General features: G+C 59.2%; 31 protein-coding genes and 2 pseudogenes (2 of these 33 cut by a window edge). 22 read left to right on the top strand and 11 right to left on the bottom strand.

Annotated features, from left to right (window positions below; genetic code table 11):
* The 4 genes in view from FS819_RS25510 to FS819_RS25525 are tightly spaced (at most 44 nt apart) and all read right to left on the bottom strand, a layout consistent with a single transcriptional unit that may run on beyond the window.
* On the bottom strand, positions 1-4816 hold the 5' portion of the coding sequence (locus FS819_RS25510) for a non-ribosomal peptide synthetase (RefSeq protein ID WP_234624928.1). It extends 1727 nt beyond the left edge of the window; only the first 4816 of its 6543 coding nucleotides appear in the window; its start codon is at positions 4814-4816; its stop codon lies beyond the left edge, outside the window.
* Positions 4817-4827: 11 nt separating this feature from the next.
* Positions 4828-5895: an LLM class flavin-dependent oxidoreductase gene (locus tag FS819_RS25515; protein WP_156551241.1), complete on the bottom strand. Its 1068-nt coding sequence runs from the start codon at positions 5893-5895 to the stop codon at positions 4828-4830.
* Positions 5896-5939: 44 nt separating this feature from the next.
* Positions 5940-10529, bottom strand: a complete 4590-nt coding sequence (locus FS819_RS25520; protein ID WP_156551242.1) for a type I polyketide synthase — start codon at positions 10527-10529, stop codon at positions 5940-5942.
* 34 nt (positions 10530-10563) lie between these two features.
* Entirely contained in the window at positions 10564-12717 is a 2154-nt protein-coding gene (locus FS819_RS25525) for an AMP-binding protein (RefSeq protein ID WP_237682023.1), read from the bottom strand.
* A gap of 439 nt (positions 12718-13156) precedes the next feature.
* Here FS819_RS25525 and FS819_RS25530 point away from each other — a divergent pair, with 439 nt between their 5' ends.
* The 20 genes and pseudogenes from FS819_RS25530 to FS819_RS25625 all read left to right on the top strand — a co-directional run bounded on the left by FS819_RS25530 (position 13157) and on the right by FS819_RS25625 (position 45355).
* Positions 13157-17677 carry a non-ribosomal peptide synthetase gene (locus FS819_RS25530; protein ID WP_156551244.1) on the top strand — a complete coding sequence of 1507 codons (4521 nt, stop codon included), beginning with the start codon at positions 13157-13159 and terminating at the stop codon, positions 17675-17677.
* Positions 17670-18548 (top strand): class I SAM-dependent DNA methyltransferase, encoded by an 879-nt coding sequence (locus FS819_RS25535; protein ID WP_234624930.1) that lies wholly within the window; start codon positions 17670-17672, stop codon positions 18546-18548. The genes FS819_RS25530 and FS819_RS25535 overlap by 8 nt, the downstream gene beginning before the upstream one ends.
* On the top strand, positions 18545-19945 hold the full coding sequence (locus FS819_RS25540; RefSeq protein ID WP_156551246.1) for an aspartate aminotransferase family protein: 1401 nt from the start codon (positions 18545-18547) through the stop codon (positions 19943-19945). The genes FS819_RS25535 and FS819_RS25540 overlap by 4 nt, the downstream gene beginning before the upstream one ends.
* Complete coding sequence (locus tag FS819_RS25545) at positions 19942-20169, top strand: MbtH family protein (protein WP_156551247.1); 228 nt, start codon at positions 19942-19944, stop codon at positions 20167-20169. The genes FS819_RS25540 and FS819_RS25545 overlap by 4 nt, the downstream gene beginning before the upstream one ends.
* A gap of 12 nt (positions 20170-20181) precedes the next feature.
* Positions 20182-20760 (top strand): hypothetical protein, encoded by a 579-nt coding sequence (locus FS819_RS25550; RefSeq protein WP_156551248.1) that lies wholly within the window; start codon positions 20182-20184, stop codon positions 20758-20760.
* A complete protein-coding gene (locus tag FS819_RS25555) occupies positions 20757-21317 on the top strand; it encodes a 3-methyl-L-tyrosine peroxygenase-related protein (RefSeq protein WP_156551249.1) in 561 nt (186 codons plus the stop codon). Before FS819_RS25550 ends, FS819_RS25555 begins: the two co-directional genes overlap by 4 nt.
* A gap of 67 nt (positions 21318-21384) precedes the next feature.
* Entirely contained in the window at positions 21385-25791 is a 4407-nt protein-coding gene (locus tag FS819_RS25560; RefSeq protein WP_156551250.1) for a type I polyketide synthase, read from the top strand.
* 167 nt (positions 25792-25958) lie between these two features.
* Positions 25959-27203, top strand: a pseudogene (locus FS819_RS25565) (condensation domain-containing protein); the annotation flags it as partial.
* 186 nt (positions 27204-27389) lie between these two features.
* Positions 27390-28688, top strand: a pseudogene (locus tag FS819_RS25570) (amino acid adenylation domain-containing protein); the annotation flags it as partial.
* Positions 28674-33521, top strand: coding sequence for an amino acid adenylation domain-containing protein (locus FS819_RS25575; protein WP_498724739.1), 4848 nt, complete (start codon positions 28674-28676; stop codon positions 33519-33521). The pseudogene FS819_RS25570 and the gene FS819_RS25575, both read left to right, overlap by 15 nt.
* A 7-nt stretch (positions 33522-33528) precedes the next feature.
* A complete protein-coding gene (locus tag FS819_RS25580; RefSeq protein ID WP_156551252.1) occupies positions 33529-35220 on the top strand; it encodes a condensation domain-containing protein in 1692 nt (563 codons plus the stop codon).
* Positions 35217-35969: a thioesterase II family protein gene (locus FS819_RS25585; RefSeq protein WP_156551253.1), complete on the top strand. Its 753-nt coding sequence runs from the start codon at positions 35217-35219 to the stop codon at positions 35967-35969. The genes FS819_RS25580 and FS819_RS25585 overlap by 4 nt, the downstream gene beginning before the upstream one ends.
* 52 nt (positions 35970-36021) lie before the next feature.
* The gene (locus FS819_RS25590) at positions 36022-36858 is read left to right on the top strand and encodes a (2Fe-2S)-binding protein (protein WP_234624931.1); all 837 of its coding nucleotides are present in this window, start codon (positions 36022-36024) and stop codon (positions 36856-36858) included.
* Positions 36859-37141: 283 nt separating this feature from the next.
* Positions 37142-39457 (top strand): TonB-dependent receptor, encoded by a 2316-nt coding sequence (locus FS819_RS25595; RefSeq protein WP_234624935.1) that lies wholly within the window; start codon positions 37142-37144, stop codon positions 39455-39457.
* Positions 39458-39513: 56 nt separating this feature from the next.
* Positions 39514-40449, top strand: a complete 936-nt coding sequence (locus FS819_RS25600; RefSeq protein WP_156551256.1) for an iron-siderophore ABC transporter substrate-binding protein — start codon at positions 39514-39516, stop codon at positions 40447-40449.
* Positions 40446-41474 (top strand): FecCD family ABC transporter permease, encoded by a 1029-nt coding sequence (locus FS819_RS25605; protein ID WP_156551257.1) that lies wholly within the window; start codon positions 40446-40448, stop codon positions 41472-41474. Before FS819_RS25600 ends, FS819_RS25605 begins: the two co-directional genes overlap by 4 nt.
* Positions 41471-42454, top strand: coding sequence for a FecCD family ABC transporter permease (locus FS819_RS25610; protein ID WP_156551258.1), 984 nt, complete (start codon positions 41471-41473; stop codon positions 42452-42454). The genes FS819_RS25605 and FS819_RS25610 overlap by 4 nt, the downstream gene beginning before the upstream one ends.
* The gene (locus FS819_RS25615) at positions 42444-43229 is read left to right on the top strand and encodes an ABC transporter ATP-binding protein (protein WP_156551259.1); all 786 of its coding nucleotides are present in this window, start codon (positions 42444-42446) and stop codon (positions 43227-43229) included. Before FS819_RS25610 ends, FS819_RS25615 begins: the two co-directional genes overlap by 11 nt.
* 294 nt (positions 43230-43523) lie before the next feature.
* Positions 43524-44066 (top strand): RNA polymerase sigma factor, encoded by a 543-nt coding sequence (locus tag FS819_RS25620; RefSeq protein WP_156551260.1) that lies wholly within the window; start codon positions 43524-43526, stop codon positions 44064-44066.
* Positions 44067-44395: 329 nt separating this feature from the next.
* Positions 44396-45355, top strand: coding sequence for a FecR family protein (locus FS819_RS25625; RefSeq protein ID WP_156551261.1), 960 nt, complete (start codon positions 44396-44398; stop codon positions 45353-45355).
* A 117-nt stretch (positions 45356-45472) separates the two neighbouring features.
* Here the strand turns inward: FS819_RS25625 and FS819_RS25630 are convergent, their stop codons facing one another.
* The 5 genes from FS819_RS25630 to FS819_RS25650 form a co-directional block, all read right to left on the bottom strand.
* Positions 45473-48529 (bottom strand): efflux RND transporter permease subunit, encoded by a 3057-nt coding sequence (locus tag FS819_RS25630; protein ID WP_234624932.1) that lies wholly within the window; start codon positions 48527-48529, stop codon positions 45473-45475.
* On the bottom strand, positions 48526-49656 hold the full coding sequence (locus FS819_RS25635; RefSeq protein WP_156551262.1) for an efflux RND transporter periplasmic adaptor subunit: 1131 nt from the start codon (positions 49654-49656) through the stop codon (positions 48526-48528). The genes FS819_RS25630 and FS819_RS25635 overlap by 4 nt, the downstream gene beginning before the upstream one ends.
* Entirely contained in the window at positions 49656-49997 is a 342-nt protein-coding gene (locus tag FS819_RS25640; RefSeq protein ID WP_234624933.1) for a hypothetical protein, read from the bottom strand. The genes FS819_RS25635 and FS819_RS25640 overlap by 1 nt, the downstream gene beginning before the upstream one ends.
* Before the next feature lie 292 nt (positions 49998-50289).
* Positions 50290-50985, bottom strand: a complete 696-nt coding sequence (gene scpB / locus FS819_RS25645) for an SMC-Scp complex subunit ScpB (protein ID WP_156551264.1) — start codon at positions 50983-50985, stop codon at positions 50290-50292.
* A gap of 2 nt (positions 50986-50987) precedes the next feature.
* Positions 50988-51941, bottom strand: coding sequence for a DUF1403 family protein (locus FS819_RS25650; protein WP_156551265.1), 954 nt, complete (start codon positions 51939-51941; stop codon positions 50988-50990).
* A gap of 197 nt (positions 51942-52138) precedes the next feature.
* On the opposite strand from FS819_RS25650, the gene FS819_RS25655 reads away from it, so the two are divergent.
* Positions 52139-52651, top strand: a complete 513-nt coding sequence (locus FS819_RS25655) for a hypothetical protein (protein WP_156551266.1) — start codon at positions 52139-52141, stop codon at positions 52649-52651.
* A gap of 111 nt (positions 52652-52762) precedes the next feature.
* On the opposite strand, the gene FS819_RS25660 is transcribed toward FS819_RS25655, so the two are convergent.
* Complete coding sequence (locus FS819_RS25660; protein ID WP_156551267.1) at positions 52763-55735, bottom strand: autotransporter outer membrane beta-barrel domain-containing protein; 2973 nt, start codon at positions 55733-55735, stop codon at positions 52763-52765.
* A 166-nt stretch (positions 55736-55901) separates the two neighbouring features.
* Positions 55902-56972 (bottom strand): DNA topoisomerase IB, encoded by a 1071-nt coding sequence (locus tag FS819_RS25665; RefSeq protein ID WP_156551268.1) that lies wholly within the window; start codon positions 56970-56972, stop codon positions 55902-55904.
* A gap of 328 nt (positions 56973-57300) precedes the next feature.
* On the opposite strand from FS819_RS25665, the gene FS819_RS25670 reads away from it, so the two are divergent.
* Positions 57301-57671: the beginning of an ABC transporter substrate-binding protein gene (locus FS819_RS25670; RefSeq protein WP_156551269.1), read on the top strand. 1216 nt of this gene lie beyond the right edge of the window; the window shows 371 of its 1587 coding nt (coding positions 1-371); it begins with the start codon at positions 57301-57303; the stop codon falls past the right edge of the window.

Genomic DNA, 57671 nt, shown 5'->3' on the forward strand with positions numbered 1-57671 from the left:
CAATGCCGTGCTGGTAAAGATGAAGGGCAAGAGCATCCGCGTGACTGACGAGATCGCCATAGGACATGGCGCTGTCGCGGCCCTCACCCACCTGAACGACGGCGGCTTTGCCCGGTTCTTCTTGCGCCCGCGCGATGATCTGGTCGTGGACCGCAGCACTTGGCTGCGTCTGCGAACCTCGGCCAGTCTGGAGCAGGATGTCACGCTCATCAGGATGAAGCATCTCGATTGTGCCAAGGCAAGCTTGCGAATCATCAACGATGGATGAGAGCAAAGTCTCGTAATGCCGCAGCAGACGATCAGCTCCGATGGATGATAGACGGGATGGGTCCGCGGCAAGCGCAATCTCAATCTCGGTCCCGGGAAAGACCCGGAGCGACAGCGGGTAATGCGTGCGCTCATAGCTGCCGGGATCGCTGAGGGTGAGCGTGTGCGTTCCTTCCGCAAAGGCCGCCTGCATCGAAAGTGGCAGGTTCTCGATGATAAGCAACGTGTCAAAAAGCGGTTGATCGGCGGTCTTGCCAGCCCAGCGCTGAATATCGGCAAGCGCTGCATGCCCGTGCTTCTCCCGCTGGCGATGCGCAGACTGGAGGCCTTGGAGCCATTCGGCCACCGTCTCATCCGGTCGTGTCTGGGCACGAAACGGCACCGTGTTCAGGAACAGGCCAATCATTCGGTCTGCATCTGGCAGGTCAGGCGGGCGGCCCGACAAAACCGTTCCGAAGATCACATCGTCCTCGGCCCCATAGCGTGATAGAAGCAGCGCCCAGGCCCCCTGTAACACTGTCGCCAGCGTCAGCCGCTCCCGCCGCGCCATGGCGGTAAGCCGCGTTGCGAGGCTGGCATCAAGGCTGCGCCGGATCTCGACAATGGCCTCCTGTGCCGCCTCGCCCGTTTTCGTCTCCCCGAACAGGCCGCCTTGCGGCAGATCGGCAAGAGCCTGCGACCAATAGGCCTGCGCAGAAGAGATATCCTGCCTGTCGCGCCACGCGACGTATTGGCGATAAGACGGGGGAGGCGCTGGCAGGCTTTCGCCTGCATAAGCCTTCAACATTTCACCGACAAGCAGCGAGCCGCACCAGCCGTCCATCAACAGGTGGTGGAAACTCCAGACGAAACGATGGCGGCCAGTTCCGAGCCGGATCAGCGCAAACCGCAAAAGGGGTGCGGCATCCAGTGTAAAGCCACGGCGGCGATCCGCCTCCAGCCATGCCGCAAAGGCTGTCTCCTGCCCTGCCGCGTCTTCGCCCGACCAATCCGCTTCGCGCCATTCGGGCACAACATCCTCGGCAATGACCATGACTGGCCGCTCGACATCCGTCCAGCGGCAGGCACCACGCAAAACCTCATGGCGGGCGATCACCCTCCCCCACGCCGATTTGAAGGCATCGGCATCCAGCGGGCCTTCCAGCACGCACCAGCATTGCTCTATATAGGTGCCTGAGGCTGGGGCCATCAGACTGTGGAACAGCATGCCCGCCTGCACGGGCGTCATCTCAAAGCTGGACCCGCTTTCGGCAACCTCGATTGCCTGAACCGCGTTTTCGGCAACGGCGGCGGTTGCCTGTTCTGCGATTGTCTGCAACTCGAAAATCTGGGTCGGTTCGAGCTTCAACCCCTTGGCTTGCGCCTTCGCGACGATCTGGACGCCGATAATGGAGTCACCGCCGAGATCGAAGAAATTATCCTCGATGCCAAAATCCTCTCGCCGCAGCACGGCCTTCCATATCTCCAGCAGCGTCGCCTCGATGGCATTGCGGGCTGGAATTGGCTCCGCGCGCATTGTGGAAAGCTGTGGGATCGGAAGCTGTTTGCGATCCACCTTACCGTTCGGGTTGAGAGGAAATTCATCCATCAGCACGAAGGCTGTCGGCACCATGTAGCGCGGCAATTGCGCAGACAGCGACTGGCGTAGCTTGCGCTCAATCTCACCATCGTTCGTCGTCGGCAAATCGCGAGCGAGCACATAGGCAATCAGCCGCTCGTTTTCTGCGTCGAGCGTGACGATGGCCTGCTCAACGACGCTTTCGCGCAGCAGCTTGTCTTCGATCTCACCGATCTCGATGCGGTAGCCGCGCAGCTTGACCTGAAAATCCGTGCGGCCGATAAATTCGATCTCACTATTTGCCAGACGAACAACCGCATCGCCGGTGCGATAGAGCCTAAGCGCAGGGCTGTTTTCATCATAGAACGGGTTCGGCACGAAGCGCGCGGCTGTGAGAGCCGGGCGGTTCCAGTAACCGGGGCTGAGGCACGGCCCGCCGATATAGAGTTCGCCGCCAATGCCGCGCGGTAAGGGCTGCATATAGGCGTCGAGAACGTGGAGGTGGGTATTGTCGAGAAGGCCACCAACCGGCACCTTGCCGCCTTCCGCGTGGGCGTGGGTGACCTTCAGCGCGCTTGCCCAGATTGTCGCCTCCGTTGGCCCATAAACGTTCCACAGCTCTTTCGTGCGGTCGATCAGCTTGCGGGCAAGCGGCGCATCCAGCGCCTCGCCGCCGCAAAGGGCGATGAGATGCGGCAATCCCTCCCAGCCGCTGTCGATCAACATGCGCCAATAGGCGGGCGTTGCCTGCAAATGCGAGATACGATCCGTCACAAGCACATCGGCAAGCCGCTGTGGCGCAAGCAGCAGGTCTTGGCCGTAGAGCACGGTGGTCGCGCCGACGCTGAGCGGCAGAAGCATTTCCAGAATGGAAATGTCGAAGGTGGGCGTGGTGATTGCCAAAAGCCGATCACCGGGCGCAAGCCCCGGCGAGACGGCCATGGAGCGCAGATGATTGAGCAGGCTTGCATGGCCAATCGGCACGCCGTTCGGTCGGCCCGTACTGCCGCTGGTGTAGAGAAGATAGGCGATGCGCGCAGGATCAGAGGGGGGCAGCGCGGCAGGGGTGTCGCTCATCGGCATTGGGCGCGTCGGATCAAGAGAGCGATGGGCCGGATAGAGATCTGCCCTGTCCGTCAATACGAGACTGACACCGGAATCCTCAAGCACATAGGCAACCCGATCCGCTGGATGATCGGGATCGAGCGGAACATAGACGGCACCTGCCTTCAGAATGGCGAGGAAGGCGATGACGGATTGCCCCCTGCCCGGCAGCGAAACGGCGACCCTATCGCCGGGGTGAACCGAAAGGCTGACAAGCGTTTCGGCAAGTGCGTCTACATCTGCCTGTAGTTCGCCATAAGTCCAACTGCGGCCCTGACTTTCAAGTGCAATCGCATCGGGTTGGTGCCGGGCGACGTGTGCGATTGCATCGTGCATGGTGATGTCAGGCACAGGCCGCGCGGTTGGCGTTCCAAGTGCAACCACGGCGGCATGCTCTTCCTTTGATAGATAGGCAAGCGTTGGCAGCAAAGCATTGGGAGCTTGCAGGATGGAGCCGAGCAAAACCTCGAAATGGGCTGCCATGCGCTCGATCCGCCATGAATCAAAGATCGCCACGCGATATTCGATGTTCAGCAGATAGCCGGATTCCCGCTCCATCACATACCAACTGAGATCGACCTTTGTTTCACTCAGCCGTGCTGGCTGTTGGCGAACCTTGAGACCGTCGATGCCGAAATCGATCTGCTCGGCATTCTGCGCGCGGTAGTCTTGCGACTGCAATTGGAACATAACCTGCGAGAGCGGGTTCTGCCGTTGGTCGCGGCTCATGCCAAGTGCCTCAGCAATCAGCGGAAAGGGAAATGCCTGATGGTCGAGCGCATCCGAGAAGCGCTCCTGCACCGCCCCGACCCACTGCGAAAACGTCATGCGCGGGTCAAGTTGCGCGCGCAGCACCAATGTGTTGGTAAACAGACCAATCAGCCCTGCGGCATCCGGATCGTCCCGCCCGGCGACGGGCACGCAAACCGACAGGTCCCGCTCGCCGCTGTAGCGATGAAGCAGCAGCGAGAAGGCCGCAGCCATCACCACAAAAGGCGTGGTTCCAAGCTGGCTGGCAAGCGAGGCGACCTGCGAGGACATCGAGACGGGAATAACCCGTGTCACGGTGGCTGCCGTCATCTCAACGCTGCTGCTGCGGGATCGGTCGCTTGGCAATTCCAGCGGCTTGAGATCGGCGAGGGTTTGCTTCCAGTAGTCGCGGGCGCGTTCGCAATCCGCGCGCTGAAGCCATGCGTGTTGATCAAGAACCAGATCACCAAAATCGCGGGTGATGGGCGAAAGCGCGGGCGCGGTACCCATACGATAGGCGCGGTAGCAGGCCGTCAGCTCGCGCATCAGCACACCGCGTGACCAGCCATCCGCAACGATGTGATGGAGGGTGATCGCCAGCAGATGGTCGCTCTCATTCTGCCGGAAGAGATGCGCCCGGATCAGCGGTGCCTTTGAGAGATCGAAAGGGTCAGTCGCAACAGCCAGCGCCAGCGCCTCGCCATCCTCGCCTGTCGCCTCCAGATCGGTAAAGCCCAGAGCAAAATCATGGTTCGGATCAACCTCCTGCCAAGGCTCACCTGCCTCCACGGGAAAGGCGGTTCTGAGCGGCGCATGCCGGGAGACAATTGTTGCAAGGCTGCGCTCAAGGGCTGCGCGATCAAGCGGCCCCTCAAACCGCCAGCGATAGGCAACGTGATAAGCAGAACTCTCGGGATAGAGGCTCTGCTGGAGCCAGAAATGCTTCTGGCCGGGTGTCAACGGCAGGCGCCCGGTGCGCGTTGACACCCTTGGCGTCTCTTTTGGCGTCTCTTCCGGGGCCACCCGTTCCCAGGCGATCCCACGGGCTTCGAGCTGGCGGCGGAAGGCCTCGCGTTCCGCAAGACTGAGCGCCGCAACACGGGCGCGCAGCGCCACAATAGGATCGACAGAGTTCACGGGCAGTCTCCCTATACGGCTTGCGCGATTGTCGGCTGCGGCGCATGCTGGCGCGCAAGTCGTGCCAGATGCGGCAGACCACCCATGACGAGATCGTAATCCTGCACGAAGTCGATCAGGCAGGCGATTTCATCGATCCCCGCCGCAGCCAGCGCCTCCACTGTCTCTGCGGTGCTTTCCGGCGTGCCGATGAGAGAGCGGCCCTTGATGAAGCCCTCAACTCCGAACTCGATCAGGCTGTCGAGATCGTCCCGGCTGAAATTCTCGAGCGCGATATCAAGACCCATGCTGCGGGCCAGCCCTTCGAGCAGATGATAATGGGTTCTGAGATAATCGCTGAAGGGGCCTTTGACATTGGCCTTCACGGTTTCGACATCCCCGCCGAGATAGGTGTGCACCATAATGCTCACGGTGCCCGCAGCCGGATCAAAACCGTTCTTTTCCAGCGACCGGCGGTAGGCGGCGATCTTGGGCGTCAGACTTTCCAATGTCTCACCAAGCAGCGCCGTCAGCACGTTGATGCCGCGACGGCCCGCTTCCACAAAGGTCTCCATGGACTGGCACGCCACCCAGAAAGGCACGCGCGGCTGCACCGGGCGCGGCAGTGTCTTTGCCTCGACGGCATTGCCTTCCGCATCTTCAAAGGTCAGCGTCTCGCCAGCAAGCAGCTTGGTGACCTGATCATAGCTCCGCCACATCAGGCTGCGGCGGCTGCCATGCGGCTCACGCGACAGCACAAATTCGTTGCGCGTCCAGCCCGACGCAATCGCCACACCCACACGGCCTTGCGAGAGATTGTCCACAACGGCAATTTCTTCCGCCACGCGCACGGGATGATGGAGCGGCAGAACAATGCTGCCGGAGCGCAATTGCACCCGCTTCGTCACCATGGCCAGTGCGGCATGGATCATCGACGGATTGGGATAGAGGCCGCCGAAAGCATGGAAATGGCGCTCTGGCACCCAGAGCGCGCTCAGGCCATTTTCATCGGCAAACTTTGCGCTGTCCATCAGCAGCCGATAGCTGTCACCGTTCGTAGCGGAGCCATCGCCATCGAAATAGAAGAGGCTGAATTTCATCGTCGTCGTTCCTTTACGTATTACTGATGGAAGGCAGGTGACAATCAGGCTTCCTTGCGGAGCGCCTCTGCCTCAATGTCGTCCAGGAGGGCGGCAAGCTCTGCCTGTTCTTTCCGTGCGGCCTCGAGGCGCTCACGGATAACGGCCGCGATGCCCCCTACGGTCGGCGCATCAAACAGCAGAGCGCGCATGGGCAGCTCGATTGAGAATTGCTTGCGCAACCGTGTCACGACCTGCACGGCAAGCAGGGAATGCCCACCAAGCTCGAAGAAATTGTCATCGATTCCGACACGCGAAATGCCTAGAAGTTCCCCGATAACAGCCGCCACATCGGTCTCAATGGGATCGCGCGGGGCGATGAACGCTGCCTGCACACGCTCGCGCCCGATGTTTTCCTTCTGATCCACGGCCACACCGGCCCTTGGTTCCTGCCGTGCTTCGGCCATGCGATGGCGCAGATCAACCGGTGTCACGGCGAGCCGGGAGACTTGGCGGTGGGCGAGAACCGCCCGCGTTGCCCGCCAAACCTCGTCGGCGTCAATCGCGTCGTTAAGAAAGCCTGTTGCCTCCTCTCGCGTGGTGCCGAAAGGAAGGCATGTATCCCAGGCGATTGCCTGCCAGACCGGACGCTGTGCGCCGCGCCGTGCATCAACGAAGCCATCAAGAAAGCTGTTGGCACCCGCATAGGCAGCAAGACCCGCGCCGCCGACCAGCGTTGAGAGGGAGGACTGAACGAGGACGAAATCGGGGGCGTGATCGGCAAGCACCGCTGACAGAGCGTTTAGACCATCAACCTTGGTTGCAAACAGTGCAGCATTGCGTTCTGCCGTGGCCTCCGTGAGCGGGCAGTGATAAACCTCGCCCATCGCTGCCGTCTGGAAAACCCCACGGATTGGGCCAAATGGCGCGCCAAGCGAATTGAGGCATGCAGCAAGCCAAGCGGGGTCAGCGAGATCACCGCTGAACAGCACGTAATCCTCGCCCGGCGTGCCAATGCCACGCAAAGCCCGGATCAACACGCTCATCGGATGCTTCGGCCCATGCGAGGCAAGCCAGTGTTCCCAATCCGCAGGATTCGGAAGCCCGGCGGGTCCGATGAGGACAACCTTCGCGCCCAATGTTTGAACGAGCGCCCGGGCATAGACGAGGGCGAGACCGTCGAGGAGATCGCCTGCGATGAGGTAAGTGGCCCCCGCCGTGAGAGCCGGAACATCGGCTGGCTCCGGCAGGCACGTCGGCACATGGCTCTCGACCCAGCAATAGCCATTGCGCAGCGCCATCACGGTCCTGTCGGCACGCCAAGGTCGTGATAGCGCCTCAGCGAGGCCGGGAACAATGGCACCTTCTGCCGATGGAAAATCGATGCTTCGGCAGAAAATGCCCGGAATTTCCTGCGGCAGGACGCGGAGCATGCCAAGCACCTTGGCCGCCTGCGCGTCAACAACCTCCGCGCCATTCACAACATGCAGGCCGCATGCCAGAACAGTCAGAAGCGGCGGGCGGCTCTCACTGGCGATCAGGGCTTTCGCAAGCGCAAATGTGCTGGTGAAAGCTGTGTCCGGGGCCGCATTGGCATCAAGGGAGAAGCCATTGACGATCTGGGTTGGTGTCGCACCGTTGGCGGCAAGATCGGCAAGAACTGCGCTGTAGTGCTGCGGGTCAGCGGGGTCGATGTGATACGTGCCCCCGGCATTCTCATAGGCTATGCCAGACCGTACCCGTGTGACCTTGATCTGCTCCGAAACCGGACCGATCGCGGCAACAGTCTCATCGCCACCAAGAATCAGCCAATGCTCGTGACCGCTCGTTGTAAGATGCTCAAAGGGCGCACGGTGCCAGACTGGCTGGTTAAACCAGTCCTCGATTGATGGTTGCCGGGCCGCTTCGTCGGGCATGGATTCGGTTGGTGCAATCCGCGCAATCGCGTAGGAATTGCGCTGGAAAGGGTAGGCTGGAAGTGGCACACGGTGGCGCGGGCCTGCATCTTTTTCGGCAACAAGTTCGACATCGATGCCAGCGATCCAAAGCTCCGCCAATGCCAGCAGCGCGTGGTCGCAGGCGTCCTGCGGTGCCTTCGCATCAGGCAGCGAGGTGGCAACGCGAAGCAGCGCTTTTCCTTGTTGGCGTGCAAGCCGGGTCAGTGTCGAACCGGGTCCAACTTCGAGAAGAAACGGGGCCGGCAATTCAAGCGCCCGCGCAAGGCAGGGGCCAAACAGAACGGTTTGGCGCAGATGGGCCACCCAATAGGCTGGGTCGGTCGCCTCCTGTGCCGTCAGCCAATTGCCTGTCAGGTTCGATACAATGTCAATCTGCGGCGGGTTGAGTGTCACCGTGGCGAGCACCTGCGCAAACGCTTCAAGCGCGGGCTCCATCATGAAGCTGTGAAAGGCGTGGGAGGTTTTAAGCTCATGCCTGCCGATACCGCTGCGATCAAACCGGGCCGCGAGTTCAGCAATCGCCTCTGCCGCGCCCGCCAGAACTGTGCTGCGCGGACCGTTGACGGCAGCAAGTTCCACGTCGGGAGACAGCGATGCGCGCGCCTCCTGTTCTGAGAGCATGACGGAGAGCATGGCACCGGGAGGGCAGGCCTGCATCAGCCGCCCGCGGGCAACAACCAGCTTCACCGCGTCTTGCAGCGAGAAGACCCCGGCAAGGCAGGCCGCAACATATTCCCCGAGACTGTGACCGACCATGGCCCGTGGCTTGATGCCCTTGGCAAGCCACATCTGCGCCAGCGCGTATTCGACTGCAAAAAGTGCTGGCTGCGTTATCTCTGTGCGAGAAAGTTGCCCCACGGTTGTGCCGTCGCTAAAGATTATGGCCGCAAGGTCAAGTTCCTGCGGCACGAAGCGCAGGCAGGCATCGAAGGCGGTGCGGAATGTTGCATCCGTCTCGTACAGCGCCCGCGCCATTCCCGGATATTGTGCACCCTGTCCGGGAAACAGCAGGATCAAACTTGCATCGCCAGCCAGCGGCTCACCCGCGACACAATCGGGGCCTTCACCGCTGCGGATGATATGCGCGGCGGCGTCTCGCTCCCTTGAGAGGGCGACAAAGCGATGCTCCATCGTTCGCCGGCCCTGCCGGAGGGTATAGGCAATATCGGCAAGCTGTGCGCCATCATCGGTGCCAAGATGATCGGCCAGTGCGTTTCGCATCGCCGCCAGCGCTTCCGGCGTCTTGGCCGAGAGTGGCAAAAGATAAGGCCCGGTGGTTTCCACTTCGCGGTCCCGAACCGGAGGCTCCTCAAGGATCACATGCGCATTCATCCCGCCCATGCCAAAGGCGCTTATGGCAGCGCGACGCTTGCGCAGCTCTGTCACTGGCCAGGGCCGCTGCTGCGCAACGATGTCGAAAGGGCTTGACGCCAGATCAAGGGCCGGGTTCGGGCTGGTAAAATTGATGCTGGCGGGCAGGATCTGGTGCTTCAACGCAAGAATGGTCTTGATCAGCCCTCCCATCCCGGCGGCCACATCCATATGTCCGAGATTGCCCTTCACAGAACCAAGACCGCAGCGGCGGCCCTGCTGTTTCAGCGCATCGCCATACACACTGGACAAAGCACGGATTTCGATGGGATCGCCGAGGGTCGTTGCGGTTCCATGCGCTTCGATATAGTCCACCTCAGAGGCTTCAAGGCGGGCGTCGGCAAGGGCTGCCTGAAGCACCGCCGTTTGCCCGGCAACGCTGGGTGCCGTCAGCCCGACCTTGGCGGAACCGTCGTTGCCGATGGCCGATCCGCTGAGAACAGCATGAATTGTATCGCCGTCAGCAATCGCGTCGCTCAACCGTTTGAGAACGAGGACGCCGACGCCATTGGTGAAGACGGTGCCCTTGGCATTGGCATCAAACGGACGGCATAGGCCATCCGGCGAAGCGATCCCTTCGCTCTTGTAGAGATAGCCTTCCGGGCGCGGCTGGCCGATGGCGACGGCACCCGCCAGCGCCATATCCGCCTCGCGTGCCAAAAGGCCGCGTGCCGCGAGATGAAGCGCCACGAGCGCCGTGGCACAGGTCGCCTGTACGCCAACCGTTGGCCCGGTGAGATCGAGGTGATAGGCGACACGCGAAGCAATCATGCCAAGCACATTGCCAAGACCCGCATGGATCGGGTCCGTTGCCTCTCTGAGCGCCGGATTGGCCTGTATCTGGCTGAAATGATAGTTCAGCGCGCCACCGGCATAGACGCCGATACGACCGGCATAGGTGGCGCTGTTATAGCCCGCATGGTCGAGAGCATTCGCTGCGCATTCGAGGAAGACACGATGTTGTGGATCGAGCAATTCCGCATCGCGCGGCGAATAGCCGAAGAATCCGGCATCGAAAGCCGTTGGATCATCGAAGCCACCCCAGACGCGGACATAATCCGGCCGGGCCGCCATCTTGGGATCGACGCCAGCCTCTTGCAGTTCGTGATCCGTGACAGAGCGAAGGCCACTTTGACCTTGCTTCAGAAGGCCCCAGAACGCGTCGAGGTCATCGGCACCCGGAAAGCGCCCGGCCATGCCGACGATTGCCACGCGCTCGTCCTTCTCCCTTTGCGCCGCCTCCAGACGCGCACGCGCATCCTTCAGAATCGAGAGGACCTCATTCTGGTCTATGCTGTCGGGGGTCGGGTTTTCAACGTCAGTCATAGGGTTTCTCTCGTTCAAATTGCGGATGCTGTGCTCAACGAAGCAATGCCTTCAGGGCAGCAAGTTCCGAGGTGATTGCAGAGCTGGCGACAGAGGCAGACCCAGATGCAAACGCGGGTGGGTTCTGAGCCACAGGCCCATCACTCTGGGGCTTTGCGTCCTGAAGAGGCGCTATCTCCGATTGATCGTCTTCGATGAGGCCGTAGAGATGGTCCGAAAGGGCCAAGATGGTGGGATGTTCGAAAATCAGTGTCGGGCGGACCGGCACGCCGAGTTCCCGCTCAACCGTCGCGCCGATATTGACGAGCGCCACAGAGTCGAGACCAAGATCGAAGAACCCAGCGGAATTTGCAGGCAAATCCCCTTCGCCCAGCCGGGCAAGCATAGCCACTTCCTGCCGCAGCAGATGCCGGAGCGCTTCCTTGCGAAGCGCTTTGGGCGATTGCTGAAGCTGGCCGCGCCAGCTTCGTTGCTCGACAATTGCCGGGGCGTTGAGCACGCTCTCCGGCTTTGCATCCCAGCGCGCGACGATGCGCAGATCACCCGTCACGATCCCCTGCCGGCAAGCGAAGCGGCGGACTTTTCCGCTCGGCGTGCGTGGCAGGCTGCTCGGCCGCAACAGCGCGATGACGGCCGCCCTGACATTGTGATTGCACGAGACGGCACCGCGCACGGCGCGGATCACGTCATCGCTATCAATATCGCGCAGGCCCTCGCGGGTCAGCTCACAGACCACGCCCAATTGCTCCTCGCCATCGACCTCGATTGCAAAGACCCCTGCCCTGCCTTGTGCGAGCGCCGGATGGCTGGAGAAAACGGATTGCTCAATATCTTCCGGGTGATGGTTCTGCCCACGGATGATCACCAGATCTTTCAGCCGACCGGTGATGTAGAGCTGCCCGTCGCGGCGAAAACCCAGATCGCCGGTACGACGCCAACCACGCGATCCATCCAGCACCTGATCAAAGGTCTCTGCGTTCAGCTTGGCTCGGCCCCAATAGCCGGGCGTCACGTTCGGACCCCGGATCCAGATCTCGCCGACCATGCCATCATCCACACGCAGGCCCGCCTCGGGATCGACAAGCGCAAGGTCAAGCCCCTCGGCAGGGCGGCCGCAGGCGGCAAGGGCGAGCTTATCATGCTCGTCGCCATCATCCGCTTCGACCGCAGCCCCGGTTTCGACAAGCGCCTTGCGGCTGACGGACAGGATCAGCGGTGGATCGTCGGGACTGTTGCCCGTCTGGAACAGCGTGGCTTCTGCCTGACCGTAGCAACAATAAAAGGCCTTGCCATGGAAACCGTGGGGCGCAAAGGCGGCTGTGAAGCGCTCTAGCGTTTTCGGGCGGATCGGCTCTGCGCCGTTATAGGCGATGCGGACGTTGGAAAGATCAAGTCCGGCGGCAGCCTCCGGCGCATATTTATCAACGCAGTGCTCGTAGGAAAAATTCGGACCGCCAATGACGGTGGCACGAACATGGCTTGCCAGCTCCAGAAAACGCAGAGGCCGACGCAGGAACGAGGCAGGCGCCATCAGCGCCACTGGAAAGCCGTTGAACACCGGCGACAGTATGCCGTCGATCAGCCCCATATCGTGATAGTGCGGCAGCCAGCAGGCGGATATGTCGGATGGGCCGTATTCGAAGGCAGTGCTGATCTGCCGCAGATTGGCCATGAGGTTGCCATGCGTGACCATGACCCCCTTCGGATCACTCGTCGAACCCGATGTATATTGCAAGAAAGCGACATGTTTTGCCTCCGGCGCATGGAATGGCCTGCCGTCATCTTCAAAGACGACCGAGGTTGCCGGATCGGCTGCTTCAGGGGCGAGCGCAAAGCCATGGCCGACCGCCTGTTGCAGGGGACGAAGGGCGTCCAGAAGTTCGCCAGCGCAGAGAATTCCGGAGATCCCGGCATCCCGCGCGATATGCAGCCAACGATTGATTCCGTCAGCACGCCGCGGGGCCGGAACGGGCACGGGAACAGTGCCTGCGTAGAGACATCCAAGGAAGGCGGCGATGAAGCTAAGGCCCGGCGGATAGACCACAAGAATACGTGCGCCGGGGATGACAAGCCCTGTCTGCGCAATCTCGCGACCGACAAGCCGCGCCCGATCGCGAAGCATACGCCAAGTCCAGGAATCCGGTTTTGCCTGCGCTGCAGCGACCGCATCATCATGAAAGAAGCGCATGGCCACATCACCAGCCATATCCCGAGAACGATTCTCAAGCATATGAATTATTGATGTAAATTCCGAAGAACCTTCCAAGGTTCGTTGCGTCCAGGACGTATCGTTCACTGCCATCCACCCCTTACTGAAGAGCGCTGCGGAAGATCCGCCCAACCCCGACTTATGCTCTTTTCGCTTTTACAAAAGGAAACTCAGCGCTTGAAATTTCGCTGATGGCAATCTGTGGCCGCCATCGAATTGGCACTTGCATATAATTCTTGAATATCTTAGTCAACAATATAAACAGCAGTTCAATACCTCTATAATCGATATTCACAATCCAATCTGAGGTTGTAATGATTTTCAAAATAGCCTCGGGCAAAGGCGTCACCAAGACGGCCGTTTCCACACATCAGCGGTGCGCGCAACAGGTGCGGTGCGCCCTGCCGGAGGCATGCCGATGACGGCTCCCGAAACGGTGGAAGCGCTGCTATCGCTGCTGTCGGAAAAAGGCATCCGCATCACATGCGTCGATGGGCGTCTGCGCCTTTCCGGCTCCGAGAGCGTGCTCACGCAGGATATCACCGACGCGATCCGCGCCCGCAAGGCGGAGATCATTGCGAGTCTTTCCCTGGACGCAGCGAGCCAAGACGCGACACATAACGAGACGATCCCGGCCCGTCATGCGGACGCACCGCCGCTTTCCTTTGCCCAGCAGCGCTTGTGGTTTGTGGAACAGATGATGCCGGATGCTGGCCTTCACCACATATCGCTGGCTGTTGAGGCGCTCGGCAGCATCGATGTTTCTGCATTGCAGGCTGCGCTTCAGGCCGTCGCAGAGCGCCATGCCATCCTGCGCACCCGTATTAATATGCGGGATGGCATGCCCTCTCAACACATCATCGCCGACAGCGATATTCCGCTGCAATTGATCGACCGACAGGACGATGTGCCGGATGAGGCGGAAATCGACCGGATACGGCAAGAGGAAGCACGACGGCCCTTCGATCTTGCCTGCGAGCCACCGCTCCGGCTCACGGCAATCCGCCTTGGCTCCGAGCGAACCCTTTTGCTGCTGACGCTGCACCACATTGCCGGGGACGGTTGGTCGATGGATGTGCTGCTTGGTGATCTCTCAGTGATCTATCAGGCCAAGGTGTCGGGCGTTGATCTTGATCTGCCAGCGCTTCCGATCCAGTACGGCGACTTCGCTGCATGGCAGCGCGACCATCTGGCAGGCCCGGCGCTTGATCGGTCTTTAGCGTTCTGGACCGATCATCTCGAAGCACCGCTTCCCGCCACGCAATTGCCGGGGGATTTCACCCGGCCACCTGTTCAGGCCAATGCCGGAGCCTTGCATTCCATCGCCTTCGATTCTGGCACCGCGGCCCGGTTGAAAGCGCTTGCGAAAGCAGAGGGTGCCACCCTGTTCGCCACCCTGTTTACGGCCTTCAACACGCTCGTCTATCGCTACACCGGGCAAAGGGATCTGGTGATTGGCACGCCCGTCGCCAACCGCCGTCACCGGGAAACGGAAGGGTTGATTGGCCTCTTCGTCAATCCGCTGCCGGTGCGCACAAGGCTTCATCCCGCAGCGAGCTTCCGCGAGACGTTGCGCCAAAGCCAAGCGACCCTCTGGTCGGTGCTTGACCATCAAGACCTGCCTTTTGAGCAATTGGTGGAAGCGCTGAAGCCAGAGCGCGATCCAAGCGTCCATCCACTTTTCCAGCTGAAATTTCAGCTCGATGCTCAGCCAACGCAGAGGGTCGGACTTTCGGGCCTCACGTTGACCCGCCTGCCACGGCGCGACGGTGTTGCGAAACTCGATCTCAGCCTCAACCTGATCGATGCCGGAAACACGATCCACGGCACTTTCGAATATGACACAGCGCTTTTCCGCCCTGAGACAATCGCGTCTCTTGCCGCCCATTTCGGTGTGCTGATAGAGGCGATTGCCATTGAGCCAGACACGGCACTCGCTGTTCTCCCCTTGCTGGAAGCCGAGGAGCGTCAGCGCCAGATCGTCGGCTGGAATGCAACGGCAACACCCTTTGATGAGAAGGCCTTCTTCCACGCGGTCTTCGAGGCTCATGCGGCCCGCACACCAGACGCGATTGCGCTTGTTCTTGTCATCGACGGCAAGCGACACACTCTGACCTATGACGACCTGAACCGACGAGCCAACCAGATCGCACACCACTTGCGTGAACTCGGTGCGGGTCCAGAAACCATTGTTGCCATCGCGCTTGAGCGCGGTTTCGATATGATTGCCGCTTGGCTCGGCGTGCTCAAGTCTGGTGCTGCCTATCTGCCGCTTGATCCGGCCTATCCGTCGGAACGCCTCGCCATGATGCTCTCAGATTCGCAAGCCCGTTTGGTTCTCACCGAGAGCCGCCGGACATTGCCGGAGACGGTGACCCGCATCGACCTCGACACCGATTGGCCACGGGATGCGGCGACGGGCAATCCTGATCTCGTCAACCGGCCCGATCACCTTGCCTATATCATCTACACCTCAGGATCGACCGGGCGGCCAAAAGGCGTGCTCGTCGAGCACAGAGGCCTTGTCAACCTGACGCAAGACAAGATCCGAGTCAGTGGGGTGAAGCCGGGCGATTGTGTGCTCCAATTTTTCTCCTTCTCGTTTGATGCCTCGATTCCAGAACTCGTCATGGCACTCGGCGCGGGCGCGTCGCTGCTGCTGCTGCCCGCCAGCGAGCTTCTGCCCGGACCAGCACTGGCCGAACACATGAAAACGCAAGCCGTGACGCATGTGACAATGACGCCCTCCGCGCTCATTGCGCTGCCAGTTGACGACTATCCAGCACTGCGCATGGTGCTGACCGGCGGCGAAGCGCCAACGCCCGAATTGATCGAACGTTGGGGAACGGGGCGGCTGTTCATCAACGCCTATGGCCCGACGGAAACCACGGTCAATGCAAGCATGGTGCCTTGCGGCAACGGTCATCCTAATGATGCGACCTTGCTGCCTGCTGCCAACAAGCAACTCTATGTGCTCGACGGCAATCTGGAGCCGGTTCCAGTCGGTCAACCGGGTGAGCTCCATATCGGCGGGCTTGGCATCGCCCGAGGCTATCACGGTCGCCCGGCCCTGACAGCCGAGCGCTTCGTACCCGATCCATTTTCGCCAACAGGCGGCGTGCTCTATCGAACAGGCGACCGTGCCTGCCAGCTGGCGGATGGCCGCATCCGGGTGCTTGGCCGCCTCGATGATCAGGTGAAGATCCGCGGCTATCGCATCGAGCCGGGTGAAATCGAAGCCATGGTGCTGGCGCATCCCGCCCTAGCGGCTGCGGCAGTGGCGATCCACGAGATTGATGGTGAAAAGCGCATCATTGCCTACGGCGTCGCCAAGGATGCAACCACCGTCACCGCGCTGGACATGAAGACATTCCTCGCCGCACATCTGCCCCGCTACCTTGTGCCGGATGCCTTCGTCTGGCTTGATCGCTTGCCACTCACCGTCAATGGAAAGATCGACACAAGAGCACTTCCGCTTCCGGATCTGGCGCAACAGGCTGGCCGTCCGCCGGAAGGAGAGACAGAAAAGGCAATTGCTGCGATTTTTGCGCAGATCCTCGGGTGCGCCCATGTCTCGGCCACCGATGATTTCTTCGCAATCGGCGGTCACTCGCTACTGGCCACGCGGCTATCGGCGCTTGCCAAATCGGCCTTCGGCCTCGACATCGCCATTATCGATCTCTTCGAGGCCCCGACGGTCGAAGCACTGGCGGCAAGAGTGAGCAACCGAAACAACAGCCTCATGACGGAAGAGGAGATGTGCCGGGCCGATACCGAGCTTGATGCGGCCATCCGCATTCCGGCGCGGATTGTGTCTACTCATCCTTTGAGCCATGTGTTTCTTACCGGAGCGACAGGCTTTCTGGGCGCTTACTTGCTCAGTGAACTGCTCAAGGACACGTCTCGCACGGTCTCCTGCCTCGTCCGGGGCATGTCCGGGGCGGATCGCCTGCGCCAATCGCTTCAATCCTACGGTCTGTGGCGGGATGACCTTGCCGAACGCATCAGACCGCTGCCGGGCGATCTCTCGCAACAGAGGTTCGGGCTTTCCGATGCAACATACACCGCACTTGTCGAAAGCGTAGACGCCATCATCCACAATGGCGCGGAGGTTCACCATCTGCATCCCTATGAACGGCTTCGTGCCGCCAATGTCGGCGGCACGGTCGAGGCGATCCGGCTGGCGGCGGCAGGCCGGGGACGGCCCCTGCATCTTATCTCCTCGCTCAGCGCTCTGACACGGCGCGGAGCCGGAGAGACCATTGCCGAAAGCGCTGCGATCCGGGACTTTCCCTTGCCTGTCGGCGGATATAATCAGACCAAATGGGTTGCGGAGCATCTTGTGGAGGCCGCCAAGCAGCGCGGTCTCCCAGTGACGATCTACCGCCCCGGCGCGATTTCCGGCGATAGCCGCACCGGCACCTTCAACAAAGCCGACATCCTCTGCCGGCTCATGCAGGGCTATCTGCGCTCAGGCCTTGCGCCGGAGGGTGACACCCCGCTTGAAATGCTGCCGGTGGACACCGTTGCGCACGCGATCATCGCCCTTGCGGACAGGCCGTCATCGCTCAGTCAGACCTTCCATCTGGTTCATTCCTCTCCGGTCTCGTCTGCGCTGCTGTTTGAGGCCGCTGCCGCCGAAGGGCTTCATCTGCAACGCATTCCCCGGCTGGAATGGCGTGCCGAGCTTGATCGTATTGCGCGGGAAGAGACCGATCATCCGCTTTACCCGCTGATGGGCCTTTTCGAACAACGACCTGCCAGTTCATCGCAGGGCGCAATCCGCACCGTTGAGCGCAGTGAAACGCATCGCGCGCTGGCGCTCGCATCGATTGTCGAGCCCGCGCTCGATCTTCGCCTTTTTCGCTCCTATCTGCGCGCTTTCATTGTCAATGGCGCGCTCAACCCTTCCAAAGAAAATGAGCAGAGATATGCTTGAACAAGCAAGCAAATACGATCACTGGGCGTGGCTCTATAACCGCACACTTGGCCCCCGCTACGGCGCCTACAAGATCGGCCCGATTGAGCGTGTGGTGCTGCCCCATGTGCCAGCTGGCGGTGCTATTCTGGATCTGTGCTGCGGCACCGGCCAGCTCGCGGCGGCTCTCGCTGAGCGCGGCTTTAACGTGACTGGCCTCGACGGCTCCGCCGACATGCTCCGCCATGCCCGCGAAAACGCCCCGTCGGTGGCCTTCACGGAGGGCGACGCCTGCAATTTCACCTTTGACACCCCCTTTGACGCCGTGCTCTGCACCAGCGCCTCGCTCAATCACATGCAAAGCGTCGATGATCTGGTCTTTGTGTTTTCGAGCGTCAACCGCGCATTGACGCCGGGCGGCATCTTCGTCTTCGACGTCAACCATCCGGCCCAGATGTCGCGCTACTGGCGCGGCCATCCAACGGAGGGCGAGATCAACACCGACTTCGCGTGGTTGATTACCCCGCAATATGACTCGGCAGCAAACCGGGGTGCCTTCACCGTGGAGATTTACCGCCGTCCCGATGCGCATCCCGTTTCCGTGCTGGATCGGCTGTTCGCCCGGCTGGCGCGGTTCCGGCGTATCCGCCTCGCACTCCTCTCCCATTTCCGCCGCTTGCGGCCACAGTGGGAGCATCATTCGGTCGTCAACCGAATCTGGGGTCACGATCTCGACGCCATGTCACGCGCGCTTCACGAGAGCGGCTTTTCCGTCGAACTGCGCAGCACCCAAGGCGGGCCGGTCGATGACAGCCATGCTGCCTATTTCTTCTGCCGGAAAGCGCCCTCTGCCGAAAAGCAGGCTGAGACTGCAAAGGAGACAGCCCTATGAATGCGTTGACGAGCCATCCGACGCCTGCCCAGGCGGCAGCCGCCATCATAGCCGCCTTCAACAGGAAAACGGAAAAGTCCAAGGCTTTGAGCGCGCAAAACCGGCGCGTGCTCTCTGATAAATCGGCAATCGGCGTCCCCTTCTCGCTGATGGCCAAAGAGGCGCTCTACCCGATTGTGGTAGACCGGGCGGAAGGTACGGCACTGCACGATATCGACGGCAATCGCTATGTCGATGTGCTGATGGGGATGGGCATCAACCTCTTTGGCCACAATCCGCCCTTCATCCGCAACGCGATTGAGGCACAGCTTGCCAAGGGCTTTGCGCTTGGGCCGCAATCTGATCTGGCAGGCGAGACCGCAGCGCTCTTTTGCACACTGACGGGCAAGGAAAGAGTAACCTTTACCAATACCGGGACCGAAGCCGTGATGACCGCGCTGCGGCTGGCGCGGGCGGCCACCGGGCGGCGCAAAATTGCGATGTTCATCGGCTCCTATCACGGCCATTCCGATCAGGTTCTCAACCGCATTGCCGCGCCCGATGATGAGCGCACAGTTCCCGCCTTTCCCGGCATTTCGCCCGCGACGGCCGAGGATGTCGTTTTGCTTCCCTATAACGATCCGCGCGCACTGGACATCTTGGAGCGGGATGGCGAAACCTTTGCCGCCGTGCTGGTTGAGCCGGTGCAAAGCCGCAATATCGACGTCCAGCCACGCGCCTTTTTGCACGCGCTGCGCGATGTGACGCAGCGGACGGGTGCTGTCCTCATCTTCGACGAGATGATCAGCGGCTTTCGCGTGGCACCCGGCGGTGCGCAGCAACATTTCGAGGTCGAGGCGGATCTGGCGACCTATGGCAAGATTGCTGGCGGTGGACTGCCGCTGGCGTTGATTGCGGGCAGCAACCGGTTGATGAACCATATCGACGGCGGCCCATGGTCTTTCGGGGATGAATCTGTTCCCCCAGCCCAACCGACCTTTTTTGCCGGAACCTATTGCCGTCATCCTCTGGCGCTTGCGGCAGCGCGGGCGGCGGCGACGTATATGGTCCAGCAGGGCCGGTCTTTGCAGGATGGTCTCAACGCACGCACGCACAGCCTTGTCGAGCGCCTCAATGCATCGCTTGCGGCAGCGCGGCTTCCCGTTGTCTTCACGCAATTTGGCTCCTTCTTCTCGATTGCAGTCAACCGCAGCCGCATTCCGCCGCTTGCACTGGGATTGCTGTCGCTCGAACTGCTCACCGCTGGCATTCACCTGCGCAGCGGCGACAAGGGTGGCTTCCTTTCCACCGCCCATTCGGATGGCGACATCACAGCCATCCACGATGCCTTCCTGAACGGCCTGCAATCGCTTGCAGGTTTCGGCCTCATCCCCCTATCCGACGGAACAACGCCATGAGCAGCCAGGACCAAACCATTGATTTTCCACACCGCGTCGTCATCAGCGACGAGGAGCGATACTCGATCTGGCCGACCTACAAGGCTATCCCCCTTGGCTGGCGCGATGGTGGCTTTGAGGGGGCAAAACAGGCCTGCCTCGACCATATCGCTGCGGTCTGGACAGACATGCGCCCGCTTTCGCTTCGTCGCCAGATGGACGGCGACATGTCCGTCAACCAATAAGGAGGTGCCGTCTTGAGCCAGTATCAACGCGCCCTCGACCCGGATGCCGCGCGCGAGGAGAGCCTTGCTGTCGAAAGTCCGGTTCGCGGCCAGATCACCCTGAAAGAGGTCAAGGCATCCGGCCCGATGGTGGCACCTGCCGATGATGGCTGGCTCGACCTGCCACTTCCTGACTGGCTGCCCGCTGAAACACCGCTCAACGAGATCGAGAAACGCCGCATGCATGGCGTGCTTTCCGGTCTGCTTGAGGCGATTAAGCTTGACCATCCGCAGATCACCGCACAGTTGGACACGCTGCTGACTGAGTTGGGCAAGGCGGCAGGCGAAAGGCCGGAAATCGAAACGGCGGGGCTGCCGCTCACGCCCTTTCAGGCAACGGACTATGATCGCTATTTCCGCGTCAACCGTCAGTCTGCGGAAGAACCCGCCGTCGCCATGGTGCGGAGCCTCATTCAGACGGTGCGCGCCGTCACGCAGCTCTTTGCCCGCAGCCCGGACCTTCCTGTCGTCCACGTCCGCCACCAGATGGAAGGATTTGAAAGCCACGCGCATCTGCTTGCCCGGACCTTCGGTCTGGAGCCGCTTCGATGATCGCCGTCAGCCCTCCCTCTCCCTATGCGATCTGGCGGGAGTTTCACTGGGCATTCTTTTTGAACGTTCAGGGGCTCATTGTTTCGCTGCGCAGGTTCCAGCTGCTGGTGGAGCGCGGTCAGCTCACGTCTGCCGAGCAGGAGCTTAATACCGCCTCGACACTGCTTGTTTCCTCGGCCGCGTCCATGGAACTCGCCGCGAGTTTTCCGAAAGACGTCTATGAGGCGACAGTGCGCGCCTCCATGACCCAGCCGCATGTGGAATCGGACGATTTCAGCGGCTTGATGTCGTGGGATCATGCCGTCCTGATCAGCATCTGGCGGGATCTGCGCCCGATTTTTGAAACGCTGCCGAATGAGCTCGTCAGCGCCCATTCCAAGTTTATTGCGGCCTATAAATATCTCGCTGAAAGCCATACGGGCGTCTGCTCACGCTTCGTGGATAGCGGAAGCCTGCGCTTCGAGGATCGCAATGCTGTCGATACGCTGCGCCGCTTTGAGCGCGGACGGCTTGGCCTGATCGATCCCAAGGGCAAAGGTTGCCCGTTTCATTCCTGAGCGCGCCGTCTTCACGAGCGCCACCAATTCTTGAGCACTCCAAGAGAACAGATCAAGGAACCTTGTTATGAATGACCTGTCCGCCGCCCCTCTTTCCGATGACAACAGGCATCAAATTGCCGTGATCGGCATGGCTGGCCGGTTTCCCGGAGCACCGGATGTTGAACGCTTCTGGCAAAACCTTGTCGATGGTGCGGAATCGATAGAGCGCCTCTCGCCGGAAGCGCTCAAGCAACGCGGCGTCTCTGCGGAAATGGCAGCGCTCGCGGATTTTGTCGCCGCCAGCACACCGCTTTTGGGTGCGGATCGCTTCGATGCGGGTTTTTTCGGCTACAGCCCTGCCGAGGCTGAAATTCTCGATCCGCAGCAGCGTATCTTCCTCGAATGCGCTTGGCAGGCGTTGGAAGCCGCCGGTTATGTGGGTGATCGATACCAAGGACCGATTGGCGTCTTCGCCGCAGCGGGCATCAATACCTATGTCTTCAACCTGCATGACAACAGCCGCATCCGCGAGACCGTCAGCCCCTATGAGCTGTTCGTCGGCAATGACAAGGACTTTCTGGCCACCCGTACAGCCTTCAAGCTGAACTTGCGAGGCCCGGCCATCACTGTGCAAACCGCCTGCTCCTCCTCGCTCGTTGCCGTCCACATGGCCGCGCAAAGCCTGCTGTCCGGCGATTGCGACATGGCGCTGGCGGGAGGCATTGCACTGTCGCAATCCTCCGGCTACCGCGCTCGCGAAGGCGGAATCCTGTCTCCCGATGGCCATTGCCGCGCTTTTGACGCGGCCTCAAGTGGCACGGTCCCCGGCAGCGGGGTCGGCATCGTGGTTCTGAAACGGCTGGAAGATGCGCTTGCCGATGGCGATACGATAGACGCCGTCATCCTTGGCTCTGCGATCAACAATGACGGTGCGCTGAAGGCGAGCTTCACCGCGCCGCAGGTCGATAGTCAGGCGGCGGTGATCGCCGATGCGCAGGCCATGGCAGGCGTGCGCGCGGACACCATTGGCTATATCGAGGCCCATGGAACGGGCACCAGACTCGGCGACCCGATAGAGGTTGCAGCACTGACCAAGGCGTTTCGTCGCGATACGCAGCGTCAGGGCTTCTGCGCGCTCGGCTCCGTCAAAACCAATATTGGCCATCTCGACACCGCCGCCGGTATTGCAGGTTTCATCAAGGCGGTGCTGGCCCTGAAAAATCGGCGGATTCCGGCAAGCCTTCACTATGAGAAGGCGAATCCGCAGATTGATTTCGCAGCCAGCCCTTTCTTCGTCAACCAGCACCTGCGCGACTGGGACAACCAGATCGGCACGCGCCGCGCAGGCGTAAGTTCCTTCGGCATTGGCGGGACCAATGCCCATGTTGTGCTGGAAGAGGCCCCACCCAGCCCGGCATCAAAGGCGGGCAGCGGCCCGGAACTGTTGCTTCTGTCGGCACGAACCGACGAGCAGCTTGCAGCCAGCAGCGAGGCCCTCGCAGCGCACCTTACCGCAGGCTTGGATTGTAAAGCCGCCCCGGCCTTGGCGGATATTGCCCACACGTTGCGCCATGGCCGCCGCGATTTTGCCAAGCGCCGCTTCGTCATTGCACGCGATGCCAAAGAGGCTGTCAGCAACCTGCGTAACCTCTCTCAAATCGGCACCGCCGCAGGCGAAACAGCGCAAGCTGTTTTCCTGTTTCCCGGTCAGGGCAGTCCGTATACGGCGATGGGCAAGGCGCTTTACGCCGACCTGCCAGCCTTTCGTACCCCCTTTGACGCCTGCGCATCAGAACTTGATCGGCTGATGGGGATCAACTTCAAAGCCTGCCTGTTTTCCAACGCGGATGACCTTGACCGCACAGCATTTGCCCAACCAGCGCTGTTTGCCGTTGAATATGCGCTAGCGCAAGCCTTGATGAGCCACGGCGTCAAACCGGCGGCCTTGCATGGCCACAGCATTGGCGAATATGTCGCCGCCTGCCTTGCTGGTATCTTCGATCTCGAAACAGCGCTCCAGCTCGTTGTTGCGCGCGGGCGGTTGATGCAGGCTGAAGCACCCGGTGCCATGCTCGCGGTGATGCATGCGGATGAACCGATCTCGCCATGGCTTGACGGGGTCATTACGCTGGCTGCGGCCAATGCACCCGGTGTCAGCGTTGTCTCCGGCCCGGTGGAGGCAATCGCAAGCCTAGAAGTGCGCCTGAAAGAAAAGGGCATTGCCGCACGCCTGCTGAAAACCTCCCACGCCTTCCATTCGCCGATGATGACGGAAGCGGCGGCACAGTTCCGCGATGTCGTTGCAGGTGTTCGCCTGTCAGCGCCGCAAATGCCTCTGATTTCGAATGTCACGGGAACATGGATGACGGCACAGGATGCGACCGACCCGGACTATTGGGCGCGTCACCTGTTGCAGCCCGTCCGCTTCGAGGACGGTACGCGCACGCTGCAATCCCTTGCAGCACCTGTTTTCATAGAAATCGGCCCTGGTCGCGCACTCGGCACGTTGACCGCTGTGGCGGGCGTTGATGGAAACCGGATTGTGGCAACGCTTGCAGAAGGCAAGGATGAATCAGGGCAGGTTTTGTCTGCTGTCGGTCAGTTCTGGCAATTGAACGGCGTTCTGGATTCAGCCGAAGTGGCTGGTCGGCGGCGCGTGCGGCTTCCCACCTATCCGTTCCAAAGCGAGCGTTACTGGGTCGATGCGGATAGCGAGCCTGCCACGCCCAAGAGGACGGCCGCGAATGTTGAAGGCCCCGGCCTCTACCGCACCAATTGGCGGCGTGCACAATTGAACCACAGCCCTAATCGGTTGAAAGGCCGCGTCCTTGTTTTCGACGATGGTCAACTCGGGTCCACCCTTGCCACTGAGCTTGAGCGGAGCGGTGCTGAACCCTATCGCGCATTGATCGGCACCGGTTTCAGTGAACCAGACTTCCGCTGCTTCAGCCTCCGCCCCACGATGAGCGAAGACTACGCCAGCCTTTTTGATAGCCTTGATGAGCGGGGAGCAAGCCCGGACCATATCGTCTTCGGCTGGCCTCTCACACCTTGCTCAAACGAAGCGCCTGAAGCGGCGGCACAAGCCCTTCTGGCGCTGGTGCGGGAACTGGCGAAGTTTGATCGCGCCGTCACTCTGACGCTTCTGACCCGGTCGGCAGCCGATGTGACGGGTCTGGAAGACCTTGATATCGCGCAGGCTCTGGCGGCTGGCACTCTTCAGGTGATCGCCCAAGAATATCCGTCGCTCCATTGCCGTCATATCGACATCGATGCTGCCCGGCCAATTGAGAGTGCAAGACGCATTCGCGAAGCCCTGTCGGGGAAAGACGATGTGCTCGCCTTACGCGGCGCACATCGCTGGCTGCCGGAAACGGAACGGTTTGAGGCCCCGCAAGGCGGCCCCGATTTCAAGCGGAACGGCGTCTATGTGGTCGTCGGCGATATCGTTGATGGCGTTGGCAAGACCTGGGTTGATGCCCTGTCTGGGCTCGGCGCAACCGTCGCTTTGCTTCAAGACTCTACGGCACCGGCTTTTGAGTATCCAGCACGTCTAAAACGACAGCTCGATTGCGGCGATGCCGCCGCCTTGAAAGGCGCTCTGGACGATGTTTTGGCCGAACTGGGCCGGATCGACGGCATCTTTCTGAGCCTGCCGCAGTCAAACCATCAGTCCGCCGCGCTGATTGGTGAGCTGGCGAAGGCCCATTGGGCCTATAATATCGCAAGCAAACTGCGCCCGGTTCGTGCGCTCAGTGAAGCTGTGGCGAAACGGAAAATTGGCTTTTGCTGCGTGCAGTCCTCGCTCTCAACCCTCATTGGCGGGCTCGGCCTTGGTGCTTACGCTGCCACGCACCACGCCATCGACCGGATTGTCGCCGAAGAGAATAAGAACGGCACCACGCCATGGTTTGCCATCGGCTATCCACTGATCGAGGCAAATCCCGGCACGACCTTGCAGGCAACGGGCCGTGCGAACGCCTTCGCGATATCAACGAAGGCCGCATGGGATCTGACGCGATGCCTGATTGAAAACGGCGCAACCGGACAGACCATGCTTTCGGGTGGAGCTATTCCCCCGGTCGCGTCCGACATCGACGCGCAAGAACCAGCCGATGGCGGGCGTGGACGCCCCACACTCAGTGTCGCCTACCGCAAGCCGGGCAATGACACCGAAGCAAGGATCATCGGCATTTTCGAAGAGATCCTTGGTCTGTCACCCATCGGGGCCGATGACGGCTTTTATGAACTCGGCGGCCATTCCCTGCTCGCCATTCGCGCCGTTGCCAAACTCCGCGAGGCCTTCCCCGTCGATATCGCCATGCGCGAGCTGCTTTTTGACAATCCGACCGCTGCCGCCATCGCCAAATCGATTTTGGAGCGCATGTCGGAGAAGACCGACCTTTCTGCCCTCGCCGATCTTCTCGATGAGGTTGACACCCTGTCCGACGCCGATGTGAGCAGGCTTCTCGCCGGAGGAAATGCACGATGAACGAACTTTTCGCGAAGATCGCCGGGCTTTCGCCGGAGCGGCGGGCGCTGCTGGAGCAGAAGCTGAAAGCACAGGGCATCACTGTTCCCGCCCCCTCCGGCATCCAGCCGCGGGCGGATCGTGAGGCTGCGGTTCCGCTGTCATCGGCGCAAAAACGCCTCTGGTTCATGCAGCAGCTGGACCCCGGCACCGTTGCCTATAATATGAACCTCGCGCTGCGGCTGAAAGGCCCGCTTGACCGCGCAGCCCTGTCTCGCGCCTATGCCGCCCTCATTGCTCGGCACGAACCCCTGCGAACGCGGTTTACGATGGGCGAGGATGGCCAGCCGCAGCAAATCGTCGAGGCATCCGGCGCGGCTGATATTGGCTATCACGATTGCCGACAGCATCCAGAGCCGGAAAAGGAAGCCCGTCTTCAGCTCAAAGCATTTGTCGAGACGCCCTATGATCTCACCCGCCCGCCGATCCGCGCGACGCTGGTTGCGGTGCACAGTCAAGAGCAAGAGCATGAGCATGTGCTGGCGCTCGGCATGCATCATATCATCAGCGACCGCTGGTCGATGGGTGTCTTTGCCCGCGATCTCTCGACGCTCTACCATGCCGAAGCGACGGGAACAGCAGCAGCGCTTGCGCCCCTTCCGGTGCAGTTTGCCGATTGGACGCTGTGGCAGCGCGACTTGCTGGACGGCCCCGCCCTTGCCAACCAGCTCGCCTACTGGACAGAAAGCCTTGCGGGCGAACTGCCCGTGCTGGAATTGCCATTGGATCGGCCACACAGCCTGACAGCGAGCTTCAGCGGCGCACACCTTCCCGTTTTGATCGACCGGGCATTGTCGCTCAAGCTGCGCTCACTCGCCGCCGAGCAGAATGTCAGCCTGTTCACATTGCTGCTTGCCGCCTTCAACGTGCTCTTGCATCTCTATACCGACAGCGACGACATCATCCTTGGCAGCGAGGTTGCCAACCGCGACCGGCCCGAGACGCAGACCATGATGGGGCCGCTCGTCAATACGCTCGTCTTCCGCAACGACCTGTCCGGCGATCCGGCCTTCACGGACCTGCTCCAGAGGGTTGCCGATGCTGTCCGCCGTGGCCTTGCCCATCAGGATATTCCGTTCGAGCGCCTTGTCGAAGCGATCAATCCAGAGCGCTCGCTCTCGGACCTGAACCCGCTCTTCAACGTGAAATTCGACATCCAGCACAGCATTGCTCCGCCGCCGGGCCTGCATGGACTGACGATTGAAACCTATCCGCTGCGCGAAGTGGCAACAAAATATGACTTGCGCTTCAACCTCGAAGACGACCAGCCGGACATCAAGGGCAAGATCGAATATTCGAGCCAGATTTTCGACGAGAGCACCATCGCCTCTATGCTTGCCCGTTTTGAGCGCCTGCTGGAGCTTGTGGTGCGCGACCCCTCGCGGCGGCTCTCGACACTTTCGCTGCTGGCACCGGAGGAAGAAGCGGCCATCATCGCGGCGGGTTCCGGTCCAGTGCGAGATTATCCGGTGGAGGAATGCCTGCACGATCTCTTCTTGAAACAGGTCGAGGAAACGCCGGATGCGGACGCGGTGACCGATGGCGATCTGACGTGGTCCTACCGCGACCTCGAAGCGCAGTCTTCGCGCATAGCCGCAAGTCTGGTTGCGGCTGGTGTGAAACCCGGCGACCGGGTGGGCATTTGCATGCGCCGCTCACCCCGGATGATCGCAGGTATCCTTGGCATCATGCGTGCAGGTGCGGCCTATGTGCCGCTCGATGCCGATTATCCGCCAAACCGCCTCGCCTTCATTGCCGAGGACAGCGGGATTACCATCCTGCTCGCCGACCACCGCCCGGCCTTCCTCACGCAAACGCAAACGCTGCTTGACGTCACGACATTGCCGGACATCCGGCTGGAGGTGCCACCCACAGTTTCGCCGAACCATCTCGCCTATATCATCTACACATCCGGCTCGACGGGCAGACCCAAGGGTGTCGCGATCGAGCATCGTTCTGTTGTCGCCTTCATGTATTGGGCGCGGGAGCGGTTCACCCGCGAAGAGGTGGCGCGCATGCTGGTGCCGACCTCGATCAGCTTTGACCTGTCGATCTTCGAGCTTTATGCGCCCCTCGTCCTCGGCGGCACGCTCGTTGTCGCAGATCATTTTCTGGCACTGCCGCAGCTTGCCGCCAAGGTAGACGTGACTTTCATCAATACAGTCCCAAGCCTTCTGCAAGAACTGTTGCAAGAACACAGATTGCCAAACAGCGTGCAGACTGCAACCTTCTGCGGCGAGCCATTGCCAGCAGCACTTGTCGCCATCCTGAAACGCGATTATCCGAACCTGCGTATCCTCAATCTCTACGGTCCTTCGGAGGATACCTGCTTTTCAACGGAAGTCCCGTTGCAGGGCGATCATTATCAGGGCGGCGTCGTGCCCATTGGCAAGCCATTGCCAAACACGCAAGCCTATATTCTCGACCGCACTGGCCGCCTTCGCCCACCCGGTCTTTCCGGCGAGCTTTATCTCGGCGGTACGGGCCTTGCGCGCGGCTATTTTGGCCGACCTGAGCAAACCGCTGAGCGGTTCATTGCCAACCCGTTTTCGAGTGAACCCGGCTCCCGTCTTTACCGGACCGGGGATCGCATCCGCCGCCGGGCAGATGGCAATCTGGAATTCTGCGGGCGGCTTGACCATCAGGTCAAAGTGCGCGGCTTGCGCATTGAAACAGGCGAGATCGAGCACAATCTCGAACAGATTACTGGCGTCGAAAAGGCGGTTGTGGCTGTCACGCAAGGCACTGATCGGCAGCTTGCCGCCTTTATCGAACCCCAAGACGGCGTGAGGCTTGACGAAACCGAGCTGCGCCGGGCGCTGTCCGACGTCCTCCCCGTCCATATGGTGCCGACGCTCTGGTGCTTCTTGCCGCGCCTGCCACAGCAGCCGAACGGCAAGATTGATCGCGCAGCACTGCCATCGCTGGCCGCAACAGTCGCCACCGGGTCCAGCCCGCCAGAGACCGAAACGGAACAGCGGGCAGCAGATGCATGGGCCGATGTGCTGGCCATCGATTCGATCAGCCGGGATGACAATTTCTTCCGGCTTGGCGGTCACTCGCTGCTGGCCATGCGCATGATTGCCCGGCTGTCGTCATCGCTTCCGACAAATGCCGTGTTGCGAAAACTGTTTGAATTCCCCCGCCTCAGGGATTTCGCCGCAGCGCTTGAGCATGACGAGACACCGATGGCGGCACCTTTAAGCGCCATCGATGCCCTCCCGAATAGTGCGCCGATACCTCTGTCCTTCGCCCAGCAGCGGCTTTGGACATTGGCCGAGCTGGAGCCAGACAGTGCCGCCTACACGGTTCCTGCCGCAATCCGCTTTCATGGCGCGCTTGATCTGGACGTGCTGCAACACGCTTTCACAGCCCTTGCCGCACGCCATCCGGCATTGCGCACGCGGATCGTCAATCTCGATGGAAACCCTGCTGTCGAGATCGGTGGGACCAGCGATCCTGACATCGCAATCGTGGACGTGGATGAGGCCACCCTGCCGGAGGCGCTGGCTGCGGCATGCAGGCAACCGTTCAACATGGCGACGGGTCCGCTCTTCCGCGCCCGGATTTTCCGTCTCTCCACTGACGAGCACGTTGTTTTCGTAGCGATCCACCACATTGTCTCGGATGCGCAATCGCTTCAGTTGATGCTGCGGGATCTGACGCGGTTCTATGATGCAGGCAGACAGGGCAAAGTGGCAGACCTTCCACCGCTTACCCTGACCTATGGTGATTTTGCCGCTTGGCAGCGAAAGCAGCCGCTGGGCGAGCAGATCGACTATTGGCGCCGCCTGCTGGAACATGCCCCCCCGCTTCTGGAACTGCCGACGGATTTTCCGCGCGGTGCGCGCCAAGAGTTCAAGGGCGGCAGCATTCCCTTCCATCTCGATCATGCGCTTACGGCCCGTCTGGTCAATTTTGCCCATGAACGGGACGCCACCCCCTTCATGGTGCTTCTCTCCGCCTTTTCGACCCTGCTGTCGCGTTATTCCGGCGCGTCCGATGTCGTCATCGGAACCCCGGTATCCGAGCGGCCAAACCGCGCGCTGGAGGATGTCATCGGGCTGTTCGTCAACACGCTGGCGCTGAAACTGACGCATGATGCTGCAACAAGCTTCGAACAGCAGGTCGCGGCCACACGTTTGCTCGTTCTGGATGCCTTCCGCCATCAAGACGCGCCGTTTGAATGCGTGGTCGATGCCCTCTCGGTCGAGCGAAGCTGGAGCCACAACCCTGTGTTCCAAGTGATGATCACTTGGCAAGCAGACGAGCAGCACAGCCCATGCCCTGAAGGCCTGACCGCTGCGCCGGTGGTGCTCGCGCAGGAAACGTCGAAGGTCGATCTGACGCTGGATCTGCGCCATCGCGGCGACCAGTTTTCCGGCACCTTGATCTATCGCAGCGATCTTTTCCGCAAGGAGACGATCCACCACATGGCTGAGGCTTTCACGGCCTTGGTCGAGGCTCTGTTATCGGCCCCTGAGCGAGCACAGGTCGAAATAGACGGACTGCCAGAGCGGCAGCGCCAGCAGATTGCCGCTTGGAACGCGACGGCAAAGACCTATGATGCGGTGCCAGCAAGCCTGCATGGCTTCTTTGCGCGTTCAACCGAGCGCACACCAGATGCCATTGCCGTCACCGATCGAAACCGGAGCGCCACCTATACTGAGCTTGATCGGCAAGCGGAGGCGCTCGCCCGGCATCTCGTCTCCCTTGGCATCGGACGCGGCAGCGCCGTCGGTATTTGCCTTGAGCGTACCATCGACCTCATTGCTTCGATTCTTGCCGTCTTGAAGACGGGCGCTGCCTATGTGCCGCTCGATCCCAAATATCCGGCGGAACGGATCGCCTTTGTCGCAAAGGACGCAAGCCTCTCCCTGCTTTTGACGCAGGAGGAGCGCGATGACTTCGCCGACATCCGAACGCTCGATCCGACCACCATCTGGAACGGAACGCAGGCCGTCTCCGGGGCTCCTCTCCCCCATACGACCGAAGGACGCGACCTCGCCTATCTCATCTACACCTCCGGCTCAACCGGGCAGCCCAAGGGGGTTGCAATCGAACATCGCAATGCGGTTGCCTTCACACATTGGGCGCTCGACACGTTCCCGGCGGAAAGCTTTGCCGGAATGCTGGCGTCAACATCGGTCTGCTTCGACCTGTCCATCTTCGAAATTTTTGTGACGCTTGCCGCTGGTGGGCGAATCTTCATCGTTGACGATCTTTTCGAACTGCCGGACGCAGAATTCGCACACGAGATCACGTTCATCAACACCGTGCCGACCCCGATGACCGAACTCATGCGGTTTGGTCCGCTGCCCGCTAAGGCAAAAACAGTCTGCCTTGCGGGCGAACCGCTGCCACCGAGCCTTGCACGCGCGATTCTGGACACTGGACAGGTCGAGGCGCTTTACAATCTCTATGGCCCCTCCGAGGACACGACCTATTCCACCGGATGCCGGATCGGCGACGCGGGGCTGCCCATCCATATCGGCAAGCCCATCACCAACACCACCGCCCATGTTCTTGACGCAGCACTCAACGAAGTGCCAATCGGCATGCCGGGCGAGCTTTATCTGGCGGGCGAGGGTATCGCGCGCGGCTATCACAATCGCCCAGATCTGACGGCGGAGCGCTTCTTGCCGAACCCGTTTGGCAGGGCTGGCCAAGCCCCTGTGCTCTACAAGACCGGCGACCGCGTTCGTCGGCTGGCCGACGGCAATCTCGACTATCTCGGCCGTGCCGACCGCCAGATGAAGATCAGCGGTTTTCGGATCGAACCGGGCGAGGTCGAGGCTGTGCTGATGCGCTATCCCGGCGTGACAGGTGCCGCCGTCGATGCCTGGCGTGACAATACCGGCTATGCCCGCCTCGCCGCTTGGATCGAGGTGGCGGCACCTGTCGGTAAGGCGGCGCTCTCTGCCCATCTAAGCCGAGAACTGCCGCGCCATCTGGTGCCGACGTTTTTTGCAATGCTGGACAAGCTCCCGCGCCTGCCGAACGGCAAGCTCGACCGCAAGGCGCTGCCCGATCCATCCGATGAAACCACGACGGTCGCTGAAGACCAGACACCGCACCATGGCTATGAAGAGAAGATCGCCGCGATCTGGGCGAAACTTCTCGGACGCGAGGCAGTCGGACGCAACGACAATTTCTTCGCGCTTGGCGGAGATTCAATCCTCGCCATTCAGGTCGTGGCTGCCGCCCGCCGGGTCGGCATTGCCATTAAGCCACGCGATATTTTCCAATATTCAACGCTTGCAGCGCTTGCCGCATCTGTCTCCGATCTGGCGACAGAATTACCCGAGACCGGACCAATGCGCGGCGACATTCCGCTTGGCCCGGCCCAGCACTGGTTTTTTGAGCAGAATTATCCTGATGTTGCCCATTGGAATCAGGCATTGATGCTGAAACCCGGCAGGATGATGGATGAGAAGACGCTCCAAAACGCCATGGACCTTCTCCACCAGACCCATGATGCGCTGCGCGGTCGTTTCTTCCAGCAAAACGGACAGTGGCGTCAGGTGGTGACGGAAGCGGAAGGGGCACCGCCGCTGCGTTCCACCCGTTGTACGGCAACCGAGTCCGATGCCGTGCTTTTGAGCGAAGCAAATGCGCTGCAACGCCGCTTCGATCTCACTGATGGCCCGGTTTGGGGTGCCACGCTTGTGACCATCGACGGGTGTGAGCAACGACTGCTGATCGCAGCGCATCATCTCGTGATCGACGGCGTCTCCTGGCGCATCCTGCTCGATGACCTGCAAACATGCCTCGCAGCGGGTGAAGCCGGTCTCGAGATGAACTTGCCGCCCCGAACGACAGGGATTGATAGCTGGGTGCGCGAGCTGAAAGACAGCGCGGTGTTCGATGGTGAAAAGGACCATTGGCGCACGATGACCGAGGCCAAGACCGCAGCGATCCCCACGGACCGTTCGGGCAGCAATTGCGCTGGCGACACTGAGATCATTGATCTGACAATCGATCCTGACCTCACCGGACGCCTTCTTCGGGATGTGCCGTCCTGCTATCCAATCGATGCCGAAGAAGTCATGCTTGCGGCACTTTATAATGCAATCCGCGACTGGAGCGGACACGACAGGCTCCGGCTGATCCTTGAAAGTCATGGCCGGGCAGACCTGTTCGAAGGCGTTGATCTGAGCCGCACCGTCGGCTGGTTCACAGGCCTTTATCCCGTTCTCTTCGATGTCACCGGGCGTGACACCCGAACCACATTGCTCTCGGTCAAGGAAAGCCTCCGCCGTGTTGCGAACGATGGCATCGGCTATGGCGTTCTGAAATATCTGAAGGGCGTGGCATTGCCCCGGCTGGAGGATATCGCCGAGATCCGGTTCAACTATCTTGGCCAGACGGACACGCTGTTTTCCGGCGATGCCTTGCTGTCACGCGCAGCCGAGCCATCGGGCGATCCGCGTGGCGCGCGCAATGCGCGCGGGGTGCTCCTCGATATCAATGCAATCGTCAGCGGCGGGCATTTGCGCATTCGACTTGCCTATTCCCGGCAAATCCATGATCGGCAGACGATGGAGACGCTTGCAGCGGGATTGCAAAACCATCTCGAAAGCCTTGTCGATTTCTGCCTGACATCAACCGAAGCCGGCTATACGCCTGCGGACTTCAAGCACATGACACTTGATCAGGATGACCTCGAAGCCATCCTGCGCAATCTCTGAGGACACCATGCAGAATGCGAGCCAGCGCCTTGAGCGCAACAACATCGCCGACATCTATCCGCTTGCCCCGATGCAGGAGGGCATCCTTTTTCATTCGGTGTCTTCCCCCGGCGACGGCCTCTACATGCCGCAAACGGCGCTGCGCATCACAGGCACCGTCGATGCGGACGCTCTGAAAGCGGCGTGGCAAGGCGCAATCGACCGCCATCCGATTTTGCGTTCAGGGTTCTTCTGGGAGGAGCGCGACGAGCCGTTCCAGATCGCCTTCCGCAGCCTTCCGGTGACATTCAATATGCTCGACTGGACCGGCAGCGATACTGCTAGCGAGCGTGACCAGCTGCAAGCGCTGTTTTCCGCCAACAGGGCTGAGCCTTTCGACCTGCGCCGTCCGCCTCTGATCCGGGTCCAATGGATTCGAACCGGACAAGACCAGTCGATCATGGTTGTCTGCTACCATCATATCATCCTCGACGGTTGGTCGATCCGTCAATTGCTCGACGAAGTGCTCGCCCTCTATCGGCGCGCGGCAGGCAAGGCCGAGCCAGCCCTTCCGCCCGCCCGTCCTTACGGCGATTACATCGGTTGGCTTAAAAAACGCGAGCGGGCCGTTTCGCTTCGCTTCTGGCAGGATCGACTTCAGGGTTTTGCGGGCACAACCCGGCTTCTGGCAGGGGACGCGACAGGCCAGTTCGAGCGGCTCTGCCGGGAAGTCCCAAAGTCGCTGCATGAGGCCATGCTGGCCTATGGTGCCGCCCATGGGCTGACGCTCAACACGCTGCTGCAAGGGGCGTTGTCCTTGCTGATCGCACGCCAGACCGGCAGCCGTGATCTGATTTTCGGCACAACGACAGCCGGACGCCCGGCGACACTGGAGGGCGCGACGACGATGATCGGCCTCTTCATCAACACGCTCCCCGTGCGTGTCCGCCTTGAGGAAGGCCTGTCCGTCTCTGACTGGCTCACGACCATTCAGAAAGCCCATGCCGAAACGGGCGAGCACGACCATGTGCCCCTCGCCGCTATCCAAGGCCCGGGCGTCTCGCTTTTCGACACGCTTCTCGTTGTTGAGAATTTCCCAGTGCAGGCGAAGCGGACGGATGCGCCTGCACTGCTCAAAACTGAAGGCATCGACTTTGACGAGCGAACGCATTTTCCGCTCACGCTCTGGGCAACACCGCACCCGACGGGCCTGACGCTGATGGCCGGTTTCAGCCGCGACATGCTCGCATCTGAGACCGCAGCGGCTCTGCTTGAACGACTGGACGACATTATCTCCATCATGATCCGCTCATCCGCCACAGATGTGCGCACAATTCTGGATGAACTGCCTTCGGCGATGGCGGCGGCTGGTCTCTCCGGGGCCAATTCTGGGGACTGCACCCATTTAATGCCACTGAAACAGGCAGTATCGGGCATCCCGAAATCCGCAACGCCTTCCGCAACCGAAATCACACTGGCGCAAATCTGGACGGAGGTGCTCAAATGTGGTCCCCTTGATGGGCAGGCAAACTTCTTTGAGCTTGGCGGCCATTCGCTGCTTGCCGTGCGTGTCGCCAGCCGACTTCGCGGCGCGTTTTGCGTTCCGGTGCCAATGCGCGTCCTGTTTGAGCACCCCGTCCTTGCCGACCTTGCGGCCTATATTGACAGCCTTCGCCCGCAAGTCCCCCCGACCACGGACCATATCGAGATTGACATATGACTATAACCCCATCACGCCCCGTGCTTCTTTGCCTGCCGCCAGCAGGCACCGGGGCCGGACTTTTCCGCAACTGGGTACAAACCGCGCCGAGCACGATGACGGTGCATCCGGTCGCACTGCCGGGCCGCGAAGCGCGCTATAGCGAACCGGCACCGAGATCAATTGATGCGCTTGCCGATCAGCTGGCCGTTGAGCTTGAGCCATATATCGGTGGGCGGTATGCGATTTTCGGCTATTCGATGGGCGCCCTCCTCGGCTATGAAATCGCCCGGCGCTTCTCAGCGGCAGGTTTGCCGATGCCGGAGATTTTCTTCGCGCTCGGATGCAACGCCCCGGACCGCATGGTCTTTGAGCGAGAGCCGTTCCACACGATGGAAGCCGCTGCCTTTCGCCAAGCGCTCATCGATCTCGGCGGAACAGATGCTGAAATCCTCAATAATCCCGACGCCATGGAGCTTTTCGAACCCGTGCTGCGCAATGATTTCAGAATATGCGAGACCTATACACATGATGCGACGCGCGGCACGCTCGATTGTCCCGCCCATATTTTCCTCTCCGATGGAGACGCCTTTGTAAACCGGCAGGCAGCCGCAGCCTGGTGTGATTTCGTGACAGGCGGCACGAAGCTGCATCCGGTCGCGGGCGCGCATATGCTGGAGCGCCCGGTACTTGACACGCTGCCCGCACGACTGGCAACTCTCTGGTTCGGAACTGGGGTTCGGAACTGGCGAAAATCGCCTACGGCGTGAGGGTTAAGCGATGACGGCCGCGACGGAATTACCAAGGTCGCAGGAGACATTGGTGCAGCGCGCGCTCGATGCGCAGGCCGCCTATATGCCGGATGTCCGTGCGGAAATCGGTCCGGCCGGTGCAGGATGGACGACGGCCGAGGCATTCTTTTCCGACGAGGCGGCGCTTGATGAATTTCTCGCCTTCGAACAATTGCTGAACGAGGGCACCGACATCAAGACGGCTGGGGCGCTGTTGATGACCGACTACGGCTACATTCTGGCCGCCGCTACTGTGCCGATCTTCGCCGGTTTTGGTCTCATCCCGGACCTTTCGCCGTCTCGCGTTGCGCTTTCATTCTACACGGCGGAAGAGCAACATGACGGGGAGACGCACCGGGTGCGACGCGCCCATGTCCGTTTCCTCGAAGAGACTTTCTGGCATGGCCAACTGGGCAACGCCGCTGACGAAGAACGGCTCCGGGCCGAAATCGAGCGGCATTTCCTCCCAGTAATTGAAGCGATCCACGCGCGCACGCGCCTCTCCCGTACAGCACTCTGGCGGCTCGCCGCTGATGCGATTGCCGGTCGCTTTCTCGATTCTGGCCGCCGGTTCGGAAGCGTCGAGGCGGCCAAGGCGGCGGCAATGCAGATCCTCAAAGTGACCGGTTCGCCGCTTGCCAACCGTCAGCTTCACTATTTCGATCTGACCGTGCTCGACAAGAACCAGCAGGAATTTTCATACACCTTTCGTCAACGCGGCGGTTGCTGCCGATTTTATCTCGTGAAAGACGGAAAATACTGTCCGACCTGCGTCCTGAAGACGCCTGCAGAACGGGACGAAGAGTTGCGCTTGGCCATGCGTCAACATCTCGGCGTCGCTGACGAAAATCAGCCAGGTTCAAATTGAACGAGACTGACTTATCGATTTTTTCGTTTGTCTTTTCGGGAAAATCGGCGACCAATTTTCCCTGACAAACTCTAAAAATCTCGAGATTTTTTATGGATCGGAGTCCCAAACCGGGAAAATCAATCGTCTACCTCCCGAGCACAATGTGGAGTTGCTCCTTACGGTGGGCTGCAAAGCCTTGAGTACCGGAGAGTTTGGGGGTTCTATGACGAAGACTTTTTCCACTACACATGAGGCCCGGGCGAGCCTCAGAGCCGTCCTCTTAGCAGGATCGGCGCTTGTGATGTTGACACCTGCCCTGCCGGCAATGGTGCGAGAGGCGCAGGCTCAAATGTCGCAGCACGCGATTTCCGTACCGGCCGGTCCGCTTACGCCGGCGCTCAACAGCCTTGCTGCCCAGACGGGCCTCCAGATTCTGTTTGACGCGTCGGTTGCCCAAAACAAATCAACCCGCGGCGTGAATGGGACGCTGACACCCGAACAGGCCTTGAAGGCCGTGCTTGCCGGGACCGGCGTCGATGCGCGCTTTGCCGGCGAAAACCGGGTCACCTTGCAGAATGCGACTTCTGCCTCAGGAAACCCTGAGCAGGAAGGAACCCTGCTCGAACCCATCGTGATCTACGGTGCCCGCAATGCGACCACCCTCGGCGGTACGACAAGCAGTGTCGCTATTCTCAATGCCGAAAGCTTGGCGAACAGCCAGATCCGCACCACGCAGGAAACGTTTCGTCGCATGGCGAACACGATGGACAGCGCCACAGTCAACGCTGGTTTCGTGATCCGCGGCATGAGTTCCGAGGGCTTGGTATCCTCCGGTGGCCCGGCAGGCTCCATCTATATCGATGGCATCCTTCAGACGCGCTACAATGCCCGCTTCGGCGCCCGCAATCTCTGGGACGTTGAGCAGGTCGAGGTCTATCGTGGCCCACAATCGACGCTCTCCGGCCGCGCGGCTATGACCGGAGCCGTCTATATCAAATCGAAGGACCCGACCTTTGAGAAGGAAGTTGAGGTTTCCACGACCGTTGGTACCGATAATCTCTTGGGTACCGCCATCATGGTCAACACGCCTATCGTCGAGGATCAGGTCGCGCTGCGGCTCTCCGGGTCCTATGAACGTTCGAAGGCCCAGCCCAGCTACTCCGATTTCAAGTCATACGACAATTACGACGATCTGATCACCGATATCAGCGGCATTGCGCGCGCCAAGCTGCTTTTAACCCCGTCAGAGCTGCCGGATACCCGCGCAGTGCTCACCTATTCCTACTCGAAAGACCGGCCGAACGACGCACTTGTCGGGCTCTATTCGGGGCGGGGTGATTTCAATAACGCACCCGTCACTTACACCGAATATCGCTGGACCGAGACGCATAATCTCGGACTTGAGGTCACCCACGATATTTCTGACACCCTGCGCTTCACATCGCAGACCGGCTATCAATATGGCATCAACAACCGGCGCTCGATTGATTATGGCACCGAAAATGTCGTCAACGGCATTACCGGCGAGGATGTCAACTCCATCCTCACCCAGGAATTCCGCCTGAATTACGAAGGCGATCGCTGGAAATGGGTGACCGGCATCTATGGCAGCTACGAAAAATGGGATGGTGCCACGGATATCGTCGCGTTCGATTATTACCAGCAGAATGACACGCAGCACCGCACAACCGCGAACCTGGCCATCTTCGGTGAAGCGACCTACGAATTTGCGCCGACCTGGTTTACGACGCTGGGCGGACGCCTGGATTACCTGAGAGACAAGGATCACCAGCAGAATTATTCCGGTTTGATCGATGATGCCGCTGTCCTGACTGGCGACCCGACGTCCCTGACCGAATATAATTTCGTGCCTAAAGTCGGCATATCCAAGGAGTTCGGCAGCAACCAGAAGGTGGGCCTCACCTATACGGAAGGCTTCCGCTCGGGTGGGTCCTATCTCGACCGCGTCACGGGCGAACTCGGTACCTATGATCCTGAATACTCCAAGAACATTGAACTGTCGTACAAGGGAACACTGCTGGACGACCGCCTGACGTTGAATGCCAATCTATTCTACACTAAGTATTCGGATCAGCAGGTCGAGATCCGGCCTGACCCCTCGATCCCCGGTTATCGCATCATTTCGAACGCTGCCACATCGCGGTCCTGGGGTTTCGAAATCGAACCGTCCATGCAGGTCACGGACCAGTTCACCACCTTTGCATCGATTGGTTACCTGAACACCAAGTTCATCGACTTCAACCATGCAGCACTCAGCGAACCGCAGGACGGCAAGTCCTTTCCTGAAGCACCGGAATGGAGCCTGGGCTTTGGCGGTCGTTATGAGTTCCAAAATGGTGTTTTTGTCGGTGCCGATGCCAAATACACAACGAGCTATAATTCGCGCTTCGGCACGAATGGCATGTACAAGATCGATGCGCGCTTCATCGTCAACGCGCAGGTGGGCTTCAAGAAGGACAATTGGCAAGTGACGCTGTTTTCGGAGAACCTGACGGATGAAAAATACTTCACGCTGATTGATCCAGACTACTCGCTGCCCTACGGCCAGGCTGGTAAGCGCCGATCATTCGGATTGAACCTCCGGGCCAAGTTCTGATGATCTCGGGCTGCGGGGGGGTACCCCCGCAGCTCTTTTCGATTTCCGGCGACAAAATGGTGGCCCCCTTGCGTTTCTGTCTGTTTCTCCTCGCTTTTCTTCTGACCGGTTCACTGGCGCAGGCCGCCTGCCAGGGGACCTTGCTGACTGAGGATGTCTACAATCCGCCCCTCTGCATTCCGGCAGCGCCAAAACGGATCGTCACGCTCGACCCGCTGATAACGCTTGGAATGCTGATCGAACTCAAGGCACCTGTCATCGCGACCCCCTATATGGCAATCACGGAAAGCGAAGTGCTCGATGTGGTCAGGGCCGAAAAAATGGTCGATCTCGGCAATCCCAGGGAGCCAAGCCTCGAGCGTGTCGCAGCCTTGAAACCGGATCTTATCATCGGTTCGGCGGAGGCCCATTCCGGCATCTACGAACAGGCTGCCAAGATTGCACCAACGGTGCTTTTCAAGCATATGGACTGGAAGGTCTATCTCCAGCGCCTTGCCGAAGTGACCGGTCGTGAAGGTGTGGCGAGGAGTTCTTTGGCGGCCTACAATGACCGTGTATCGGCCATTCGTGAACGCATGAAAGACAAGAAACTCACGGTCTCTACCGTCCGTTTGGCCCCTGACCGGTTTGTCGTGTTTGTCGACGGACCGAACGCCTACGCCCCCTTCGCGGTGCTGCATGAAGCAGGCGTAAAGCGAACGGCCTACGAGACCGTGACTGACGGCACGATCGTAAAGCGTCCAGACTGGGAGGAGCTGGCAAATCTTGATGGCGACGTGCTGCTCTACGTTTCCGCCAGCGGTTTCGAAAGCGGGCCGGATGACGTGCTGGAAAAGCAGGTGACGGAGAACCCTCTCTGGCAATTGCTGCCCGCTGTTCGTGAAGGTCGCGCCTATCGGGTCGATCGCGGCCCTTGGCAGAGCTTCTACGGCATCAGTTCGGCGAACCGTATCCTCGACGATGTCGAACGCTTCATCCTGACGGCTCCATGACCGACCGCACGGCTGGCTATATTGCAGAAACCGATGCAGGACGAGTGCTTGCGCTTGCCGCATTACTCTGTCTGCTCATGCTTGCCACCGTGATCGCCATCTCACTCGGAGCGACGATGATGCCGCCCGCCAAAGTCATCTCGGCACTCTTCGCATCCGAGACGTCGCGGGATCACCTGATCGTCATGACCATTCGCCTGCCACGTGCCCTTGCGGCGCTGCTGGCAGGCAGCGCACTGGCTGTCTCTGGTGCCATCATGCAGGCGGTGACAAACAATCCCCTCGCCTCACCGGACCTGCTCGGCATCAACGCAGGCGCAGCCTTTGCAGTCGTCTCCGTCATGGCCATTTTCGGTGCCGGTATCGGCGACATCTACGTTTGGTTTGCTTTTCTCGGCGCAGCCATCGCCGCGACCGTTGTCTATGCGCTGGGCTCGATGGGAATGGTGGGGCAATCCCCCCTCAGGCTCGTTCTGGCGGGAGCTATCGTTGCGACCTTCCTGACTTCTGTGACTACAGTTATGCTGATCTTCGACCAGAGCACTCTTGATGCCGTGCGCCTCTGGACCGCAGGCTCTGTCACGGGACGAAACATCGAACAGGTCAAGACCGTTGCGCCCTATATCATTGCCGGGCTGATCGCTGCCCTGCCCTTTGGCCGTCATCTGACGACAATCAGCCTTGGCGCGGATACGTCGCGCGCGCTCGGTCAAAACCAAATCCTCTGGCGGGGCCTATCGGTCGCCGTGGTCATTTTGCTTGCCGGGGGTGCCGTCGCACTTGCCGGACCGATTGGCTTCGTCGGGCTTGTCGTGCCCCATGTTGCGAGAATGTGTGTCGGCGTCGACTATCGCTGGATCATTCCTTTTTCAGCACTCGGCGGGGCGTTGCTGGTGATCGTGGCAGATACGGCCGGACGATTGGTGTTTGGAAGTCAGAGCTTTCCGGTAGGCGTCACCATTGCGTTGATCGGGGCGCCGTTTTTCCTCTATCTCGCCCGCACGCGGCTGAGGGACGGAGCATGATCCGGATTCTTCTCGCCCTGATAGTTCTGCTCACATTTCTCGTCGCGGCAAGTCTCGCCTTTGGCGACGTATCCCTGGGCTGGCGGGAACTCTACGACGTGCTGGTGGGCACGGGCCGTGCCCAGGCGCAGAGCGAAATGATTGTCTGGGATCTACGCCTTCCACGTGTTCTTCTGGCGCTCCTCGTTGGCGTCGCACTCGCGCTCGCCGGAACGATCAGCATTGCCATCATGCGAAATCCGCTTGCTGATCCGGGTGTTCTGGGCATCAACAGCGGTGCGGCTGCCGCGGCCATGGCTGTCATTGTGTTGATCAATGATCCGCCTGTGGCGCTTCTGCAAGTGGCGGGCTTTTTGGGTGCCAGCGCCATGGCCCTTGCCGTTTTTGCGCTTGCCTGGCGCAGCGGCACCTCCTCGCTGCGCATCATCCTGATCGGCATCGGGCTTTCCGCCCTCGCCTCCGCTGGTACCACTTTCCTGTCAGCCTTCGGCGACATTGGCGATGTTCAACGGGCGCTGGTATGGTTAGCCGGCAGCGTCTACGACGCCAACATGGTCAAGGTCCGGCTGCTTGCGCTCTGGCTCATCGTGCCAATCGCACTCACCCTTCTCGCAGCGCGCGAACTCGACCTCATCCGCTTCGGTGATGATAGTGCAAAGAGCCTCGGCCAGCCCGTCGATCGCATACGGGGCCTGATGATCCTGCTGGTGACCTCACTCTCGGGTGCCGCGATTGCCGTGTCCGGTCTCATCGGCTTTGTTGGCCTTGTCGCGCCACACATCGCGCGGCGGCTGGCAGGGGTGTCCCACGCCCGGATGCTTCCCGTCGCTGCCCTCGTTGGTGCCTGTCTGGTTGTCGCCGCCGATCTCATCGGTCGTGTCATCCTGCCTCCAGCGCAGATCCCGGCTGGAATCGTGACTGGGCTCGTCGGCGCTCCCTTCTTTGGCTATATTCTCTGGAGACGTCGTCATGGCCACTGATGCTGCCAAAGTCACCAGCAAGGGCGTCGACATTGCCTATGGCCATCGCCGCATCGTCGAAAATCTCGATCTTGCAATTCCGCAACAGCGCTTTACAGCGCTGCTTGGCCCCAATGGCAGCGGCAAGTCGACCATCCTGCGCGCCTTCGCAGCGCTGATGAAACCATCGGCCGGTAGCATCATCCTCGATGGCTTTGAATTGTCGCAGCTTTCCACCCGCGAGGTGGCGCGAAAAGTGGGGGTGTTGCTGCAGGGGGCTGTCGCGCCTGAGGGGTTGACCGTTGGCGATCTCGTCCGTCAAGGGCGCTATCCGCATCAGTCGCTTTTCAGTCGCTGGTCTCCTGAGGATCAGCAGGCCTGCAACGAGGCCCTCATGCTGACAGGCACGACCGATCTTGCAAACCGCATGCTGGACACGCTTTCCGGCGGCCAGCGGCAGCGGGCCTGGATTGCCATGACGCTGGCCCAACAGGGCGAGACCATCTTTCTCGATGAGCCAACGACCTATCTCGACCTCGAACATCAGATTGAATTGATGAAGCTCATTACGATGTTGGTCGCAAAGCGCGGCAAGACAGTCGTGGCCGTGCTGCATGACATCAATCAGGCTGCGCGCTACGCCGAACACATCGCTCTCTTAAAGGGTGGCCGGATCAGGGCTATCGGAACGCCTGACAAGGTCATCAACGCAGAGATGATCGCCGATGTTTTCAACGTCAAGAGCATGGTGATCCGGGATCCGGTTGCCGGAACCCCTTTGTGCATTCCGCTCTGAAACAGCCTTCTCTTTGATCGCAAGGAATGTCACCAAAATATCACACTCCTTGCTATTTTCGAGGAGGCTCCGCTTGCTTTGCCACCAACAAGCGAGGTCGATAAGATGGATTCAGGCAAGAAAATCAGACACAAAGATGAGTTTTATAGTCTTGTTTTATTTCGCAGCAGTAGACCGAAGTCTTCATATTTCTAAGGTATTGCACTTGCAGGTCTTTTCGGGATTGTCTAGCCATTCCCCAGACGGTTTAGCCGCGTCTATCCTGACCTACCGTTCGCTGGGAACCATGTGCAGATGTCGAGATCTTCCTCCTCGTCCCTTGTTTGGGACACCGTTGACAGCAGCGAGTTGCTCAATCGAGCCATGGAAGCACATTATGTTGATATCACCAATGCGGTGCGCCGCCGGGGTCACCCGAGTTCAACGGCCCGCGACGTGGTGCACGATCTCTATGTGAAGCTCGCCGCCAAACCGGAGGTTCTCCTGAACAAGCGGTCGATCAAGGCCTTTCTCTGCCGCGCCGCCATCAATCTCGGCATTGACCGCCAACGCCGGGAAACGAAGGAAGCCCGGCTGTTCTCAGGATCGGAGCGGGAGGCCCTCTCGGCGCCAAGCATCGGGCAGGCGCCGGACCACGCACTGGAAATAGAAGCGCGGCTTGCAGCCCTTCGCGAAGCGATTGCGGAACTGCCGGAGAGGCGACGTGTTGTCTTCATTCTCCATCGTCTTCATCATCTGACACCAGACCAGATCAGTATCAGGCTCAACATTTCCAGGAACATGGTCGACCGGCACCTGCGCCGTGCGTTTGCCCATTGCCTTGACCGGATTCTCTAGAGTCAGTCAGGTTCAAATTGAACCAGGCAGCCTCTCGACTCTTTTGTTTGAGATTGTCTTTTCAGGAAAACCAATGACCGCTTTTCCTTGACTAACTCTTGATCGACAAAGAATCCCGTATCATGAACGCAGAACGGTCACATCCTTGCGATTGGACTGTTGTCAGTGTCCTAAACCGCGCATGTCAAACGTCTACTGTATACTGCCTTAAATCGAAACCGATTTAAGGCAGTAATTATGCAGCAGATATAAAGCGCGACAGCGAGTTTTTGTGCGCCATATATGGCGTATGACACTGTAGAGGTCGTAGGATGCGCCTGGAGTAAGCCATGCTGGTCAAGGAATCGAGTGACAGTCGGAAAAAACGAAACCGCGAGGCGGCCGACTGGCTGTTGCGCAACGGTGACCCCAACCAATCACCGGACGACCGGTCTCTCTTTGAGGCATGGCTTCAGCGCGATCCGGAAAACTGTCGGACCTACAGGGCAGCCGAGTTTCTGATGGGCGACGCCGGCCGCGCGATTCAGTCAGATCCTGCTCTGGCCAATATCGACATGCGCCCCCGCAATATGGCTAAGCCGATTATCGTAACCCTGTTGGTGGCAGCACTTGCAACCGGGGCCTTCTTTGCACTCGATGGGCCGCTGCGCATTCAAGCAGATATGATCGCCGGGACGGACGAAACCCCCATTCGTACCCTGGAAGATGGCTCCATCATCCAGCTCAATGCCTCCTCGGCGATTGCCGTGGATTTTACCGAGGGGCACCGCGTCATCCGCCTCCTGCGGGGCCAAGCCTTCTTTCAGGTCGCTCATGCGCCCGAACGACCTTTCACGGTGGTGGCTGGTGAGACAAAGGTGATCGCACTCGGCACGGCGTTTGATGTTCGCTACGGCAAAGAAGATACCGAGGTGACGGTGACGGAGAATGCGGTGCAGCTTGAGCGCGATGGCGCGCACGCGGCCTCTCTGCGCGTGAACGAAGGCGAGCAGGCGATCTACGACTACGCCAGGAAAACGACAGCCGTGACACCGGTCGACGGCCTCGTTGCTCTCGCATGGAGGCGCGGACAAATCGCCGTGGACAACGCGCCTCTTTCCTACGTCGTTGAGGAAATGAACCGGCATTTCCGGGGCCGGATCGTCATTGCGGGTTCGGCGCTGGCACGTCGCCGTGTCAGCGGCACGATCAAGGTTGCAGATACCAAAGACGCGCTTGCCTTCGTTAAAAAGGCGCTTGGCTTGAAAGCCACACGTTTAGGTCCCTTGATCGTTATCCATCAGTCATAATATCCGCAGAAGTCTCTCCGTCACGGCTGTTAATAAACACTCTGGTTGACCTGCTTCCGGTTTGACATGGGGGCAGCACGCCTGTTCCCTATCTCCTCTCCGGTCAAATGCTATAGATTACGAGGCCAGCCCCAACCTCGCTTTAAGCCAGATCAGAAGATCATCTAAAAATGTGAACACCACCGGGATGACCAAGAGGCTCAAGAAGGTTGAGGTCAACAACCCGCCAATCACGACGATGCCCATCGGTTGACGAAAACTAGAATCGCCCGCGACAAGGCTGAGCGCTGCCGGTGCCATGCCGCCAGCCATGGCGATTGTGGTCATAATGATCGGACGCGCGCGTTTGTGACACGCATCGACAAGCGCGTCATAACGAGACATGCCTCCACGGCGTGCTTCAATCGCATATTCCACAAGCAGAATGGAGTTTTTGGAGACGATTCCGATCAGAAGGAGCAGGCCAATCACCGCAGGCATAGAGAAGCTGGTACCGGTGAGCACAAGCGGCAGCATAGCCCCGCCAAGCGCCAGCGGAATTGCCATCAGGATCGTAACCGGCTGCAGGAAATCATGGAAGAGAAGCACTAGAACGGCGTAGATGCAGAAAATGCCGATCGCTATCGCCGTCGCGAAACTGTTGAACAACTCAGTTTGACGCTTCAATTCGCCCTGTTCGACAAATTTTACGCCTTGTGGCAGGTTTTTATAGCCTGGCAATTGCGCTGCCTCAGCCGTGACTTCCGATAGGCTTCTGCCATTCAGTTCGATGGTCAGGGTGACATTGCGTGATCTGTCGAGCCGATTGATTTCGCTTGGGCTGGACCCAATTGAAATATCAGCGATTGCCCCAAGGGCAACATTGCCCGCGCTGCCCTCGACCGGGATAAGAGATATTGCGTCAATTGACTGACGGTTTGTCGTGTCCAACATGACCCGGATATTGATCTGACGTTCAGGAAGATTAAGCTTGGACAGCGCGGTATCATAGGCTCCTGCCGTCGCCACCCGAATAGCCTGAGCAATTGCCTTTGACGTCACACCCAATGACGCGGCTTTCGCCAAATCCGGTTTGATGATGATCTCTGGTGACTGCATGGCGGCAGAAGATGTCACGTTGCCAATGCCTGACAATGTGCGCAAATCCGTCTCGAGGCTGGCCGCTGCCTTTTCCAGAACTTCGGAGTCATCTCCTGACAAGGTCAGAGTGAGCTGCGTGCCATTACCGCCTGTGCCTGTTTCGAGGCGGAGACCGGGGACTTTTTCCAAAGCTTTCCGTAAATCCGCTTCAATCTGTGACTGCTTGACATCGCGCTCGCCAATCGGCGTCAGGTTGACAACAATCGTGGCGCTGTTGGTGCTTGATGTCGTTGTACTGCTTGCACCACCTCCGGTGGAGGCTGTCCCTGTTGCTTGAAACACCGAGGTAACATGATCAACCTTGGCGATGATCTCGGAAGCCTTTCGAGACGCCTCGTCCGTTGTCTCAATCGTTGATCCCGTCGGCGTGGTGATGGTGACCTTGGTTTGCGCATCATCAGATGCCGGAAAAAAGCCGGTCGACAAATGGCTCAGGAGCAGAAGCGTGAATGCCAAAAATCCGACTGTTCCCAGCACCGGTATCCAGCGACGCCGGAGCGCCCCTTTCACAAGCCAGAGATAGGACCGCATCAAACGACCGTCTTCTTTTTCTTCTGTACTGCCTGGCTTTAATATGTAAGCCGCCATCATCGGTGTGACCAACCGGGCAACCAAAAGAGAAGCAAGAACAGCCACGGAGGCCGTGACGCCAAATTGCTTGAAAATGATGCCAACCACTCCGCCCATGAAGGCGGTGGGCAAAAACACGGCGACCAACGTGAAGGTTGTGGCGATAACTGCCAAACCAATTTCGTTTGCCGCTTCCATCGCAGCATCGAAGGGGCTTTTCCCCATTCTAAGGTGTCGTTCAATATTCTCGATTTCGACGATCGCATCATCGACAAGAATACCAACCACCAACGATAGCGCCAGGAGCGTGATCGTGTTCAGCGTGTAGCCACAAAAATACATGGCGAGGAATGTGGGTATAATCGACAGTGGCAAGGCGACCGCCGCCAGAAGTGTTGCACGCCAATCGCGCAGGAACATCCAAACCACCAAGACCGCGATGACCGCACCCTCGTAGATCATATCCATTGACGATTCATAGTTTTGTTCGGTCGGAACAATCGTGTTGTAGGCTTCTTCGATTGTCACCTGCGGATTGGCAGCAGCGAAGGCCTTCATTGCTGTGCGGACATCATCGGTGACGGCGATATCTGAATAGCCCTTGGACCGTTTGATTTGGGCGGCAATGACGGGTTTGCCATTGAGATAGGCAAGCGAGGTCAAATCGCTTTGGGAATCGGTCACTGTGCCGAGTTCGTCCAGCCTGACCCAACTGCCCTTTGGCAGTGGGACCGGCATAGCGCGCAGTTCATCGGCAGTTTCTGCCGCAACCACGGTACGCACTGACTGGCTTTCACCACCAATTCGTCCTTTGCCGCCAGACAGATAGGTTTGCACCGCTTCAAGCTGGGTATTCACGTCATTGGCGGTTAAGCCCAGGCTGTCGAGCATGTTAGAATTTAGCTCTACTCTGATCTCCCGATCGATGCCGCCCAATCGGCCAACTTCACCCACGCCTTTGACAGCCATCAGCGCTTTTGACATATCGTTATCGATAAACCACGACAGCTCTGCACCATCCAGTTTGTCGGAATGCACGACAAAGGTAATCAACGGAGATGAGTTCAATGATTGCTTTGAGACCGTTGGATCATCCATATCTTGCGGCAGGTCGCTTTTTGACTGATCGACCGCGCTTTTCACCTCGTCCAATGCGGCCTGCGTGTCTTTCCCAACCTCGAAGGCGACGGAAATGCTCACTGAACCATCAGTGATCGTCGTGGTCACCGAATCCAGCTTGCTCAGACCTGTCAGTTTGTCCTCGATCTTGCGGGCCACTTCCGTTTCGAGTTGAGCCGCCGCGGCCCCGTCCAGCGTCGCGCTGATATTGATGGTCGGAAGATCCATATCCGGGAAGTTTTGGATGTCGAGACGGTTGAATGCCCATAGGCCACAGGCCGTCAACAATGCAAATAGCAGCAACGGGGGGACAGGATTGCGAATAGACCAAGAGGAGAAATTCACTTTGATTCCTCCTTCGTCGCGGCATCATTATTGTCTACAACGTGGACAATAGAGCCGTCTGCCAGGAATACGCCGCCAGATGCCACGACATCTTCGGTCTTCTCAATTCCTGAAATGATTTCAACGCGATCGTCCTGCCTCCTTCCAACCTTTACCCGCTTGCGTATCACCGTTTTTTTGTCTGCCGAGTTCAAAATGAACACATAAGAAAAGCCGTCCTTGAGAATGACGGCTGTGGCGGGCACTGTGAGTGCATCCGTGTTGTTGAATTCAAAATAGCCGCTGGCTAGAATACCGATCTTTGGAGATTCCATCCCTTTCGTGGGATTCAGTGTCACGTAAACGATCACGCGACCATTATCGGTTGACATCGAAGGTGCCACCATCCTCACCTCACCGTGCACGTCGCCGCGCGGCGTTGGGATGACGGCCTTTGTTCCCACCTTGACGTCAACCAACCGATTAAACGGCAACTCGGCCTTCCATTCGATACGGTTTTGCCGGATCAATTTGAACAGTTCGCCACCGGCGGTGACCACATCACCTAGGGACGCGGAGCGCTCCGAGATGACCCCGTCGTCCACCGCATAAACCTTGGTCCTGTCCAGGGTAAGCTGGGATGATGCCAACGCAGCCCGCGCCGAAAAGAGGGAGGCTTTCGCTTTTCGCTCGGTAATCAGATATTCTTTTATCTGTTGGCTTGATAATGCGCCAGAACTTGTCAATCCCCGGGCGCGGTCACCATTCGCTACTGCTTGGTCAAGATCGGCTTCCGCTTTTTCAACATTTGCTTGTTGTTGCTCCAGGTCAGCCTGGGCAGATTCCGGCGCAAACTGCACCAGCAAATCGCCCTTTTTCACGTATGAACCAACATCTGCTTTGACATCGGTGACCTTCATGCCGCTGGTCTCGGCTGCGATTGTCGCTTCATGCCACGCGGCAAGACGACCGCTGGCGGGGATAATCACGGGCCAAAGCAACACCTCCGGCTTGACCAAGCTCACGCTCAGTGCGGCCGCTTGATCCGTCTTTTGTTCACCATCCTGACTTCGGGCAGTGAAGGCGACCATGACAAAGGACCCCATGGCGAGCATCGCCGCGAGAGAGCTGATAGAAAATTTGCGCATCAATAAATTCCCTTTGCGGAGGTCGGGGCACCCGCAGGGGCGGAGAAGCCGCCTTCCGAAGACGTGCGGGGTGCGACCCAGTAGCGGACAATGTCACGCTTGATTTCAATGAAGGTGATCGCCGCAGATTGCGCAGCACACAAAGTTTGTTGGCCGCCAAAGAGACTAACGTCGACAACGGTCCAATCCTGAATGACCGAACTAGAATGGCGTTGATGGTCGTCAGCAGCGGGCTTCGCATGGATGATCGATGTTTTCACCCGAGGGAACGCCGTCTCCATGCCGATAGCAGCAGTCAAAAGGTCTGACTTATCATGCGTGATCGCAATATCACGATCCACAACGGCGTTGCCGCTCGCTTGCGTATCGGACGGACTTTTTGGTCCCGTCAAACTCAGCAAAGGCTCGGTGACGAAGATTGATATGGACCTAATAATGGTATTCCGCTTGAATTCGTGGGACCTCGAGCATTTGGCCGCACTATAAGCATCTTGCCGTTAATGTCATTTAAGAATATGTAAAATTATGTAAATGTTGCCGATTAGGTGTCTTCAGAATTAGTAATACATCTGTGTTGGCCCTGTTGGCCAGTTGCCAGGTTTATCGCTGATGGAGCCGATGGGTACTGTAACGTTAACTGTCTTCAGTCTCCCCCTCTTCCCCTTGCGCTCCATCCATCATCTTGAGCACACCCTTTCGGCTGAGCAGCCCGGCATCTTCAAGCGCTTCGATGTCTGGCAGATCACGCAGGGTCTCCATATCGAAGGCGGACAGGAAGTGTTTGGTGGTTACATAGGTATAGGGCGCACCTGACGTCGGGCTGCGTGGCCCCGAGGCTATGAAGCCGGCGTCCCGGAGCGCTGCAATGGTATCGCGGCTGACCTCCTTGCTGAAGATCTTGCCCAGCTCCGCCCGGGTAACCGGCTGGAAATATCCGACCGCCATCAGCACCATCGCCTCGAACTGCGACAACTTCGTTGCCGCGCCGCGCGTTGGAGCGGTTGAGGCGCGTATCGTCTCCGCGAACCGCACCCGGGTTCGGTGTTGCCAGCCGCCGGCCACCGACACAAGTTCATAGGGTCGGAAACGAAGTTCCTCGATCAGATCGTCGATCAGAAGATCGATGCTGCAATCTTTTCCCACCACGCGCGCCAAAGTCTCCCGGCTGACTGGCTCGGCAGAGGCAAAGATCACCGCTTCGACCCGCAGCATCCATTCCCGCCAGCGCAGTTCCGGCGGCAGATCCTCCAGCTCCCGATCAAACAGTCGTTCGGCTGCGGCACTCGTGCTTTCCTTCCGGGATTGCTTGGCTACAGGAGATCCGGCCATCGTCACACTCCAAACATCCGGAAAGAGGAGCGGCCAGAGAGTTCGCGCACTGCCTCAAAGCTTTCCAGCCGTTCGAACAGCCGGTTGGCCGCCCAGCGGGATAGACCACTGCCAGGCGCCGAGGCCAGCACCGCATCTTCGTCCAGCAATCTGCGGATCACCGGCCCGGCACCTTTGGTGCGAACCTTCGGCGCGACAGCCAGCAGCCGCGCTGCGCGTCGATTGATATCGACGGCGGAACGGAGTGCTGCGTCAACCCCATCAACCAGTGCCAGGCAGATCGCCTTTGGATAAGCTGGCTCTCCCGGACGCACACGACCCCGGCCACCGATGGTTCTGAAGGCCGGGCCGTACCGTTCCGGCAACAACAGCGGCACAGATTTCGGCGAGTTGAGCTTTTGCGCCAAGACGACATCGGCCAACCCAAGGGCCAATACCTCTGCGTCCGGGCGGATCGCGCAAATTGCTGCGATCAGCTCCACGGCCACGAAGGGCGCCGCCCGCTCAGACTGGATAGCCGAATCCACCAGATCCGGAATGGATGCAAGCCCCTCGCCCCAGCGAAGATCCAGCAGCGCGGCAAGCTCCTGAACAAATGGTGTCGTGATTGTCCCGGCCCGGTGCGACAGCATTCGTGTGGCCAAAAACAATTTGCCAGCTGGCCCTGGATCGTCACCAGGCGCTGTCAGCAAAAGCGCGTCACGCAAGGCGTGTTCGTCCTCGCTGCGGCCTCCCATTCTGGCAGCGACGGCAGCCGATTTCAGGGCGAGGCGATCGCGCCAGCAGCCAAGCCAAGGCGGATCGGCCCGCAGCAGATCGTCTAGCGATTTGAGAGCGATACCGGCGGAAAAAGCCGCATCGGATTCAAGAATGTCTCGACCGCGCAACGAGACCCAGCCTGGAAGACGAGGCAACCAGCTCAAGGGCGGCTCTGAGGTGGGGGAGCGCGAATCCATGCAAAACAGGATAGATCAGGGGTGCGGTTTAATCCAGAGAGATCGCCATAACCGCACAGTCTTTCGGGCTGGTTCCAACAAGAAACTCAACACTCGGAACTTCTTGCCTGGCTAGAGGGTTGTGGTGACGTAACAATCCTCACCTTAATCTGCAGAACGTCCAGGTAATGGAGTTCCCCTGTCTGAAAGACACGATCATGAACAAGGTTCTTGCATGCGCGATTACCGCGGCGATGACATGGATGATGACGGCGGCTGGCGCTTACGCCGACGAGTCCGCGTTCTTGAAAACACTGGCGGGAAGCTGGAGCGGCAAAGGAACGGTCAAGGTGCGCACGAATGCACCCACGATCAATGTCACCTGCAGATTCAAATCGAACACGACGGCCCAGTCGCTTGCATTGAATGGACGCTGTACGAGCCTTGTTGTGTTTTCTCGTGCCATCAGCGCCGATTTGAAAATCAGCGGCGCGACCTATAGCGGCTCTTACGTCGGTGCGGGTACCGGCGTCGCGGGCCTGAACGGCAAACGCGGTGGAGATGCCATCAACCTTGCTATCAATTGGGCGAAAGAGGTCAATGGTGATCGTCGTGCGCAGATGACAATCGAGAAAGTTGGAGCTTCCGGCATGCGCCTGACGACTATTGATACGGATCCGGCCACAGGCAAACCGATCGTTACCAGTCGGATCGACCTGCGGCGGGGCTGATCAATTCAACGCTGAACCCAGGTCATTGTGGATCGACGAACGTCTTTAATTCGGCGCGAAAATCAACAATGGCCGTTGCAACGCGCCAAGCGTGTCGCCGTAAGACGGGGTTTAAAAACTCCCCGCCAGATTGACCTGCGCTGCGCTGGATTGCAGGCCTTTGCCAAACTCGCCGGAATAGCTGAACGTCAGGCGAGCCGACTTCGAAAGCCTGGCGGAAACCCCGAATTTCGCCAGCAGAGCATCCTTTGGCATTTCCACGCCTTGGACGACAAATGGTGTGCCGCCAGAAAATGCAAGGTTGGAATATGGCGCTAGGTCGCCTTCGATATGCCGCCAGCCCAGCAGGCCGGAAAAGGCAACAGGGAAATTGTCTTCCGGCCACGTCCAAGACCAGCGCAGGCCTATCGTTGAGGTTGCGATCTCGTCACTGCTTTTTGCTGCCGACAGGCTCGCATCGCCACCATTTTCGCGGAAGGCGTCAGTCTTGAGATTGACGTAAGCGAGGTTGGCGAAGGGCTGGAGCTTGATGGCATCCAGTTCATGTGTCCAAGAGAGATCTGCGAAAACCTGGCTGGTGACACTGGCATAGTCAGCGGTGAGTTGGCTGAAAATCGTTCCAAAGGAGATATCGCGCAGGGTTGACGCATCGTTCTGGGAAAAAATAGCGCCGCCAATGATGTTCAAGGCGCCAATATCACCCGTAGCGTAGAGACCGGCGTGATAGGACTCTGTCTTCCCCTGCTCGAACGAGTCATGACTGTAACCCACCAGGCCGCCAAGGCGCCACGGATCAGAGATCGACGCATCCACTCCCATGACGACGCCTGCGGTGCGGGTATCGATTCCGGCTGCATTTCCATTCCCTGACCAACGGTTGGACGACAGAAAACTGTTGGTCCAGACCGTCACATCATCCTTGCGCTGGTCCAGACCAAAAGCCATTTCGTCAAGCACCGCATCTCTTGCAAAACGGCTCTCCCACAACAGCGCGGTTTTGAGCGAGGCATGAACCTCTCCGCTCAGTTGCGAGAAGGCACTGTTCGCAGTGGAGGAGTTCAGTGACAAGACCGCATCGTAAATCGAGTTTCCTGTCTCTAATGCTTCAACAGCAACAGCGGTTGCCTGGCCGTTTGCGGTATCCGCGACGTCTGCGAATGCTACGCTATTGCGGTCGAGCTGCATGTCTATCGTGGTGACACCATAGGTCAACGTTGGCGTCAGGAAAGCGAAATCACTTGAAACGCTGTCGAAGGTGCCAGTGATGCGGCTTGCAGTCAGGATGGTATAGGTGGTTGTCAGCCCGTAATTTCCACCTGCCGCTCTAATTTCAAGCGTTCCCCCCTGTATGGAGACCGTGCCTGTCGCATCCACCCGGTCGGAGGCACCGTTGGCATCGATGTCGACCTGGTAGATTGAGCCAGTGCTAAAGGTCACATCCCCGTCGACGGTGAGCGTTCCCACGTCTCGCCCGGGTGAAAGTACACCGCCTGCGTTGACGAAAAGCTCGCCAATGGTCCCGTTGCCTGAAAGAAATCCGCCCTCATCGATGACGACTGCTCCGGCGACGGTTCCATCGTTGATGAGCGAACCGCCCGAAATCGTGGCTGTTCCATCAATTGTACCGGTATTGGAAAAGATGCCGTCAGTGTTGACGAGCGCGGCGATTGTTCCGTCGTTCGAGGCACTGCCAGAATTGGTAACCGTGCCTGCCACAGCGCCATTGTTGTTGATGAATTCGCCCGCCGCCTCATTATCGACGTCAGCCAATGTGGCATTGTTGACAACACGACCTCCGCTGACGGTCGTTGTACCCGTAACGGTACCGCCAGAATTGTTCGTGAAAGTACCGGCATCGTTTTGAAGCGCCGCGACTGTCCCCGCATTGGTAACCGTGCCAGAGTTTTTTATAGTGCCAGCGGTGGCTCCCGAGTTGTTGGCGAATATTGCGGCGGCGGCAACATCGGCATCGGTAATGACGAAGTTGTTGGTGACGGTTCCGCCTGTGATTGTTGATTTGCCGGTAATCGTACCGCCTGCATTGTTGGTAAAATTTCCAGCCGTATTGGTCAGGCTGTCGATTGTTCCGGCATTCGACGTATTGCCCGCATTGACGACGACACCGGCGGTGGCGCCGCTGGCATTGGTGAATGTTGCATCTGCTGCAACATCGACGTTGTGAAGCGTGGCGTTGTTCGTAACGCTGCCACCGGTAATAGTGCTATCCCCCGTGACCACCCCGCCGACATTATTGGTGAATGTACCGGCATCGTTCTGTAGGGAGGCAATGGTTCCCGCATTGACGACGGTGCCTGAATTCCTGACTGCGCCGGCTGTTGCACCGGTGTTGTTGACGAATGCCGCCGCCGCCGCGACATCGGCTTCGGTAACGACGAAATTGTTGGTGACGGTTCCACCCGAAACCGTCGTCTTTCCCGAAATTGTCCCGCCAGCATTATTGGTGAAATTTCCAGCGGTATTGGTCAGGCTTCCGATCGTTCCGGCGTTGGATGCCGTCCCGGCATTGGTAACTTCGCCCGCGGTTGCGCCGCTATTATTGACGAAGGTCCCGCCTGTGGAGATATTGACCTCATCAACAGTGCCATTGTTGGACAGCGCGGTCCCTGTCTCTACCATGGCACCACTGAGCGTACCGTTTACGGTGACGTTGCCGTTGTTGAGCGTCAACTGGCCATTGAGGTCGCCATCGATGGAAAGGCTACCGCCATCAAGGCTGACGGTCGAGTTCATCACTCCGCCTGCATTGACGCTAACGCTGCCTGATGTGATCGTGGTGCCGTTCGTGGCGGTCAATGCACCCGTGTCGGTGATGGTGACGTTTCCTCCATCAACGTCCAGCCGATTGACCGTCACGTCGTTGGTGACTTGTGGAGAGCCTGTATTGACATGCGCATCATCGCCTGCCCCGGGCGCCGAAGGGGTCCAGTTCGTTGCATTGCTAAATTCGTTGTCAGTATTTCCTGACCATGCCGATTGCGCGAGGCAATGCGCGGGCAACACCGTGGAGGCCAGTGCCGTGAACACATATAATCGGCGACGGAATGCTGGCAGCAATGGTTTCATCTCGATCGGCCAACGTTAGCGGACGCCCGTATACATCTACGGGACGGTTAACGATTGTTATCCGAGCTTGGTTAATGAAATCCTCAATCTTCCATCGGGAGATCATCTTGATGATTTGGAGTGATTGGTCACGATGCACAACCGAACTGACGTAAGCGCCGTTAGGCTAGCCCTTGGATAGTGTTTGTTTCTTCAGCCATTTTAGCACTTGGATCTCGCCTTCATCCATCCACTGAAGAAGGCGTTCACTCGTGGTTTTCAGCTTAAGGACATCACGAAGCGTACCAGCTTGGAAGTCTTCGAACACGGCTGGGTGTATGTAGGAAGACCGACAGACAGATCGGGTATTAACCAGCTTCGCAGCGACTGCGTCGATCGCTTCATTGAGTTGACGGGCTAACTCGCGTTTCGTCGTAGCGGGCTCGGCAGAAGCCAGTGCCTCCACCGCCATGCATGTTGCGCCCCACGTCCTGAACTGGCGTGAACTAAAATCGTCACCTGCCATCTCTCGGATATAGGCATTCACATCATGCGAGGAGATCGGTCTGCATCCGCCTTGATCGCAAACGTATTGAAAGAGATGTTGTCCTGGAAGTTCCTGTAGTTTTCGCAGGACATTGGCGATCCGCCGGTCACTATGGGCAAGGTTCCATTCCTTGCCGGATTTACCTTTGAACCGAAACTTGACGCTACCGCCTTCCACCCTCACGTGACGACTGCGCAATGTCGTGAGGCCGAATGACTTGTTCGTCTCAGCATAGGCAGCGTTTCCGATCCTGATATAGAGGTTATCGAGCATCCACACGACAGTCGCCAGCGCCTTGTCGATGTTGAGGCCGCGCGAGCGAAGGTCGATGTCGACCCGCTCACGTAGGTCAGGAAGTCGGGACGCGAAATCGACCAGCCGCTCGAATTTGGCCTTGCCTCGCTCGGCATGCCAGTCCTTATGATAGCGGTATTGCCGACGCCCCCTGGCATCCGTGCCGATTGCTTGAAGGTGTGAGAACGGATTCGTTGAGATGACGACGTCTGTGTAGGCGGGCGGTATTGCCAGAGAGTTCAGGCGAGCAATCTCATCAGCCTGGGTAATCCGCCGCCCGTCTGGCCGGTAATAGAGGAAGCCTCTGGCACCCATCTTCCGGGTGATCCCGGTCTCCAAACCGGGGCCGTAGACTAGCCCGGACGTGAGTTTGGCCTCGGTAGCATTTTCATCGATTTCGGTGACGATCTGGTTCATTCGCAAATAACTATGTAACGGCCTGCGTGTTCCATGATCAGGTTAACGCAGGCGGAGATCGGTGTCGCACTTACCGAGGCAATGCCAACTCGCCAACAGCGGTTCCTTGTCAACGCTTACGACACCTCAAGCCTTTGCCTTCGGGCGGCCGATATTTGAGCACGGATTTCCCGGCAAGCCCGAAATTTGGACAAAGTCAACAAAAACCACATTGGTTTCCTCGCATATTGGCGCTGAATCGGAGCTTCAGCAGGATGGCACGCAAATTGCGTTGACTGATTTGACCGTTTTGACGGTTCTGTGAATTTCTATAAGAAAAGGGGAACCTATGAGTTCAGAGATCAATCGCCGTCGCTTCCTGCATGGAACCGTTGGGGCGGCCGCGGCCGCAGGCTTCATGCAGATGAACCCCGACTTCTTCATTTCCTCCGCATTCGCCCAATCGGGCAAGGTCATGACGTTTCTCTCTGCCGAAAATATCACCGGCAACTGGGACCCGACAGCCCACACGACGCTCTCGCAGAAAAATATCGAGGGTTTCGTCATGGGCTTCCTGACGCGCTCACCAATGAAGCTCGATAATCCCGGCGAGGTGGTCTACGAACTGGCAACCGACATCAAACTGCTGGATGCTCACCGGTTGCAGATCAAGCTGCGACAGGGCATCACGTTCCATGATGGCAAGCCTTTCAAGGCCGA

The organism is Allorhizobium sp. Av2, assembly GCF_021462805.2.
GTDB lineage: Bacteria > Pseudomonadota > Alphaproteobacteria > Rhizobiales > Rhizobiaceae > Allorhizobium > Allorhizobium vitis_G.

Excerpts from the sequence above, each read along its gene's own strand:
- FS819_RS25515 (WP_156551241.1), bottom strand. The coding sequence starts at position 5,895 with ATGAAATTCAGCCTCTTCTATTTCGATGGCGATGGCTCCGCTACGAAC.
- FS819_RS25520 (WP_156551242.1), bottom strand. The coding sequence starts at position 10,529 with ATGACTGACGTTGAAAACCCGACCCCCGACAGCATAGACCAGAATGAG.
- FS819_RS25525 (WP_237682023.1), bottom strand. The coding sequence starts at position 12,717 with ATGCGCTTCTTTCATGATGATGCGGTCGCTGCAGCGCAGGCAAAACCG.
- FS819_RS25530 (WP_156551244.1), top strand. The coding sequence starts at position 13,157 with ATGACGGCTCCCGAAACGGTGGAAGCGCTGCTATCGCTGCTGTCGGAA.
- FS819_RS25535 (WP_234624930.1), top strand. The coding sequence starts at position 17,670 with ATGCTTGAACAAGCAAGCAAATACGATCACTGGGCGTGGCTCTATAAC.
- FS819_RS25540 (WP_156551246.1), top strand. The coding sequence starts at position 18,545 with ATGAATGCGTTGACGAGCCATCCGACGCCTGCCCAGGCGGCAGCCGCC.
- FS819_RS25545 (WP_156551247.1), top strand. The coding sequence starts at position 19,942 with ATGAGCAGCCAGGACCAAACCATTGATTTTCCACACCGCGTCGTCATC.
- FS819_RS25555 (WP_156551249.1), top strand. The coding sequence starts at position 20,757 with ATGATCGCCGTCAGCCCTCCCTCTCCCTATGCGATCTGGCGGGAGTTT.
- FS819_RS25560 (WP_156551250.1), top strand. The coding sequence starts at position 21,385 with ATGAATGACCTGTCCGCCGCCCCTCTTTCCGATGACAACAGGCATCAA.
- FS819_RS25575 (WP_498724739.1), top strand. The coding sequence starts at position 28,674 with ATGGTGCCGACGCTCTGGTGCTTCTTGCCGCGCCTGCCACAGCAGCCG.
- FS819_RS25580 (WP_156551252.1), top strand. The coding sequence starts at position 33,529 with ATGCAGAATGCGAGCCAGCGCCTTGAGCGCAACAACATCGCCGACATC.
- FS819_RS25585 (WP_156551253.1), top strand. The coding sequence starts at position 35,217 with ATGACTATAACCCCATCACGCCCCGTGCTTCTTTGCCTGCCGCCAGCA.
- FS819_RS25595 (WP_234624935.1), top strand. The coding sequence starts at position 37,142 with ATGTTGACACCTGCCCTGCCGGCAATGGTGCGAGAGGCGCAGGCTCAA.
- FS819_RS25600 (WP_156551256.1), top strand. The coding sequence starts at position 39,514 with ATGGTGGCCCCCTTGCGTTTCTGTCTGTTTCTCCTCGCTTTTCTTCTG.
- FS819_RS25605 (WP_156551257.1), top strand. The coding sequence starts at position 40,446 with ATGACCGACCGCACGGCTGGCTATATTGCAGAAACCGATGCAGGACGA.
- FS819_RS25610 (WP_156551258.1), top strand. The coding sequence starts at position 41,471 with ATGATCCGGATTCTTCTCGCCCTGATAGTTCTGCTCACATTTCTCGTC.
- FS819_RS25615 (WP_156551259.1), top strand. The coding sequence starts at position 42,444 with ATGGCCACTGATGCTGCCAAAGTCACCAGCAAGGGCGTCGACATTGCC.
- FS819_RS25620 (WP_156551260.1), top strand. The coding sequence starts at position 43,524 with ATGTCGAGATCTTCCTCCTCGTCCCTTGTTTGGGACACCGTTGACAGC.
- FS819_RS25625 (WP_156551261.1), top strand. The coding sequence starts at position 44,396 with ATGCTGGTCAAGGAATCGAGTGACAGTCGGAAAAAACGAAACCGCGAG.
- FS819_RS25635 (WP_156551262.1), bottom strand. The coding sequence starts at position 49,656 with ATGCGCAAATTTTCTATCAGCTCTCTCGCGGCGATGCTCGCCATGGGG.
- scpB (WP_156551264.1), bottom strand. The coding sequence starts at position 50,985 with ATGGCCGGATCTCCTGTAGCCAAGCAATCCCGGAAGGAAAGCACGAGT.
- FS819_RS25650 (WP_156551265.1), bottom strand. The coding sequence starts at position 51,941 with ATGGATTCGCGCTCCCCCACCTCAGAGCCGCCCTTGAGCTGGTTGCCT.
- FS819_RS25655 (WP_156551266.1), top strand. The coding sequence starts at position 52,139 with ATGAACAAGGTTCTTGCATGCGCGATTACCGCGGCGATGACATGGATG.
- FS819_RS25660 (WP_156551267.1), bottom strand. The coding sequence starts at position 55,735 with ATGAAACCATTGCTGCCAGCATTCCGTCGCCGATTATATGTGTTCACG.
- FS819_RS25665 (WP_156551268.1), bottom strand. The coding sequence starts at position 56,972 with ATGAACCAGATCGTCACCGAAATCGATGAAAATGCTACCGAGGCCAAA.